The organism is Kurthia populi, from assembly GCF_042686175.1.
Taxonomy (GTDB): Bacteria; Bacillota; Bacilli; order Bacillales_A; family Planococcaceae; genus Kurthia; species Kurthia populi.
Genome location: NZ_JBHUOR010000044.1, coordinates 1 through 57,671 on the forward strand (window position 1 = coordinate 1; position 57,671 = coordinate 57,671).

Below are 57,671 nucleotides of genomic sequence, written 5' to 3' on the forward strand. Positions count from 1 at the left end.
AAGCACTTTCATTGATCAACAATCGACCAAGAAAGTGCCTCAACTGGAATACCACACAGGATGCATTTGAATGTGAAGTGGTGCAGTTAATTTGACAATCTATCAGATAAAAAAGCAGGAATCGTAATAGACACGATTCCTGCTTTTTTTATTAAATCCCTTGAAGGAAATAAGCCAACACTCATTCCACTCAAAACATTCTAGCGATTACGACGGTTACGGTTACGTAAGAATGTTGGGATTTCTAATTCGTCTTGTTGAGACTGTTGTTGTTGTGTTTGTTGAGGCTGTGTTTGTTGCACAGGTTGGTGCGTTTGTTGTACAGGTTGTTGGTGCGTTTGTTGTGTAGCTGGACGTGATGGTTGCACTGGACGCTGGCTACCACCTTGACCATTTGGATACGCATTATGTGTTTCAGAGAAATCTGTCGCGATAACTGTCACAACGATTTCATCTTTTAAGTTATCATTGATTACGGCACCGAAGATGATATTTTCATCGTCGTCCGGTGCAGCAGCACTTGAGATGATGTCCGCTGCTTCTTGGACTTCAAATAAGCTTAGGCTTGAGCCACCAGTGATGTTTAATAATACACCTTTCGCTCCGGCAATGGATGTTTCAAGTAATGGACTTGAAATGGCTTTTTTCGCTGCTTCTTCTGCACGTTTTTCACCAGTTGCAATCCCAATACCCATCAGTGCTGAACCTTTGTTAGACATGATTGTTTTCACATCGGCAAAGTCAAGGTTGATTAAACCAGGTACAGCGATTAAATCTGAAATACCTTGGACACCTTGGCGTAATACGTTATCCGCTTCACGGAATGCTTCAAGCATAGGTGTATTTTTATCAACGATTTCTAATAGACGGTCGTTTGGAATAACGATTAATGTATCTACAGCTTCTTTCATCGTTGCAGTACCCGCTAATGCTTGAGATTGACGTTTACGGCCTTCGAATGAGAATGGACGTGTAACAACACCTACTGTTAAAGCGCCTAAATCACGAGCGATTTGAGCGATAACAGGAGCTGCCCCAGTACCAGTACCACCACCCATACCTGCAGTGACGAATACCATATCAGCGCCTTGTAGTGTTTCTTCTAGTTGTTCTTTGCTTTCTTCAGCAGCTTTTTTACCTACTTCAGGGTTGGCACCTGCGCCTAAACCACGAGTTAGTTTATCCCCGATTTGTAATTTAATATCTGCTTGCGATGTTAATAATGCTTGTGCGTCGGTATTAACTGCGATAAATTCTACACCTTGTACCCCATGTTCAATCATTCGGTTTACTGCGTTGTTACCGCCGCCACCAACACCAATAACTTTAATTACTGCTAGTGGGTTTTCGTTCTGTTCGAAACCAATCATCTCTATTCCTCCTATTTCTTCAGTCACTATCTATCGTTATGAAACGTTAATTAGTCTAAAATCCCTTTGAAGATTTTCTTTACTTTATCGCTGAATTTTTCTTTTGGTTGATGATTTGTTTCTTCATAATCATCTCGTGGTGCTGATTGTTGGTACTCCATTTGCTCTTGTTCATGCGATGGTTGTGCTGTACCTAACATCATATCATTTGAAGGTTGATTGAAATCACCTTCGTATTTATTGTAAAACTGATTATCAGCGTGTGCGTAACGAATTAAATTCACAGCTGATGTGTATTCAGGGTCACGAACGCCAATATATTGAGGTGCTGCAATACGGACACGCGTTTGTAGACAATCACGTACGAGTTGTGCGATACCTTCTAATTTAGCAACGCCACCTGTTAATACGACACCACCTGGTAAGCCTGAAAGATTTTGACGATAGAATTCATCTAAAATCAATTCGAACAGCTCTTCAAGACGCATACTAATAATTTCAGAAATATAGCGTTGGCTAAATTGTTCTTTTGCATCTGCCCCAATGACAGGCACATCGAAAACTTCATTATCCGATGCTTCATTGAAATAAGCATGACCATATTCTAGTTTGATTTTTTCAGCTTGCTCCGTCGATGTGCGCAGTACGAGTGATAAATCCTTCGTAATATTTTCGCCACCTACTGGAATAACCGATGCATGTAGTAATTGATCGTCTTTAAAGACTGCGATTGTCGTTGTTTCGCCACCGATATCAATCAATGTCGTTCCACGATTTCGTTCATCTTTTGTTAACGCAAATGTGCCCGATGCTAACGGTTGCAAGTAAATTTCTTGGATATCTAAGCCTGCTTTTTCTACACAACGTAAGATATTGTGTAACACCGTTTTAGATGTTGTAATCATCGTTGCATCTACTTCAAGTCGAATGCCTAGCATGCCGCGAGGATCTTTAATTTCTGATACGCTATCTACTGTGTAATAGCGAGGTACTAAATTAATATGCTCACGATCTGGTGAAAGAGACATCATCTGAGCAGCGTCTAATACGCGGTTTACATCATCAGACGTAATCTCACGATTTTCATCGTTCTTCACGACAGCTACGACGCCCTTTGTATCTTGAAGTATCACATGAGCTGCTGGAATTCCTAAAATCACCTTATGTATAGACATACCGATCATTCGTTCAGCTTGGTCCACTGCACGTTTTATCGATTGTACTGTCGCATCAATATCCACAATGCTTCCTTTACGAATGCCTGTAGATTTCGCATTTCCTACACCAATAATGTGTACGGTCTCATCACTGACTTCGCCAATAATACATTTTACAGATGTAGAACCAATATCTAATGATACATATACTTCTGGTTCACCCATTAAGGCACCTCCTTATAAAATGATTTTTTATTACCTTATAGTTTATTGCAAAACTTTTTTATTGTCTAAAGATAGTATGAAAAACAACTTTTTAGTATGAAATTCGCTATACCTTTTCCCTACATTTCTTATATAGAAACACTGTATACTCCGTATTATTTCATATTTTTCAAAAGATTACACGCCACAGCAGGAAATATTCACAAATTCACTATTTTTAATACTTCTTAAATGAATTAGCAACCTCCATGTTGTAGACGCCTTTTTGAGTGCCACCTTTTTTCGCACGTTGCACCATTGCCGGATAGTACTGGAGCTTATATGCTAAATTTTTAACATCGATGTAGACGATATTACCATCCGTCATATAGAGCTTCGCATATTCACCGTATTTCTTTTCAATATTTGGTGAGATTTCCGAAATGGAATGAAGCAACTCAGCATCTAGTTGACTCAATTGTTTCACCGCGTTTTGACGTTTTTTCTCATTACTGAAACCTGTCATAATCGGCATATCAATTTCAGTGACCTTTTTTGATGTCGGTAAAATTGCACCATTTTCCAATACATATTCAATACGATTTGTACTATCACGGACATATGCAACTGGCTTATACTCCGTAATTTTTACATGAATATCACTTGGCCACACACGACTGACAACTGCTTTTTTTACTGTTTTTTCTTGTGACAATCGTTTTTCAACAACACGATTTTTATAACCCCAAAGAGAGTCCCCAGCATGTAAATCACTTTGCTGCTCATAATACTCCGCTGACTTTAACGTTGCGCCTTTCACCGTTACGCTGTCGATATGGCTAATCGGCAATTGTAAGTAAAGAAGTGCGAGCAGACACACCGCAAGGATACTCATAATGATGGCAAACTTTTTCGTATGCTTGTTCATCTTTTTGGGTGGACGCTTTTTTTTCTTCGGCTTGTTTGACGAAGTCATATCATTAGCGGCCTCTTGCAACTTAGAAAATTCGATAATTTTCTCCATGTGCTACTCACTTCTTTCTTCGTTTATTGCTGTAACGCCTCTACTGCTTTGACGAAGCGCTCGCCACGTACTTCAAAGCGAGAATATTGATCCCAGCTTGCACATGCTGGCGATAGTAAAATAACATCGCCTTCGTTTGAAACAGCATATGCTTTTTCTACAGCATCTTCAATCCACTCAGCACGTTCAATTGTTTCAACGCCACAAGACTTCGCAAATTCTGCAAAACGTTCCGCTGTTTCACCTGATACGACAACGGCATGAACATTTGGCATAAATTCACGTAATTCTTCAAATGAATGTCCACGATCTAAACCACCTGCTAATAACACAATTGGTTGTTTGAAAGCTGACAATGCACTGCGTGTTGCAAGTGTATTTGTCGCTTTTGAGTCATTGTAAAATTTACGACCATTCCACGTTGTCACAAATTGTGTACGGTGTTCTACGCCCGCAAATGTCGCTAGAACGTGTTCCATCGCTTGTTGTGGTGTATCAAGTAATTTTGCTGCTGCAATCGCACACATCGCATTCTCAACATTATGCTTACCTGGTAGTGCAATCATGTCACGCGCCATTAGCACTTCTCCATTCCAGTAAATATTGTCAGCATCACAGCTAATCCCTTGTTCAAGGATGCGTGTTGATGAAAATGGAATTTTTTGTGCTTTTGATTTCGCCGCATATGATGATACGATTTCTTGGTCTGCATTATAGATTAAGAAGTCTTGCTCATCTTGGTTACGCGTTACATTGAATTTTGCTTTCGCATATTCTTCCATTGTGCCGTGGTAATCGATATGTGCTTCAAATAAATTCGTCCAAATCGCAATATGCGGTTTAAATTCATTTGTGCCCATTAGTTGGAATGATGATAATTCCGTGACGATGACATTGTCTTGCTGTGCTTTTTCAGCAACGCCACAAGCGACCGTACCGATATTGCCAGCGATTAATGGTTTTCTATTACCTTCGTTCAAAATATTAAATAACAATGTTGTTGTCGTTGTTTTACCATTTGAACCAGTAATCCCAATCATTGGTGCTTCACTTACTAGATAAGCTAATTCCACCTCGGTCCATACCGGAATGCCACGTTCAATTGCATCTTTAACGATGATATTTGAATAAGGAATACCTGGGTTTTTGACAACGACTTCGAAGCCCTCATCAAGTAAATCTTCTGGGTGACGACCACAAATCACATGCATACCTTGCTCTAAAAGACGTTTTGCATCGTCATTGTCCTCAAATGGTTTTGAGTCATTGACCGTTACAAATGCGCCTAATTTGTGTAATAATTCCGCTGCTGCCACGCCACTTTTTGCTAAGCCTAATACTAATACTTTTTTATGTTCGAACATTGTTATTTTTTTCATCCTATAAAACCTCCGCAACCACTGCAATCACTGCTACGATTACTCCAACGCCCCAGAATGTAAGCACAACGCGCCACTCTGACCAGCCAGATAATTCGAAGTGGTGATGAATTGGGGTCATTTTAAATACACGTTTCCCTGTTTTTTTAAATACCGCTACTTGGATCATAACAGAAGCTGTTTCTACTACGAATACAAGCCCGATAATTAATAATAAAATTTCTTGGTGCGTTAAAATTGATAACGTCGCTAAAGCGCCACCAAGTGCTAATGAGCCTGTATCCCCCATGAAGACTTTCGCTGGGTTTTTGTTGAAGATAAGGAAACCTAATAATGAACCTGCTACCGCAAAGGCGAAAACAGCTAAATCATACTGTTCTTGTACGAATGCGATAATGGCATACGCTAAGAAAGCAACAGCTCCTGTACCTGATACGAGACCATCTAGACCATCTGTTAAGTTCACAGCGTTTGAGAAGCCAACTAACCAGAAAATCATGAATAATACATATACCCATCCTAAATGAATTGAGCTATCTGTGAATGGAATGTGTAGTGCATTTTCAAAACCACCAACATTCGTAATTAAGAAGTACGCTACGATTGAAATGATGATTTGTAAAATTAATTTTTGAATCGACGTTAGTCCTAAATTACGTTTGAAAAATACTTTCATTCCGTCATCTAGGAAACCAACGATACCAAAGCCAAGAAGCACGATTAATAATGCAACAGATTCTGCTGAAATTAAGCCCTTCCCTGCCCCGATAATTAATGTTGTTAAAATAATTGAAATTAAGAAGATGATACCACCCATTGTAGGTGTACCCGCTTTTTTCATGTGAGATTTTGGACCTTCCTCACGAATACTTTGACCAAATTTCAAGCGGTGTAATGCAGGGATTAACATCGGTGCAAGAATCGCTGAAATGGCGAATGCGACGATTAACGTCAAGAAAACTAATGATGCTGACATGTTTTTATTGCTCCTTTTAAACTTTTAAATACGTTATCTATCATAGTAGTTTCACTTTAAAATTAAAAGGTTTTTTCTAGAAAAGCCCTTTACAAATTCATCACAATTATGACTAAGCGATAACATTGTTCATTTTCAATATGAAACAGGAAAAAACCGAGCGTGGGCACGGTTTTAAATTCCCTGACATATAACTGTCGCCTAAACGACTATTTTTTTGTTTTTTTTGTACTTTTTGCATCCGTTTGCTTTAATGTAAGGGTTAGTTTTGAATCGGCATCTAAGGTTGTACCTTCTGGCAATGACTGTGTTGTCACAAAGCCCTCCCCTTTTATTGTAAACTGATGACCACTAAGTGACTGATAGGTTAATACATCACGCAGTGACCAGCCTTTAAACGAAGGTAGCTGAATGGTATCACTATCTGTTTTTAAGAACAGATGTGCACCCTCTAATACTATTTCGCCTTTTTCTGGATATTGTTGCACAATTTGCGTACCATTCTCACCGAGTATAATTGGTGTTAATTTTTGAGCTGCTAATTCTTGTGTCGCATCTTCAACGCCTAATGCTACATAGTCGCTCACTTCTACATCCTCTGCACGTTCTACTTCTTCCGGCTCAACATTTAAATATTTTAAACTACGGTCCATGACGGAATTAAATACTTCTGACGTTGGATCTGAGCCAACATATTTTTCGCCGAGCTTCGGTTTCTTAACAGCAATGTACATCACTAGTTCTGGATCATCTGCCGGGGCACTACCTAAGAAGGAATACAGGAATTGATTTTTCCCCCATGAATAGCCGCCACCCGCTTTAGGAATTTGTGCGGTACCCGTTTTACCGGTTACTGTATAATCTTCACTCGCAAATTTTTGAGCCGTTCCGTGTTCGGATGTAACGGTTGTCGCTAATGTCTCACGTACTTCTTTAGCCGTTTCTGCTGAAATTGGCTGGCCTTTAACAGTCGGTTCATGTTGCTCAACCGTTTTACCAGTGTTAGGGTCGACAATTTTTTCAATGACATACGGCTGCATCATCTTGCCATCATTTGCAATGGCTGAATAGGCTTGAATCATTTGAATTGGCGTCGCCGTTGATCCTTGACCATAGGCCGTTGTGACAACATTGATTGGGTATTGATTTAACAATTTACCCGACACTTCACCAGGTAAATCAATTCCTGTCTTCGTACCAAAACCAAATGTTTTCAATGAATCCATAAATGTTTCAGGACCAATTCGTTTTAGTAAGTTCGCCATCCCTACATTTGAAGAGCGTTGAATCCCTTCTAAATAAGTAATGCGACCCCAACCACTCTGATTACTATCACGAATCGTGGAATCATATACTTTGTATTGTCCTGATTGGAATGTGGCATTTGGCTCCCAGTTACCATTTTCGATTGCTGTTGCAAGCGTAAAAGTTTTCATTGTAGAGCCCGGTTCAATCGTTTGTTCTGTTAAATAGTTCGCCCAGCTATTTTCTAAGCCTTCACGCGTTTTCAAGTTAAACGTTGGGCGCTGTGACATCGCTAAAATACGACCCGTTTTAGGATCGGCTACAATGGCCATCATCGATTCAGGATTGTATTTCTTCTGCACCTCTGACATAGAATCTTCTAAAAAACTTTGAATCATTTTATCAAGCGTTAGATAAATATTTTGACCGTCTTTGGCCGGTACGATTGTTTCATCCTTCATCGGTAATAAACGACCCCAGAAGTCACTTTCATATTCAAGTTTTCCGTTCGTACCCGATAATTCATCGTTGTACGTTCGTTCAATGCCCATCTCTCCACTTACTTTACGTGTAAATAACTGTGTCTCTTTATCACGAACTTCCTCTTCCTTGACAATCCCTACTAAATTGGATGCGAAAATGCCATTCGGATAAAAGCGCACAAGTTGCGTCTCGAAATTAATGCCTGGTAACTCTTCTGCTTCAATTTTCTTTTTTACACTATTCGGCAGATTGCGTCCTGCCTTATTAAACTCAACTTGATATCGATCAGCCTTTTGAGCCTTCACGATAATTTCACGAATTTCAGCTGGCGATAAATCAATATATTTTGAAAGCACGCGTGCTGTCTTATCGACATCTACGACGTGATAATCTTCTTTTAAATCTTTTGAAATCTCGGGCGTAATAATAGCATACATTTTATAGCGTTGTTCATCTTCCGCAATAATCGAGCCATTACGGTCCATAATCTTTCCGCGTGTCGCAGATAAATTTTCCTGCTTTGTATGTTTTTTCGCTACCGAGGCGGCCAAATCACGGCCTTCCGCTGAACCTGTCGCTTGGATTAAGGCAATCCTTACAAACATCAATAGAAAAAGGAGCCCAAAAATGCCTAGCATTAAAAAGGCTCCCCATCGATTTCCGAATACACTTTGTCGTTTACGTTTTGTCATTCTCCTGACACTACCTTCACTTTCGAATCAGATGTTAAGCCTAAAGCTTTTGCCTTCTTCATAATGCGCTCCGGTGTCGATAAGCTACTTACCTCATTTGATAATTCGCTATTTTCTAATTTAATCGAGTCAATTTTCTTTTCTGTTTGACTCATCTTTACAGACGTCGATTGGATTGACGATAGAGTGTTTAAATTCATCACAGCAAAAATAGCAATAATACTCATCATCACTACAAAACTCAACTTTTCTGCTTTTGACCATTTGAAAATTGAAATTTTACGACGGGTCTGAGGCTTTTTCTTCGGTTGTGGGGTAGGATTAAAATCTGGTTGTTGTTCAATATACGGTTGTTGTATGTAATCCTGCTTTGGTTTTGCTAATGCCATCTAAACGACTCCTCTCTAAGCTTTAATACGTTCGATAATACGTAATTTCGCTGAACGTGAGCGATTGTTTTCTTCTAATTCTTCATCACTTGGTAAAATCGGTTTGCGCGTTACCAATTTAAAGTCTGGTTTTAAATGCTCCGGAATAACCGGTAAACCTGGTGGTAAATCTGGTAGCGACGATTTTTCTTTAAACAATGTTTTACATAAACGGTCCTCTAATGAGTGGAATGTAATCACACTCACGCGGCCCTCAACATCGATTAAATCAAGTGCTTGTTGTAATGAATCCTCGGCTGCCCCTAGCTCATCATTTACGGCAATACGGATTGCTTGGAATACGCGTTTTGCCGGGTGCCCACCTTTACGGCGAGCTGCTGCTGGAATACCATCTTTAATTAGTTCAACAAGTTGGCTTGTCGTTTCGATTGGCGCTTTTGCACGCGCTTCCTCAATTTTACGAGCAATTTGTTTTGAAAATTTTTCTTCGCCATAACGATAGAAAATACGAACAAGATCTGAATAATCCCATTCGTTTACGACGTGGAATGCTGTGAGTGCAGCGGTTTGGTCCATACGCATATCTAGTGGCGCATCTTGGTGATAACTAAAGCCGCGCTCCGCCACATCAAGTTGTGGTGAAGATACCCCTAAGTCATATAGAATGCCATCAACCGTTGTGATACCTAGTGCTGATAATTCCTGCTGAATATAGCGGAAGTTTGAGTGCACAAAAGTCACGCGGTCTAAATATGGTGCTAGTCTTTCTTTTGCATTGTCGATTGCAATTTGGTCTTGGTCAAAACAAATTAACCTACCTTCGTCCGACAGCTGACTTACGAGATATTCACTGTGTCCAGCGCCGCCGAGCGTACAATCTACATAAATGCCATCAGGACGAATGTTCAAACCATCGACTGTTTCTTTTAATAATACGGTTGTGTGATTGAACATTTTAAGTCCTCCAAAATCAAAATATCTTATTATACGCGTTTACTAACCTAGTACCGCACGTACTGAAAAAGTAAACGCGTATAATGAATAAGTGAAACATCGTACAGCAATATATTCCCCAATACCCCTATTTTCAAAAGCTATTTTGAAAAAATATACCGTTAACCCTATAAACTATCCCACTTTATACAGTAAATGTACCACATTCGTCGTTTTTACTCTACAAAATCCTGTATAATTGTGCAAAATTCCAAAAAAATAAGCATTTAATCCCTATTAAAAGATTATAATATGATAAATTTCACATTGATACCTTAAAAAAGTAATTAATATTATGCTTTTATGCCTTTTAGGACGTTAAAAATTAAAAAAAGATGCTATCAAAGCATCTTTTTTAGTGTTATAAATAAACAATTTGATGACGACCATCAATTGTATACGGTAATGTCAGTAAATCATCTACTAATGTCATACCATAGTCATTTAAATATGGATACGGTGTATACGTACGTTCTTGGAAGCCTCCAAGTGGTAATAAATCACGTTCGATATCTCCAAAGCGACGCATCGCCACATCATGTTTCATTAATACTTCTTGCTCAATCTTACGCATCATAAAATCAAGCTGTGATTTATGGAAGTTTAAGTTTTTATCAACGAGCGTATTAACATGTAAATCATTCGCAATTAAATGCTCATGCAATGCTGCATATTGTTTTTCAATTAAACGTTTTGTTGTTTCAAGCGTTTGCTGTGCTTCTTTGTCATATACTTGCGCTTTAAAGCTTTCGCGTAAGTCGTCTACTTTTCCTTCTAACGCATCTTTTACCGTTAACTGCAAATCATCAAGTAGCGCCTGTGTATGTGATGTTACCATCGTAATATTTAAACGTGGTGTGAATACCGGTACTTTCATGCCTAATGTCTCAAAACCCTCTTTCAGCGTTGACCAATAAGCAAGCTCACCAGGTCCCCCAACAAATGATAGTACTGGAAGCACCATATCTTGCATCATTGGACGTGTCACTACATTATTACTGAAGTGGCCCGCCGCTGCTTGTTGTTTCATTTCATCTACTGTGAAGTGAACATTCGCCGCATGATTTAAAAACTTACCATCCTTACGCACTAATAAGTAGCGTGCGCCGTCCTCTGTGTAAAATAAGTTTGCCGCATCTTCTGTAGCACCGATTGGCATTGGATAGCCAAGTTCGACCAAATGCGCTTCACGCGCTGTAACAACTTTGGCGATTTCTTCTGAATGGTCGATTAATCGTTCAAAATAGGGTGCTTCGTATGCGCGTAGCTTTTCATCCGCCGCATCCAGCATTAATAAGCCATACTCTTTAAATAACCCGTGCATTAAGCGTACAAAGAAGTCTGTAAATGTCGTTGTTTGCTCAACTTCCGCTAACACGCTCGCTAATAAATCTTTCGTGTACGCTGTTTCGCCAAAGGATGCAAAAATTTCTTTCACCCATTCCGTTAATGCCACGCGGTCAAGCACTGTATACGATGCCTGTTTTTTATGCTTCGTTTTTTCACCAAAATTCACTTTATGTAATGTGCTTGTGAATGTATGGTTAATTTCATCGATATCATGATCTTCCCCAGCAATCCAAAAGACTGGTACAACAGGTACACCGAGTTTTTCACGCTGCTCATTAGCTAAGACGATGACCGTAATCGCTTTATGTACAGAATAAAGCGGTCCTGTTAATAACCCAGCTTGCTGTCCACCAACAACGGCTACCGCATTCTCTTCTAATTCTTTTAAATGTTGCTCATCTTTTGGTGATAAGCCATATGGCGCCATAAAGTCGCGGATAATGTCGGCTAACTCCTGACGACGCACGGGATGATTTTTTAAATCATTCAGACGTTGTTCAAACGCTTCTTGTGTTTGTTCATAATGGAAAAAGGCTGCTACATCCCCTTGTTGTTGATAACTATTTAATAAAGGGTTTGTTGCCTTTAACTCAACTTGTTCCAATCTCATAGTCGCTCTTACTCCTCTTCGAATGTTTCACTCCTAGTAGCAGTATATCATTTCCTACTTTGTGAAATATATAAATGTGCTTACGGCATAAACAAATGCATGACCCATAACACAATATAGATAAAGCTATATAATAAAAAGACGATGCGCCAAGTGCGCTTTAATACGCCTAAAAATTTCAGTTCTTCTTTCATGCGCCATTCAAGCGTTGTCATAAGCATTAACAACACAACAGCAACAATCCATGTGAGAACACCTAAATCGACATCAAAATAATTTTTTGCGAGCTGCGGTATGGAAAAAAGCAACACAAATGTTGTAATATCTGCTGCTGCACCAAATGCGCGATGGCCTTTTTTGATTAGTTTCATAAACAGAAAAACGATTAAAAAGATGCCCCATGGAAATTGGGCGCATAATTCAAAAATTGTCGACAATATGCCCATTCCATCCACCCCCCTTTTTTTACCTTATGCAAGTATAATAATGTTTGAAGCTAAAATGCAAATCGAATTCAATTTTACAACATAAAAAAAACGAAGACCTCTCTTGCTAAAACACGAGAAATCTTCGTTTAAAACCATGCATTATTTTTTGTTTTTTGATAGAAAACGATCGACTGCTGCTAAATGCGGCTCTTGCTCCCAAAGTAGTGAACATGTGGCCACCTCTTGTTGAATACGTGTATAAAGTCCGGCATTTTTCCACTTACGAATCTCCATCTCTTTGTACGCCTTATGGACACCTGGCTCCACTTTACGCATATCCTCAATAAATTCTTCAAGAGCATTTCGAGGCTCCCCCTCAAAGACGCGCATTGCCCAGCCAATATCATATAGTTGCTGTGCAGGATATGTTTTCGCATCTACTAGCATTTTGAGTGCGCGGTCATGACGCAGCCCGCGCTCAAATAAGTACGTTCCGCCACCCCAACCGGTCGTAATGGCAAGTGTCCCTTGAATAAAGCCACATTTCGCTTCGGCAGCCACGAGACGGAAATCACAAGCTGTAGCAATCTCACAGCCGCCCCCTACTGCTGTGCCATTAATTAATGCGATTGTCGGTACAGGAAGTGTCGCCCATTCATATAATAGTTCTGCCATCTTCGACAACATGCTTGACGCTTGTTCTGCCGTCGTCAGCGTATGAAACTCAGATAAATCCCCACCTGAGCAAAATGCGCGGTCTCCCGTGCCTGTAATGACTAAAAAACGTACTGTATCATGTGTATGTACATAATCAATTACTTCACGGAAGCCATCCATCACGTCATCATTAATTGCATTACGACGTTCTGGACGGTCAATTGTAAACGTTAAAACGCCATCTACTTCCTCAAAAAAATACCCCTTTGTCATCTCTATCACCCTTTGTTTATTTTTTCGGAAACATACCTGTATAATAGCAATTTAATAAGAAAGTTGGCAATAGTGGAAAATTTTTACGTCCTATGATAAAAAAAGAACGTAGTACCGATTAACAGATACTACGCTCTTTTATGTGTGTGTGAAACTAGATTTTTTCCATGAATTACCGGGTCAGACCCGATATTAAAAAGGCCGCCAAAGAGCCATGGTCTCTCTAGCGGTCTCTCTCAGTTGAAAACTGAAATTATTTGCTGATAACTTCTTTACCTTTGTATGAACCACAAGCTTTACATACGTGGTGAGCAAGTTTTAGTTCGCCACAGTTAGGGCAAGCTACCATACCCGGTACAGCTAATTTGATGTGCGTACGACGTTGACGTTTCGCAGTTTTAGAAGTTCTTCTAAATGGTACAGCCATGAATGGCACCTCCTTACAGATTCTTATTCATCTGTTTGATCAAAAAATTTAGCTAAATTAGCTAATCTTGGATCTACTTTTTTTTCGTCATTTTGTTTCTGACGAGTCAAATCTTCTTCCGACATAATCGACCAATGATCGTTTTTCGGATTCATAATTTGTGCATCTTCCTTATACACTTGCATTGGAATCTCTAATAAAATTAGTTCTTCCAATACAGGGTCGACATGGATAACATCGCCCTCTACAGGGTGAATATTATCTTGTTCATCATGACCAGCCATATCTCCCCAGCGGAAAATTTCCACCATGTCGATGTCGATTGGGTAAATGACGTCTTCCCAAGTTCGCGCACAAGGAAGCGTTAGCGTCGTCGTCACGCGAAAATGACAATTCATTTGCTCTGAACCGAAAGTCGCTAAACCTTCGACATGTACAGGAGCAATTGTGCGAATGTCGCTATTGCGTTCCATTACGCTATCCAGTTGAACATCAGCGTTCACTGGCATCCCGCTTTGGCGATATTTCGATAATTGTGGGATTGCCCATTTCATATATATTATCACCTCAAGACAACAAAATTGATTATATAATGTGAATAAATAGATGTCAAGATATTTTCTTGTCACTACTCTCAAAGTCGGCTTATAATCATTAATAGTTAGTATAAACGGAGTGATTCTATGAATGCAACAGGTATAATTGTTGAATATAACCCTTTTCATAACGGGCACCTACATCATATCAAACAATCGCGTAATTTAACAGATGCAGATATCGTAATTGCCGTGATGAGTGGCCACTTTTTACAACGTGGCGAACCAAGCTTTGCAGACAAGTGGCTGCGAACAGAAATGGCGCTTCAAAATGGCGCAGATATCGTCGTTGAATTGCCCTATGCGTTTGCGACAGCACCAGCAGTCGATTTTGCAAAAGGTGGCGTGGCACTTTTAGCGGCCTTAAAATGTCGTGCCCTGGCATTTGGTAGCGAACAAGGGCAAATCGAGCCTTTTTTAGCCACTTACGACGCGATAGAGGGCGACAATGCCACTTTCCAGAAAAATGTACAGCACGCCGTCAAAAGCGGTCTAAGCTATCCTAAAGCCTTAAATTCAGCCTACAGCCAAATGACCACAAAAAATAACGGTTCATTTGCCGGTTTGACACAGCCAAATAATATTTTAGGCTATCACTATGTCGAACAAATTTTCAAACAAAAAAGTGCCATGCAAGCCGTGACCATTCCACGTATTGCATCGGGCTATCACGATCATATTTTAGCCGGCACGACGATTCAAAGCGCTACAGGCATTCGAGAAGCTGTTTTTGACGGCAGCTTACAAGATGTCGAAGCATTTATGCCGGCCAGTAATTTTTCATTATTACAGCAGGCAACGCTTATGAACTGGGATGTTCTTTATCCTACGCTGCGTTATATGCTACTGCGTTTAAGTCCTTCTGAAATCGCGGCCCATGCCGAGGTCACAGAGGGCATTGAATATTTATTGCAAAAAGCTGCGCGCACAAGCGACACCTTTACGCAGTTTATGACACGTATTAAATCAAAGCGCTACACATGGACGCGCCTACAACGGATGCTCACACATATTTACACCGGCTTTACGAAAGCACAGCTAGTCGAGGCAAGTATGCCACACTACATTCGCCTACTCGGCATGACGGAAAATGGTCAGCGCTATATTTCGGCACATAAAAAAGAATTTACGTTACCACTTGTCAGCCGCGTTGCCGCGTTTGATGATCCGATGCTTTCGCAAGATTGTAAGGCAACAGATTTATATTGCCTTGCACAACAGCGTGCACCGGGTGAAGATTTTAGACGTCCACCCATTCGAATTTAACGATGTTAAAGAGGCTTTGATATACGTGTAAAAAACCGCTCCTATGAGCATAAGAAAAACCGGAACCGCGTTTTAGTGCGGTTTCGGTTTTTCGTTGCGAACGCGGCAAAAAGAAAATGATATGTTTTGTCCGAGTCTCTTTTTAATTAGCTTCTTTTAAATTTTTTAAATAGTTAAGTGCATCCGCAGCCGTTTTCACCGGAACAATTTTCATGTCCGTATTAATTTTTTCGGCTTCTGCTTTTGCTTCATCGTAATTTGATTCGATTTTAAGCTTTGGTGCGACTTTTTTATACACCGAAATATCATCATCTGGTGCAAAGAAAATATCAGCGCCCGCTTTATCTGCCGCAATGACTTTTTTATCGATGCCACCGATGCGACCAACCGTGCCATCCTCATTCATCGAGCCCGTCCCTGCGATATCATGCCCTTTCGCTAAGTCACCAGGTGTTAATTGATCAATAATTTCAAGTGTAAACATCAGGCCCGCCGATGGACCCCCAATGCTCTCAGAATCGATTTTTACTTTTGGATTTGTCGTAATGGATTTACTATCTGTAAACGAAATGCCGACCCCAATGCGACCATCCGCATCCGGAATTTTTTTTAATGTGACATTCTTTTTCATTATTTTACCATCACGCTTAAAAGTTAACTTCACCTGGTCACCTTTGTCTTTTTTCGCAATGTAATCCGATAACTCGCCACTTTTCACTAATTTTTTATGGTCGATTTTCATCACTTCATCGCCAACTTCTAAAATACCATCTGCGGCACCTTTTTTAACGACCGATGCCACGTAAATGCCATCATAATTCACTTCATAATCTTTTCCTGTTTCTTTAAAAGCAACATACTTCGCATTAAACTGGGAATCGCTCATTAAATGGAGCTGACGTTCATTGTATTCCTTATTGGATTCATTATCGCCAAGCACTTCTTTTTCTGTCATGATTTCCTGCGTATCATTCAGTTTGGCATACACATATGTAAACGGTGTTGCAACTGCCATCGATACCGTCATCATATTTAATTTACCAGGGCCCGGCTCATCGCCGTTCTCTACTTTTACATAATCTGATAACTCATAGGCATTTCCCGGCTTCATGATGTAATAATGTAGTGGGTACATAAAGCCAAATGCCAAAATCGCAATGACTACAAGCCACGCGAAAAAACGTTTTTTATTCATTTGATGGCCCCCTCTCTGTCGTGTAAGACGTCTAATCTGTCATTATGTTACCGCTTTTTCATACTTTTCTACAACAAAAAAGACTACCACGTTCACAGCAGTAGCCTCATCGCTTTATTTCGTTATGTTGAATTTTTCAAGAAGTGCATCTTCAATAATTTGTGGCACAAGCCCATGGATATTCCCACCGTACTGCGCCACCTCTTTGACAATGCTTGAGCTTAAGAATGAGTACTCATTCTTTGTCATAATGAAAAATGTCTCGATATGTTTATCTAAGAATCGGTTCATTGATGTAATTTGCATTTCATACTCAAAATCAGATACTGCGCGTAAACCCCTCACAATCGCACTTGCATTTTTGCTTTGTGCATAGTCTACAAGTAACCCCGCCGATTGTTCAATGCGTACATTCGGAATCTCCTTTGTCACTTCACCAATTAACGCCATACGCTCATCCACTGTGAAAAGCGGTTTTTTTGATGAATTGTTTAATACCGCAACATAGACAATATCAAATACTTCTGCTGCTCGTTTAATAATATCTAAGTGGCCGTTTGTGACCGGATCAAAACTTCCAGGTACAACTGCAATTTTCTCCAACCTATTCCCCTTCTTCCTCTAAGCGATAAAACGAAATAATCGTACTACCGTATTTTTCTTCACGATATTTCGTAAACGTCGCCATTTGGTCTGGCAAAACGAGTTGATTATCGTGTTCACACACTATAATACCATCTTTTGTCACGACATTGTTTGCAATAATGTCCTCGACCATTTTGTAATAGCTATGCTTTGCGTAAGGTGGGTCTAAAAAGATTAAATCCGCTTGGATTTCACGTTTAATTAGGAGTTTTAAAGCGCGTGTTGCATCATTACGATACGCTTCTGTGACATCCTCATAGCGGCATTTCTCAATATTTTCTTTTAAGTTTTGGTAGGCTTTGCTATCTTTTTCGATAAAGATGGCTTTATCCATACCACGGCTTAATGCCTCGATGCCTAAACCACCGCTACCAGCAAATAGGTCTAGCACCGTACCGCCATCAAAAAATGGACCTAAAATGTTAAATAGTGATTCTTTTACTTTATCTGTTGTTGGACGCGTTGTATTGCCGTTGACAGCTTTTAACGGCATACCTTTGCGTTCTCCTGCGATTACTCTCATAAATTTGATCCCTCATTATTTCAGCGCGTCATCGGAAATCGTAATATCAATTCGCTTGTCTGCCTTTTGAATATCTGCTCCAAATAGACGTAGTAGCCAAGTTTCTTCGATATAATAATGACCGTTAATTACCTCAAATGGTTGTGAGGCAATGTCGTAGCGCTTGTTGTTATATACATAAAATGCAGACGACATCGGGAAGCGATAATGTTGTGATTTATTGCTCACATAATAACCGTTGTTACCCTTCTTCGCTGTATACCCTAGTGTATCAAATAATGCCTCTGCAGCATATAACACGCGACCATCTTTTAAAATAACTTGCATATTTTTTTGTTCGACTTTGTTGACATAAATCGTTCGACTATCCTCAAACAACAGTGGCGCAACCTTTTTTGACTGGGCATTCATCGTGAAATAACTCGTCGCAGAGTCTAATGTTTGGCCAAGTAGCTTATCAAGCTTCGATGTCGAAATCTTTTCGCCTTCTAAACTTTCTAGACCATTTTTCCACGTATTTTTCTGCGCATCTGTCATGAAGTCATCTAATGTTGTCACCATTTCCTTCGTCTTTTGGTCCCCGTACTTATCACCCGTTAAAAACGATGCAACAACTGCCGGTAACCACGATGTGCCGGTAAACGTATAGTTCTGCTTCACTTGATTGACCGCAATTTGCTCAGCTAAGCGCATATCTGTAATGTTTTTCACAAATAAAATTCGGTAACCATCTTGTAAATTATTTGTTTGAATAATATCTAAATGATTCGAATTATTCATGGCTGTATTGCTAAGTGCTTTTTGCATCTTCTCGGTCACGATACCACGACCATAAATCGTCACTTCATCGCTTGTAAAGGCTTTTTTCATCGGTTTTTTTTGCCAGTACAGCTCATAAACTGCACCCTTTCCGCTAAAATACGAATAATCAATTAATGTCATCTTTTTCGTTGCAATATTGGGTAAACCTGTAAACCATTGACCCCCGATACGCTTCTCATCCGTAATATGGACTTGCGTTTGCATCACAATACCACGCTTTAACGTCGCGAAAATATTCGTTAATAACTTTTCAGATGTCATGCCTTTTTTTAGTGAAATCGTATATTGAATTTGCTGCGTCGCTGATTCTCCTTTTTTAAATTGTGTCATCGTCTTATCAAGACGCTCACAATTCACAGCATCCCCTGCTGCATCTTTCACACATTTTTTGCCGGTGCTAGCATGTTTAGGCCAGGAAATCGATACAGGCGACTTTGGTAAATTTGTAAAGGTTTGCTTGATGACTAATTTATTTCCTTGGTATGTCACATCAATCACCTGGTTATAACGAAAGGACTGTGCGACATCATCGAGCTTATCCGAATAGACGTGATATTGAAACGTCAGCATAATGCCATTTACAAATACCAATAATGCAAATAAAATAATGGCTACTTTTTTCATGTGCTAATCCCCCTGCATCATGATAATATTTATAGGAAAGGATGTGTATTTATAATGATCGAACGCTTTATTGAATTAGGACAAGGTTATGGCGATCTGTATGAAATGTTAGAAATTATGAAAACAAATCAAGAGCGCATTCACAATACCTTCGTCTTCGTTTCCGAAAAAGACGGCAAAAAAGTAGCATCATTTGCGGTTGCAATGAAACCAGTTGGTGACAGCAAATTTATGCCAATCTATATTTGTCGCGAAGGAATCCCTTACAATGCTGAAAAAACATCACAGCGCTATGACCTTTTCAAAGAAGGCATTGAAGCTGCTAATAAAATATTGATCACATTAGAAGTTAAACACTCTTCTGCCTATGTAGAAACAACACTTTATTATCAATATTTAATCGGGTTGCTACGTCTGTACCATTACATTCCAAACCTAGGTTAATTTTTTGCTACATGCATTCGTATAGAAAATAAAACCGCGCTTTTGGCGCGGTTTTTATTTTATCCCGGTCTAAATCCTTCCATTAAGGATAAAAGGATTATACGCGCAGTTGCATTTTATAGACTAAAAAGCCTATTTGCATTATTATCGACAGCTAGCCGTCTTTTTTTATCATTTTTATAATAATTTATAAACCAGCTTTATAATCATATTCTTTTGCTTTATCTGGTTTTGCGTTTTCATACTCTGTTTTTACAAATGGACGGAAAGATGGCACTATTTTTTTAACGAATGGTAAGCGTGTTAATTTATTCGTAACAGCCTCAATATTGTCCATATCACAATAAAGCACAACATATTTTTGACGACGTGATATGTAATGTACGTGTCCGTAACGTCGTAAAGACTTCGCTTGTTTTAAATGATGTACATAAACGATTAGCCCTTGTCTCTCTCTCACGAAAATCCCCTCATTTCTAATTCAAAGCATACCATAGCGTGAATTTTCTCCGCAACCTGCGAAGGCTGACAGGAGTCCTATCTTTCGAGTATAATGAACAAAAGTAGTCTGCAAACTTGGAGGAGGATTTATTTATGGGTAAAAAAACAAAAATCGCCGTAGCAATCGCAGCAGCAGGTGCCGCCGCTTGGGCAAGTACAAAAGCTATCGCCACACCACAACGTCGTGACAGTAAAACAGCACTTGAATATGATCGTCCAATTGTATTAGCACATCGCGGGGGCTCTCATTTAGCACCTGAGCAAACGATGGCTGCCTTTAAAAATGCCGCAGCACTTGGCGTAGATGGTTTTGAAATCGATATTCGCTTAACGAAAGATGAAGAAATCGTCGTTTTTCACGATGAATATGTAGACCGTACAAGTGAAGGTAGTGGCCGTATTGCAGACATGACCCTTGCACAACTGCAAGAGCTTAACTTCGGCCATCAATTCGTTGATTTAGAAGGACAATTCGCTTATCGTGACACGCCAGAGCGTATCGTCACATTAAAAGAATTATTTACTGCATTCCCATCACTATTTATCAATATCGATATGAAAGATGCACCTGATACATATGAAGGTGGTCTGATGCCGTCAAAACTATGGCGCTTATTAGAAGAATGTGATGCAAAGGAACGTGTTGTTATTACAAGCTTCCATGATGAACAAATTGACCGCTTCAATTTATATGCACAAAACAGCGTAGCACTTGGCGCTGGTAAAAACGAAGTGACAAAAGCTTATACAGCATTCACAAGTCAATTCAAGCATCTATACAATCCTAAAGTCGATGTCTTCCAAATCCCACGTAATTTTGGTAACGTCATCGCGCTTGATACAAAGAGTTTTATTCATTTCTTAGACCAATTAAATATACCAGCACATTACTGGACAATTAATGATCCACTTGAAATGAAAGAATTAATTAATCGCGGCGCACGTGGTATCGTAACAGACCGTCCCGATATTGCGATGCAAATTATTAACGAAGCCTAAAACGCATAATTTTCTATTAATAAAAAGCCTCTTCAAAGACAAAATTCTTTGAAGAGGCTTTTCTTTTACACAATAGTCATATGTGTTGCATCTGTTAAATGACTTTTTGCTTGCTCGATTAAGTTCGTTAGCACGAGCCCATCGCGCTTTTTAAAGCAAATTGCGCTAGCGACAATACGGACAGACATTTGCATTAAAATTTGCTGCACCTGCGTTACTAATTGTTGATTCATTGCGGCATCACCTGATACTACACCACAAAATAAATCTTTTTCATAACGTGCGAATAACCCACCGTGTGCTACAAAAATATCACTCACACGTTTCGCTAATGTTTTTAGTACATCATCACCCGCTAAATGACCATGTGCCTCTTTATATCGTTCAAATGCTACAATATTTATATAACAAAATAAATGTTGCTCGCCTTTTAAATAGCCATAATAGGAGCGCTCAAAATATTTTCGATTATGTATTTTCGTCAACGGATCTATCGACGTACGATAATCTATATGAAGACTATTTAAGCGTTCATTTTGAATTAAGTGAGATTTCCATGCATGCTTCTGTGATTTTTCAAGTACGTCAATATACATTGCTTGCGTCATAATAATTTGTTCAAAATCATCATTTGCCTTATAAATTTTAATTAATTCCTTTAAAATTTCAATACTATTGACCGTAAACGTATGTTGCAAAGAAATATCTCGCGCTTCTAATAAGATTGCTAATTGGTCTTCTAGACGGTGTTGTTTTTTACGAACCTTACTTAATGTAAACATTAAATTTAATTTTGAAATCAGACGCGTTGCGGGTAAAATCTCAAAGCCTTGTTGAATAACTTTTTCGCATTCTTCTAAACGATTTTGATGTTCTAAAATCATCGCGTAATTGATTGTCGGTGATATATATTCTGTTACTGCTGTTGTCACGCCAGTTGAAAATTCTTCTTTCAATAATTGTTGCGTTTCAAGTGCGTACTCTTCTGCTTTTTCAAAATGACCTTGCATAATATTAAAGGCCGTCAAGTTGTTCAATATTTTACGTAATAACGGCTTGTCATTTTCTTGTCGCACTAAAGGTAATGCTTCGTAAAGAAATGTTCCAGCATACTCTTTATCCGTTGTCTCATCCCAATAAATGAACGATAAATTTAGGAAATTAATATAATCTGCTTTTGAGCCATATTCATCTACTAATTTTTTTAATGGGGCAAGCTTTTCGATGGCAATATCGACATGGCCAAGTTGATAATAGCATTCCGAGATGTGACGCATAATGAGCATGATTTCTTCAAACAGTTGAAGCTCCAAACCGATATCAATAACCGGCTCACATAGTTCTAAATATTCAATATATTTAGCCTCAGCCATTAGTGCATCCAATGTTCGGACGAGTTCTTTGAATTCCTCTTTGTCCATAATTCTCCACCTAATTTATCCTTATTTCCTATTTATTTTATCAAACTAACCCGGTAGTGGCAATAAATGCCTTCTTATAAAAAGAAAAAGATTATCGACATTTTTCTCATAAAAAAAAGAGAAGTTACTCAAATGTTTAACTTCTCCTTCTTTTTATTAAGCACTACATGAACAGCTACCACCGCTGCCACAGCCACCTGTTGAGCAACCTGATTCTTTTGCGAAAAACGGATTGCTGACTGGTACTTTCACCGATTCCGAAACCGTTTTGGCAATAATCAACGTCACTTCATCCACTAAATCTTGGTAACTATTTTCAGCAATACGAAGTGTTCCTATGCGGTCATCCATATCTAATTCACGCTTCATCCGGCGAATATCTTTCATAACTGTTTGATAGTCTGGATGATATTTGCCAAAGCGTTGCACTTCCTCATACTGCTCTTTCATGTGATTGAATGCGTCAATCTGTGCTACAAGCGCTGCGTCACTATAGACGGCTTTATGTGCACGCTGTACTTCCTCGTAGGCTTCTGACTGGCGCAACATCGAGCTTAAATCATCGACTTCATCAAGGATCATCGCCCATTCAGATGTCATCATCATACGCATTCCCTCCTAGCTTGTTTATCATAGCAAATCTTACTCAGAATCGCTCGCAGATTTGCTCGATTCAATAAAAATTTGTACATAATTTTTTGCATATGTTCCTGTACCAAGTACCGTAAAGGCTTCATCTAGCATTGTCGTACGGTGCTTATCTGAATTCATAAAACTATGAATCGCTTCCGGTGCATCGACATAATCCTCTGCTGCATTTTCAGCAGCACCGTCAAATTCGATACCTGCATTTTTTAAATTTTGTTTAAGCCCTACATCCTCTTCGCCATCACCACGTGCAAAAAGACTACTTTGACTAGCCGCAAGCGTATTCACCTGCTCATCAAATGTGAGCGTCGGTAACCCATGATGTGTTCTAAAAATATTCGTAAGCTCTGCTAGTTGCAGCGCATTTTCTTCATTGATTTTTTGTTGTACAAATGATGATGGCGTTTTTGGCTCTAACATATCGCCAACATATGTCATATCATACGGTTGCATTTTCACAAGCGTTTTGCCATCTAAATAGCGGACCGCCTCAAGCTCTCCTTCAATACCATCAAAGAAGAGCTGTGCATAGACACCATCATACATCACGAGTAGACGCGTATATAAATCGGCTTCACTCAGCATAAATGTGTACGTGCTATCGTCAATTTTCACATGCACCTCAGTATCTGTAATTGTATTACGATATAAATCTTCAATCGTTTGACCGACTTCAAATGGGGCCGCATCCACTTGTTCACCCGTTAAAAACACTTGCACAACTTTCTCTTTTTCAACCCCAACTAATAAATACTGCTGGTCTTTTTGATTGTACACCCACCATTTAAAGCCATATGCAGAGGGTGCCTTACGGTCGGGCTTACCGTATTTCTCTTCAAACTCACTGACCTTTTTTCCGACATATGTTGAAAACCCTGTTTTCGGACGAGGCATCACATCATTATTCGTCTGCGGTGCCGTCTGCTCAGGATACGTTTTATTCGGTGACTTCAATACTTCATTTTCTTTTACTGGCGTATTCGTATAAAAAAATACGACGAGTAAAATCGCAAATACAAATAAAATTTTATACAATGCTTTCAAATCATTTCTCTCCATCATCTATAGTACTTTTCATTATAGCTCAAGACGAAAAAAATCCAAAACGCTTGATACGCTTTGGATTTTTTATTATGGATTTAGAATCGCTTTAAATACAGACGTTGTTACGCCGCCCTCGTAAAATACATAAAGTAATAAGTAAACAATGACCCCTGTAATCGCTGTGAAGAACCAAATGATACTTGTTACAGGACCGATTTTACGGTGTTTTTTGTAGTTTTCCTTAAAGCCAAGCCACAATGTGACAAGGCCAAATACCCCACCAGATGTTGCTAAAATGATATGGAATACAAGGAATGTTGTATAGTATTTTTTCAATTCATCTGGGCCACCAAACGCTGTATTGCCAATGAAAATTGTACGTGATGCATAAATAATAAAGAATGTTAGTGCTGCGATAGCACCTGCGATCATTACTTTTTTATGTGCTTCAATTTTACGTTGTTTAATTAAAATCCAACCAATTGCAATCAATACTGCACTTAGCACGATAAAGAAAGTACTAATCGTCGGTAAAATAGGTAAATTCATGCGTTCGAACTCCTTATCTATTAATAGAACTGTCGATTAATTCTTCCCCATTATAACAATACTCCCTAGAAAATGGCATGGATAAATCGTGAACAAAAAAACGAGGACAGCCATTTAGGCCTGCCCTCGATTTAGAAACGGCTAATCTTCCATTTCAATTAGTAAATCACCTGTTGAAATCGCATCGCCTGCTGCTACGTAAATTTCTTTAATCGTACCATCTTTTGGCGCCTGAACCGTCGTTTCCATTTTCATCGCTTCTGTAATTAGTAAATGCTCCCCGCGTTTTACTGGGCTGCCTTTTGACACAACTACTTTTAGAACAGTCCCTGGCATCGTCGCCCCGATTTGATTGGCATCTGTCGGGTCTGTTTTACGCTTCGCATCACCTGATACTTCCACCGTTAAATCTTGTACTGTAATTTCACGAGGCTGACCGTTCAGCTCAAAGTACACGACACGCGTACCATTATGCTGTGGCTCACCAATCGCCACTAATTTAATAATTAATGTTTTCCCTTTTTCAATCACAACTTCGATTTCTTCGCCTAGACGTAAACCATGTAAAAACGTCGGCGTGTCAAGTACAGAGACATTTTCAAATAAATCAAATGTCTTCATATATTCTTCAAATACTTTCGGATATAACACATGAGCAAGTGCATCCTGCGTCGTCATCATGCGGTCGTATTTTTTGCTTAATTCATTACGACGTGCCTCGATATCAATATCTTCTAGTAATTCACCTGGGCGCACTGTAATCGCTTCACGATCTTTTAAGACAACTTTTTGAAGTTCTTTCGGGAAACCACCATATGGCTGACCTAAATAGCCTTGGAAGAACTCAATCACAGAATCCGGGAAGCTTAATGTTTCCCCGCGCGTAATCACTGTTTGCTCATCCAAATCATTTTGTACCATGAATAGCGCCATATCTCCAACAACTTTTGATGAAGGCGTTACTTTGATGATGTCACCAAATAGCATGTTGACGCGTGAATACATCGTTTTCACTTCTTCCCAGCGGTCTCCAAGACCTACACCTTTTGCCTGCTGTTGAAGATTTGAATACTGGCCACCTGGCATCTCATGCACATAAATTTCTGAATGTGGACTATTCATGCCACTTTCGAAATCTTTATAGTATTTACGAATATCTTCCCAGTAGTATGAAATTTTTTCGACACCATCAATATCCATACGAAGATTACGCTCACTGCCTTTTAATGCGTAGTATAAGCTGTTCGCACTCGGTTGAGAAGTTAAGCCTGACATCGAGCCGACAGCCGTATCGATAATATCGACACCCGCTTCAATGGCCTTCGCATATAAGTAAATCCCATTGCCACTCGTATCATGCGTATGCAAGTGAATTGGAAGGTCTGTCGCCTCTTTTAATTCACTTACAAGCGCATAGGCTGCATTCGGTTTTAAAAGACCCGCCATATCTTTAATCGCGATAATATTGGCACCAGCATTTTCTAATTCCTTCGCCATTTTCTTGTAGTATGCTAGCGTATATTTTGAACGGCTATCATCTAAAATATCACCTGCATAGCATAGCGTTGCCTCTGCGACTTTTCCTGCATCACGCGCCGCATCAATCGCTACTTGCATCCCTGGTAACCAGTTTAGGCTATCAAAAATACGGAACACATCAATGCCCTCTTTTGCTGCCTCACGAACGAACTCTTTAATGACGCTATCTGGGTAGTTCGTGTAACCGACTGCATTGGCACCGCGTAGAAGCATTTGGAATAATGTATTAGGAATCAACTGACGTAGGAAGCGTAGACGCTGCCACGGGTCCTCTTTTAAGAAGCGATACGCCACGTCAAACGTTGCGCCACCCCACATTTCAAGTGAGAAGAAATCGCCCCCCATAATTTTCGCTGTGGCGTCTGCAATCTCGTACATATCATGTGAACGAACACGCGTCGCAAGTAGTGATTGATGGGCATCACGCATTGTCGTATCCGTTAATAGCACATCGTCTTGCTCGGTAATCCATTTCGCTAAACCTTCTGGGCCACGTTCATCTAAAATTTGCTTCGTACCCGCCGGAATTGACTGATACACTTTTAAATTCGGCTTATGTGGCTTCGGATAAATCGGCTTCGTTTGTGATTCGATACCTGGGAAGCCGTTTACCGTTACGTTACCAATATAGCTCAGTAATTTCGTACCACGGTCACGCGGCACACGGAATTTTAATAGCTCTGGATTGGCATCGATAAAGCTCGTATTAAAGTCACCACTAATGAAGTCCTTATGACGCACGACATTTTCAAGGAATGGAATATTCGTTTTCACACCACGAATACGGAATTCCTGTAAGTTACGATCCATTTTTTGAGCCGATTCCTCAAATGTATTGCCCCACGTACATAACTTCACAAGCAATGAATCATAGTGCGGCGAAATGACCGCACCCTGGAAGCCATTACCGGCATCCAAACGTACCCCAAAGCCACCACTTGAACGATAGACACTTAACCGGCCGGTATCAGGCATGAAATCATTTGCCGGGTCTTCCGTCGTAATACGTGATTGAATCGCAAAGCCATCTAATGGAATATTTTCCTGTAATGGAATATTTGTTATCTCATCATGTAAGGTATGACCTGCTGCGATATTAATTTGTGCGTGCACAATATCAATACCAGTCACCATCTCGGTAATTGTATGCTCTACTTGCACACGTGGATTTACTTCAATAAAGTAAAACGCATCGTCTGCTACTAAAAACTCGACCGTACCAGCATTAACGTATGCAACATTTTTCATTAATTTTACGGCAGCATCACAAATGCGACCACGTAGCTCTGCTGATAATGCATTTGATGGCGCAATTTCAACGACCTTTTGGTGACGACGTTGAATCGAGCAATCACGCTCATAAAGATGCACAAGATTCCCTTGTGTATCCCCTAAAATTTGCACCTCAATATGCTTTGGTTTATCAACGAATTTTTCAACGTACACTTCATCAGAACCGAACGCAGCTTTTGCTTCTGACTTCGCACGTTCATATGCTGACTGCACTTCCTCTGCATTATGTACTACTCGCATCCCACGACCGCCGCCACCAAGTGCTGCTTTGATCATCAATGGATAGCCGTGCGTTTCCCCAAACGCCTTCACTTCATCAAGTGAATCGACTGGCCCGTCCGTTCCTGGAATGACTGGAATATTCGCTAAAATAGCCTGTTCGCGTGCTTTTACCTTATCACCGAACATATCTAAATGCTGTGGCTTAGGACCAATAAAAATAATGCCCTCTTCCTCACAACGCTTCGCAAATTCCAAATTTTCTGATAAAAAACCGTAGCCAGGGTGAATAGCATCTGCCCCTGACTCTTTTGCAATACGCAAAATATCTTCTATATCTAAATAAGCATCAATCGGCTTCTTCCCGTCCCCAACGAGATAAGCTTCATCTGCTTTATAGCGGTGATAAGAACCGCTATCTTCACGTGAATAAATCGCAACAGTGTGTATCTTCATTTCTGTACATGCACGGAACACGCGGATTGCAATCTCTCCGCGGTTCGCTACTAAAATTTTGTTTATTGACATAAACAAATTCCCCCTAAGCTTGTCGTTTTAAATGCTTGGATTTTACATTTTTTGAAATATTGGCGACAACACCTAACGCAATCGATAACAGTAGAATCGATGTCCCACCATAACTAATGAATGGAATCGGCACCCCTGTTAACGGGATCAGCCCTGCAAGTCCGCCAATATTGACGAATGTTTGAAGGCCAATCCATGTTGCCACACCTGTGCAAATCATACGAGCCATACTGTCTGAAGAACGAATACCAATGATTAAAATACGTGCGATTAAAAAGAATAACCCACCTAGGACAATCATGACGCCAATAATCCCAAGCTCTTCTGCAATAATCGGTACGATGAAATCCGTTTGGGGCTCTGGCAAATACCCGAGCTTTTGAACGGAATTCCCAAGACCTACACCTTTTAGACCACCTGCACCAATGGCATAATAACCGTTAACGATTTGATAGCCGTAGTTTTGCTCATCCTCAAACGGATTTAAAAATGCAGAAATACGACCAATACGCTTCCCACTGACAAATAGTTCTGGGAATTTTAATACCATTACGACAAAAATCGCCCCTAGTGCAAATAACGGTGCCGCAATGCGGAAAAAAGTCTTTGGTCGAATACCACTCGTTACGACAACAGACAATGCGATACAAAGTACCATCATCCCATTACCAAAATCAGGCTCGCCTAAAATAAGAATAACTGCGGCCCCTAACGCAAGAAACGGTGGTAAATAGCCTGCGGTGAAGCTATTTAATAATTTCTGTTCTTCTTTACGCTTTAAAATTCCGGCAAAGTAAATGATAAAGGCAAGCTTTGCAACTTCCGATGGTTGAACATTCATAAAGCCTAAACTAATCCAACTTTTTGCTCCCGAGTTCCCTGGCGCAACCCCAATAACTTTTACAAGAAGTAAAAGCGCAAATGTAACGAATAAAATAATCGTGTACCACTTCTTCTTCTTATAATGCTGATAAGGAATCGCCGTCACAACAAAAAATGCTGCAAAAGCAATCAATAGATTAATTAGTTGACGCACAAAATAATAATTTGGTGCTGCATGAAGCTTTTCAACTGCCCAAACCATGCTCGCACTATAAATCATAACAAGTCCAAACAAACATAGCAAAGTATATGTAACAAATAATGGATAATCGAAATTTTTAAAGATATTTTTTACCATTTTTTTCATTTTACCAACCCTCACTGACCAATTAAGCAAAAAAACTCAAACAAAGTGTTTGAGTTTTTCGTCTTATTTCTTCGTGAACGCATCATGTAACGCCGATAATTCTTTCTCTAATGAATCAAGAATTTCACGGCCTTTTTCGCGCTCTAAAAGACCCAATTTAACAGCAAAATCGATTTCTCGAGATAAGCCGAACATTTGAGTATCTAAAACTTCCTCGTACAATGGACACTGTGGCATTGTTAAGTTTTCCATTTGTACTCGAATAAGTTGTGCAATTTTATCCGCATCGGCAATTAGGAGTTCTAATGCCTTCTCCTGATACGAACTTTGAGATTTTGTATCCATGAGGACGCCCCCATTACCTGATATTTCTTATCGTTCTATCATATAGATTTTAGCTTTTACAATGGAAAAATGCAAGCATCTACTAGCAAATTTACGATTCAATCAAAATCTTTCCTCAACAATTAGAAAAAAGGTTATACTGTTAGGTGGAACATTATGTCAAGGAGGCAACAACAATGGACACTATTATCCAAATTACAGGAAACGTCAATTTTGCGATTACACTCGATGCCAGCACATGGATTTTCGACGACCGTAAACTTGATTTAAACACATACTTTACAGCAGAACATATCGAGGTTGATCCCGATGAAAAATATGTGAAAGAAGCGAGCAAATTCTGGTCTCGCGAAATCATGGAAGGCGCCGTATTCCCTCCAACACTACAAACAGAAAAAAAATATTCGCACAAAGAAATGCGTACAGGTACTTTTGCAATGCCAGTAAGCTTATTCTTAAAAAATGCAGAGCCAAAAGCAGCAGCTTCTCAAGTCGCTTTTATCGATGTACAAGGTACTGAATACGTTTATTCATTAGATGAAGCGAATACATTGCTATTCAAATTTAGCCAAGATGGTAGCATGCTTGAAAATGGTCCTGTATACATCTTAGACGCCGATGGTAAAAACGAGCCAATTCAAGGAATCGTTCGCATCGACGTACGTTAGGAGGAAGTTACATGCGCGTACAATGCGTTATTTGTGATGAAATCCATGAAATTCCGGACTTTTCACCGGAAGCAAAAAAGTTACGCAATCGCCCAATTCATACCTATATGTGTGATGAGTGCTACGAGCGCGTAACGGAAAAAACATTAAAACGCCTTGAAACAGATAATTTTGAATTCCGCCGTGGGAATCATAGCGTCGAAGAGGAGTTTTAATGCATAAAGAGGCTGTGACACACGTGTAACAACACCCTCTTATATGAGCATAAGAAAAAACGGAATCGCGCGGTGGCGCGGTTCCGTTTTTTCGTTGCGAACGCTAAAAAAGGACAATAAAGTATTTTGTTCCATCCTCGTTTTTATGCAACAAAAAAGGTCTAGCAATTGCTAGACCCCTTTTTAACACGACAAATTATTTATCTGACGCGCGGTGTTTTTTAGAAACTTTTTCACGTTCGTTTTTGTTTAAGATTTGTTTACGTAAACGAATAGATTCAGGAGTTACTTCTAAGTACTCATCTTCATCTAAGAATTCTAACGCTTCTTCAAGAGTTAGGATTTTTGGCGCTTTGATAACGTTTGTTTGGTCTTTGTTAGAAGAACGAACATTCGTTTTAGCTTTCATTTTCGTAATGTTTACAGTGATATCATTATCACGAGTATTTTGACCAACAATCATACCTTCGTAAATTTCAGCACCTGGTTCTAAGAATAGAGTACCACGGTCTTCAATTTGCATCATACCGTAAGTAGTAGCTTTACCTGTTTCCATAGAAACTAAAGCACCATTACGACGGCCACCTACACGACCAGCTACTGCTGGTTTGTAAGAGTCGAATGTGTGGTTGATGATACCGAAACCTTTAGTTAGAGACATGAATTCAGTTGTGTAACCGATTAAGCCACGAGCAGGTACCATGAAGATTAAACGAACTTGACCAGTACCATCGTTGATCATATCAACCATTTCACCTTTACGTTCGTTTAATGATTCAATGATTGAACCTAGTGAATCTTCAGGAACGTCAATTTGAACGCGTTCTACTGGTTCACATTTCACGCCGTCGATTTCACGGATGATAACTTTTGGTTTAGAAACTTGTAGTTCGTAACCTTCACGACGCATGTTTTCAACTAAGATTGAAAGGTGAAGTTCCCCACGACCAGATACAGTCCATGCATCTGGAGAATCAGTTGGATCTACACGTAAAGATACGTCCGTTTGTAATTGTGCAGTTAAGCGTTCTTCAATTTTACGAGAAGTAACCCATTTACCTTCGCGACCTGCGAATGGAGAGTTATTTACTAAGAATGTCATTTGAAGAGTTGGTTCGTCAATACGCATTGGTGGTAGTGGATCTACGTGGTCTTGTGGACACACAGTTTCACCAACGTTGATTTCTTCCATACCTGAAACGGCGATTAAATCACCAGATACAGCTTCTTGAATTTCTTCACGTTTTAAACCGAAGAAACCGAAGATTTTTGTTACACGGAAGTTTTTCGTTGTGCCATCTAATTTAGAAAGTGTTACCGATTGACCAACAGAGATTTTACCGCGGAATACACGGCCAATACCGATACGGCCTAAGAAGTCATTATAATCAAGTAATGCTACTTGGAATTGTAATGGTTCGTCGCGAGTATCTTCTGGTGCTGGAATATGTTCGATAATTTTTTCGAATAAGCATTTCATGTTTTCTTCTTGGTTCGCTGGGTTTGGATCAAGAGATGCAGTACCGTTTACGCCTGAAGCGTATACTACTGGGAAGTCTAATTGATCTTCGTCTGCGCCAAGTTCGATTAATAAGTCTAACACTTCATCAACTACTTCTTCTGGACGAGCTGAATCTTTATCGACTTTGTTTACTACTACGATTGGTGTTAAGCCTTGTTCTAAAGCTTTTTTCAGTACGAAACGAGTTTGAGGCATACAACCTTCATATGCATCGACAACTAGTAATACGCCATCAACCATTTTTAAGATACGTTCTACTTCACCACCGAAATCGGCGTGTCCAGGTGTATCAAGGATGTTGATTTTTGTATCGCCATAGTGTACAGCAGTATTTTTAGCTAAGATTGTAATACCACGTTCACGTTCGATATCATTAGAGTCCATTGCGCGTTCTTCAACATGTTCGTTTGAACGGAATGTACCTGATTGTTTTAATAATTGGTCGACTAAAGTTGTTTTACCATGGTCGACGTGGGCAATAATTGCAATGTTTCTTAAATCTTCACGTAAGTTAGTCATTGTTCCACTCCACTTTTTTTATTTCGAGTCCATAACTGTGTTATTATAGCACAATTCATCTTATTTGGCGATTTTTTATGGCTCGTATCAATTTTTTTGTAAATTATAATTCGAAAACCTTGCGAAAAAACGTATTTCGTTTCACAATAAAGGAAGAATCCACAATTGGAGGTTTCACTAATAATGAATAAAGCAAAATTAGTTATGATGGTCCTAGCACTTGCAGGTGTTCTTTCTATGTGTTCAATTGGCGTCGCAGTTGCAGAGAAAAGCGTTTTCGGCGTTATCCTAGGCATCGTGCTTGTAATCGCAGTGTTCGGATATGCATTTAGCTTAAAACGCAAATTCCGTGAACGCGGTCTACTATAATCTTTTAAAAAGATGCACATTCAAGCGAATGTGCATTTTTTTAATACATTATAGGTCGCCAACATTTTTCACAAGTTTTATAGTAGCACTGACAAGCCTTTTTATACAATAGAGTTGCTCAATTTTTTACAAAAAAATATAAAAGACAGCGCTGGTAATACTTACCAAACACGCTGTCTTTCCTTTATTTTAGCGTAATGTAATCGCCTACAAGTTCTTTATGAATGCTTGGATTTGCAACAATAAATGTATCCTGATTTAAAAGGTTTACGGCATTCAAATCGAGTGTTGATGAAACGGCACCGACCTCCTGCGCAATAATAATGCCCGCTGCAATGTCCCAAGGTGATAAGCGAAAAGATAGATAGGCATCCATTCTCCCTGTTGCCACTGCAACGATTTCAAGCGTTGCTGAGCCAAGGGAACGCGTGCCACGTAATGTATGAATTAGCTTAATAATTCCTTCATGCTCAACGCTTGGATTTGGTGTCGCCCATACAGCATTAATACCAACAATGGCTTCATTTAATGGCAAGGCTTCAAGGGGGCTTAGACGCTGCCCGTTCATGTATGCACCTTGTCCTTTTAGTGCAAAATAAAGCTCATCCGCTACAACATCATATATGTATCCTGCCTGTCCGACACCATCGACATAAATCGCAATCGAAATCGCAAAGTTACGACGTTGACGTACAAAATTCATCGTGCCATCAATCGGGTCAACCATCCAGACAACCCCTTCAAGCGATGAAATCTCTTCCTCTGCCATCCCTTCTTCACCTAAAATACGGAAAGATTCATCATACGCATGAATTTTTTTAACGATAAATGCTTCTGTTTCTTTATCAATATTCGTTACTAAATCATTGGCATCTGATTTCGTTTCGATGTACATCGTTTCAAAAAACGACTTACGAATTCGTTCCCCTGCCTCTTTAATGATTGTTAACGTATAGTCGTGCAAGGCCTGTCTATCCATCAACGCCACCCCTTCTCACTTTTTTCTTAGTATAACAAAAAAACACCCGCTACTCACTTCGTTAGCTAGGTGTCTTATAGGTCAATTTTCAGACGAGTTCTAAGCCAGCGCATGCAGGGCCTCCAATTCTGAGTGGATTTCACTCAAGCGTGCCTTACTAGCCGCTATTTTTTGCTCGTCGTGGTCATTCATCGCATCAAATAACGTCGCTAATTCATAGTCTAACTCGAGCTTTAAGCCATTCACATATTTACGTTCATAATCCGTTTTACGTACAATATTCATAACTTGTTTCATCTTGATCATCTCCTTATTAATAGGCGGTCATCAAGAACTTTTTTAAGTTTTGCATGTTCTAAACGTTGCTAAGCTCTTGTACAAGAAATTTTCCCACATTTACTCTAAAATAAACATATAATTATTTTTGAAGGAGTTTTTTTATGACAACTGTTCAATGGACAACAAAAGATTTTGACGTTTTTACAATCGATGGTTTAGAACCTCGAATGGAAGCATTAATCGAGCAAGTTCGCCCAAAATTTAATGAGCTGGGTGAGGAATTCTCACATTATTTCACCGTCGAGCTTGGCGAAGAATTTTTTGCGCATGTCGCAAAGCACGCACGTCGTACAGTCAACCCACCGCATGATAGCTGGGTGGCATTTGCGCCAAATAAACGCGGCTATAAAGCGATGCCTCATTTCCAAATTGGTTTATTTGAAAGCCATCTATTCATCAACTTAGCTGTGATTTACGAGGCACCACAAAAAGATGCTATGGCTGCACGTCTTTTAGCGAAGCCAGAACTTTTTGATGCATTACCAGAGAATTTCTACGTTGCCGGTGATCATATGTCTCCTGTGACGCAAAATATTAGTGAAGCCATCGCAAATGGCGATGTAGAAAAATTATTAACACGTCTACAAAATGTGAAAAAAGGTGAATTCATCGTTGGGCGCACATTATCACGTGAGGAAACCGTCGCATTATTACCAAAAGCATTTCATCAAGTCGTAGAAGATACATTCAATGCTCTACTACCAATTTATAAAACCATGTTAAATCGTTAATAAATTATAAGCCGTAACACATTCTATTTTTCAATGTGTCACGGCTTTTTCATTTTTAAAAATACGTCATTCGCCCAAGAAGCGTCTTTTAGATACGACATATTTTTGAATATGTGTCATCTGTAAGACAGAAGCCTTAGTCAGTTATTAATTATGTATGCCCAAGTTCATTTTTCAAAAATGATTACTAAAACATGAACTGATTTTTATAAAACTTTAGTAAGCCTTATGTTCAAAAATGAACAAAAAATGCCCCTTAGCGATTCATTTTGAACGATTTGACGATACACTGCTTTTTTTATCTTTCTCGCTGCCAGCTTCTTATTTCAAGCCGGAAAAATGATGAATCGGGTGAAAAATCGACCTCTAACGGTTAGTTTTCACCCATTTTTTTAGAATTGCTATGCAAAAGTATCGTATTTTTTTAAGATTTCTTTGCTAACTATTTGTCACGACGTCCTATCGAGCGCAAAAAAATGAAATTCAGTCAGCCTATTCACTTAGTGTTGTCGCTTAATGAAAAATATGTCGTATCCAAAACACGCTTTCTGGCATAATCAGCGATTTCTAATAACATAAAAAAATTCGACGTCGCATCAAAAAATGATGGGCGTCGAATTTTTTTTGTCGTTATTTACGTTTATTACCTTTTGGTTCGCCTTTAATAATCGCTTTTGCTGGTGCCTCTTTTGCTTTTTTCACAATTGTATAAGCGGTATAGCCACTATCTTTTTCAAATTCGCGGCAATATGTTTTTTCTTCAGACATTGCCGGTACAATTTCTTTGAAGCGACGATACGTTGCAAGAACGACCTCGCGCTTTACGCCCGTTTCGTATGCTTTTTCAATTGCTTGGAAAAAAGCGATGACGTCGACGATTTCTTGTGATGACCATTCGAGTGAAAATGGATATGAATATTCCATAAAGTTCCCTACCTTTTTTAACGTTGTACTGCTATTGTACACGTTAAAATAGCAACCAAGCAACAAACGGACAAAGAACCGCACCTAAAATGGCACTCAGCGTCATCGATACCGAGCCAATCGAGAGCGTTTGCTCACCATATTCTGTCAGCTTACTCACCCCAATGCCATGCGAGGCACTCCCCATCGATACACCGCGACTAACAGGTGTATCAATGTTAAACAGTCGGTAACAAAGTGGGCCACAAATCGCGCCTACAATGCCGGCCACAATAACGAAAAATACCGTAAACTGTGGAATGCCACCAATCATCGCACTAATTTGTAGTGCCACTGGTGATGTAATGGATTTTGGTAAATAGCTAAGCATTACCGCATCTTCTAATTTCATAATCCATGCCATGAGTAGCACTGTCAGCATCCCAGCTAGCATTGCAACGCCTACACAACTTAAAATGATTTTTCGATTTTTCATAATCGTATCCCACTGTGTATATAGTGGATAAGCCATCGCGACAACAGCTGGCCCGAGCAGCCAATTAATAAACTTGCCGCCTTCCATATACGTATCATACGGAATATGTGCAAGTGCGAGCACAACAATTAATACAATCGTCGATGTTAAAATCGGAAATAAAAATGAAATACCTGAACGCTTGTAGAGCCACGTCATCAACATAAAAATACCAACTGTCAGTGCAATAAAACTAATCGCGACCATGTGCATTCCCCTCCATTTTCCGTGCAAGCTTACCGGTTAATACGAGCGTAATAAGCGTACTAATGGTCACAATCACAATGAGAATGACACCGTAGCCAGATAACAGCTCTGGATAATTCATAATACCAACTGTTGCCGGGATAAAGAGTAATGTCAAAATCGGCAGTAAAAAGCCCGCGCCCTCTTTGACAAATTTTACGGGCATAATGCCACTTAGTAAGCACCCTAACAATAAAAGTAAGCCAATGATGCTCCCAGGTAACGGGATATGTAGCCACTCGACGAGTACCGTACCAATCCAACAAAATGCATACAGTACAAAAATTTGAATGATGATTTTTAAATATTTCATTTTCCCACCACCTTTTCCAACAATTGTATAATCAAACGATTGCACTCGTCAAAGGAAAATGAATAACATCTCATTTCAACGTAAAAAAAGAGGCTAGGATTTCCCTAACCTCTTTTTTAGAAATTAAATATCTTTGTTTTCGTGTGCACGATCTTTTTTCAGTAATTTAGATAGCAGTTCGTAAACAAGTGGTACGACGATTAATGTTAAGACCGTCGAACTAATTAAACCACCGATTACCGTAATCCCCATCCCTTTTGAAATAAGACCAGCGCCCTCGCCACCAATTGCTAGTGGCACTAATGCAGCAATCGTTGCAATGGCTGTCATCAGAATCGGACGTAGACGTGTCGCACCCGCTTCAAGAATCGCTTCTCGTAGTGATAAACCGTCATGTTCCATATGGATAATACGGTCGACCAGCACGATGGCGTTCGTGACAACGATACCGACGAGCATCAGTACCCCGATTAATGAAGATACACTGATTGTTTCACCAGCAATCCATAATGCGACAAGCGCACCGATTACAGTGAATGGTAATGAGAATAAAATCGAGAATGGTGCAAGACCTTCACCAAATGTTACAACAAGTACAAAGTAAACAATCGCAATCGCTGCCGCAATCGCAAGACCAAGTTGAGAGAATGTGCTTGCGATGTCTTCTGTGACACCACCAGCATCAATTGTCACACCGTTTGGTACATCGATTTTATCGATTTCTTTTTGTACAACTGAGCCAACGCCCGTAATATCTTTATCCGTTACAGTAGCTGTTACTGTCGCGTAATATTTACCGCCGCTACGTGTGATTTCTGTTTGCGTTTTGTCTTTTTTAACATCGACTACTTCGCTTAGTTTCACTTTTTCACCAGTTGGTGTTGTAATTTTTTCAGCTAATACTTTTTCAAATGTATCAGGACTTGTTGCCGCTGTTTTCAATTGAACATCGATTGTTTTACCGTCTTCTTTAATCGTTGTTAGTGTCGTTGCCTGCACATTTGGATTGATTGCCATTGCGATTTGGCCGGTAGTTAAACCAAGCTCATTGGCACGTTTTTGATTTACGACTAATGTTTTTTCATCATACTCTTCAGATAATGACGATTTCACATCTTTTAAATCGTTATTTTTTTTCATCACTGCTTCCATGTCTTTAATGACTGGGCGCATGTCCTCGATTGTATTACCGTGGACAGAGTATGATAATTCACTATTTGATGAGCCCGTGAAGTTTTGTTCTTTCCATTCACCCGGTACATCAATTGCTTGGATTTTCTTCACTAATGCCGTTTTCTTATCCGCAAAGTTTTCTGTGTCTGGGTCGTAAATGATGTATACTAAACCACCATTACCGCCGCCACCCATCATTGGGTTTGAGCCACCAATTGATGTTTGAATGGTCTCTACATCTGGTGCGTCTTTAATAATTTTTTCAGCTTTATCAATGTCTTTAATGACTTGATCGCGCGTTTGACCAGGTTCTGGTGTATACGTCACATAAGCCATTTTTTGTTCATCATCTGGTAGGAAGCTAAAGCCAACAAGTGGTGCTAGAAATAAGCTACCGACTAATAATGCAATGGCACCAATTGATGTTACCCATTTATGGTCTAAAATCCATTTTAAAGCACGTTTGTAGCCACGTGCCATTTTGCCATGCTCTTCTTTTTTATGCGCACGTTCAGCAGGCTCTTTATATAGTTCCTTTTTGAATAGTGAATGCGCAAGTACAGGAACGACGGTAATCGCTACAAGTAATGATGCGAATAACGCAAAGCCCATTGTAAGTGCGAATGGTAAGAATAATTCGCCGACCATACCGCCTACTAAACCGATTGGTAAGAATACCGCTACCGTTACGATTGTTGACGCTAGAATTGGGCGGAACATTTCAAGTGTTGCCGAACGGATTAATGCACGACCACTTAATTTTTCATCTTTTGAATACAGACGACGATAAATATTTTCGACGACGACAATTGAGTCATCAATAACCCGACCGATGGCAACGGTCATTGCACCAAGCGTCATCATATTTAGCGTAATATCCATCTCTTTTAAGAAGATAACCGCGATTAATAATGACAATGGAATCGAGATAATCGAAATAATTGTTGAACGGATGTTACGCAGGAATAGCATAATAATAACTACGGCTGCTAATGCCCCAAATAACGCTTTTTCAAGCATTGTGTTCACTGATTTTTCAATTGGGTCCCCTTGGTCTAAGGTAACGTCGATTTTGACATCTGGATTTTCTTTTTCAAATGCTTTTGCTGCGTCTTTCACTTCTTGCACAACATCAACTGTGTTAGCATCTTGTGCTTTTACGACTTGAACAGCAATCGCATCTTTCCCGTTTGTACGTGAAACCGACTCTACTTCACCGACTAATTCCATTTTCGCAATGTCTTTTAGTTTTACAGTAGATGGTTTTGCTGCCTCAGCTTGAGCCGCTGCAGCTGCTGCCGCTTGTACTTCCGCACCAGCCGCTTGTTGCGCTTGACCTTGAGAAGCCGCTTGTGCTGCGCCAGCTTGTGTAGAAGCTGCGCTTTGCTGTACAGGGATTTCTAAGTTTTTCAATTTCTTTAATGTTGTCATTTTACCGTCGACAACAACTGATTGCTCTGAATCTTTAAATTCAAACATACCTAGTGGCGCTGTCGTATCCATCGCTTGGATAAATTGCTTCACAGAATCCTCTGTTAAGCCATTCGCCGCTAATTTTTTGTCATCAAACTCAAGCTCTACTTTCTTCACTTGTTGACCTGATAATGACACCGAAGAAACGCCATCTAATTGTTCCATTTTTGGCTGTAAATAATCTTCTGCTGTTTTTGTTAATTCGGTAATATCTTGATCTGTTGAGGACACACTAAGTGCCACAACGGGGAATGCATTTAATGATAAACGGTCAATCGTTGGACTTTCCGCTGTCTCAGGCAGTTCGACCTTTTCTAATGCTTCCTTGATGTTTTGGCGCGCCTCTTTCATATCCGTACTGTAGTCGAATTCTACTTGGATATTCGACATATTTGAATAAGAAGTAGACTGAACTGTTTTCACGCCTTCTAAGTTTGCTACAGCTTTTTCATAGGGGGTCGATATATCTTCCTCCACTTGTTCTGGAGTAGCACCCGGATAAACTGTCGCTACCGAAATAATCGGTACCGAAATATCCGGAATCGATTCACTCTTCATATTTAGACCTGAATAAACGCCTGCACATGCTAGAATAATTGTCATGAGCCATACTGCTAGCTTATTTTTCAGGACAAATTTGACAAAGCCATTCAAAGTAAAACACCGCCTCTTTCACATAATTGACTAAGCGGTCATCATTCATTATAATAATGACCAACTAGTCATTACTTTAATAGTAATGACCGTATAGTCAAAAGTCAATTTTAAAGGGAGGTTGCTACGACCATGTCGAAAAAAGAGCTGATTATCCAAAAATCAAAAGAATTATTCTCGACAAAAGGGATCGAACAAACTTCCATCGAAGATATTACAAAAGCTTGTAAAATATCAAAAGGTGCCTTTTATTTATCATTCAAATCAAAGGATGCATTGATGCTTGCGATTGTCGATAGTATTATTCGTGAGGTCATTGTTCATATCCAACAATTAAATGATGAAGAGATTTCTTCGCATGAACGGCTTGAGCGATACTGTGCTTATAATTTTTCAATATTAGAACAGCATGCCCCACTTGTTATTATGTATTTACAAAATCAACCTATCTCAAACGATGATTTATTGGCCCATATTTCGCAGTTTGGGCTACAGATTGAAAAATATGTTTTAATTTTTTTAGAGGATGCCTATCCGTTCGTACCGAAAGAAAAAGTATATGATTTAGCAATTTATTTAAACGGGCTCATTAAAGGCTTCGGTGAATTTTTCTTTAATAAGCAAATTCCGTATCAATTTGCTGACGTGGCGTCGCATATTATGCACTGTCTAGATGCTCTAGCACAGGCAGAGCTAGCCGTTTTTGTGAACGCGGAATTATATGAAAGTAATCGTAAATCCCCCTTCCACTTTAAGCCTGAGGAAATGACGATCATCGAATTAGAAGAAATTGAGCGCTGCCTTGTCTTATATGATGACCACCCATTTTATAAGGAGACCTTACTTGTATTAAAAGAGGAATTGCAGCGCGACGAGCCACGTAAAGCTCTGTTAGCAGGCATGACGAATAATTTAATGCAGGAAAAAGAATTACAATGGCTCGCTACCTTACTTAAGCAAACACTTTAAAAAAAGAGAAATCGCGCAATTGCACGATTTCTCTTTTTTAGTTAACTGCGTACTTTTTTAAACACTGTGTACCCAAAACCAACAGCAACAATTAGTAACCAGACTAATAGAATACCTGTGTTTTGGAATTTAGCTGTTAAAAACGTTACGACCAATGTTACCACCGCAATGATGATAAACATAAGCCATAGTTTGCCTGTATTCACAAAATCTCCTCCTATAATGAAGGTGCCTTCCCGCCATCAATATTGACGGCGGTACCTGACACGTATGAAGCCGCATCTGAAACGAGGAAGGTAATGACATTTGCTGCCTCTTCCGTTTTTCCAATACGCCCTAAAGGAATGTCTTCGCCCATTTTAGCAGAAAATTCGTCCCACGTTAACGATGGATGCGATTGTTTCCAAATTTGTTCGATTTGTGCGCTACGAATGAGCCCAATGCACACCGTATTGACACGAATATTATATTTTCCTAAGTCCTTGCTCGCTGCATTGACAAGCGCTTGTCCTGCAGCACGACTCATCGACGTTGGAAGAGAGTTTGCACCTGGGGTTTTGCCGGCGATAGCGGTGACATTCACAATCGCTCCGCCACGTGTTTTCATATGCGGCAAGGCCATACGCATCGTATAAATGGCAGCGAATACTTTTAGTGCGACATCTTGCTCCCAAAGCTCCTCTGACACATCATCAAAAGCCTTTGCGGCCGCGGTACCTGCATTATTAATCAAAATATCGAGCTGTCCAAAATGCGTTACCGTTTCTGCGACAAAGCGCGCACAATCTGCCTTATTTGTCATATCTGCAACAACGGTAAACACCTCTTGACCTGTTTCATTGAAAAGATAGCGTTTCGCTTTTTCAAGACCTGCTGCATCGCGCGCACAAATGGCCACGCGTACACCTTCTTGTGATAACTGTAGTGCGGTTTGAAGTCCAATGCCTTTACTGCCACCTGTAATCATAGCGACCTTACCAGCTAAACCTAGTTGCATAACAGTCTCCTCCTTCGTTTCCTATTATTATAGCAAATGAACATGGAGAAGTTGTGAAGGAACCTTGTAGGAACTACGACGAAATCATGCGGACGGCTGAACAAATGCCCATAATTTTTCAGCAACTTCCTGTGCATAGTCCTCTGCACGAACCGTACTACCTATATCCCAGTCTGCATACGCACCATACATACCCCAGCTCAGCACAATGGCATCGAGCTTTTGCCCATGCAGTAAATTGGCAAAAATACGCTCTAGTTGGCCCTTCACTTTTTCCTCAATCATTTGTGTAAACGTATTATACCCTCGTCTACAGTGTGTATTCATCGATTCATGAATCTCTACAATTGATAAAAACATGCGCTTCATTAAATCCGTACTCAGCTGCTCCTGGCATGTGAAATACGTTTTCATGACGGCACCTGTTTGTTCCGTTAATACACTATCTAATAGCTCATACTTATCAACAAAATGCGCATAAAACGTCGCGCGATTAATCGTCGCAAGCTCTGTGATATCCTTCACCGAGATTTGGTCAAAATTTTTCATTTTAATTAATTGATTAAAAGCATCAATAATGAGCTGGCGTGTACGAATCGCACGTGGGTCGGTTGTTTGCGTTGTCATAATCGTCATCCTTTCAGCAACAATTTTTCAAAAGTGTTGTGTAAGTGACAAAATTTGGTAATTGTTTATTGTAGCATTTGCCACTTCGCTTTATAGTATAACTATACAACAGCTGTTGCTTATAAAACAACTGTTTGAAACATTCAAGGGAGGCAATCACTATGTTACCAATTCATACAATTCAATCCATCACATTACAACGTGGAGACGGCCGTAATTTACGCTATGTTTTGCAATTACGCGACCCAATGGACAATGATCCATTCATCATCTTAGCAGATGACAAATTTGCGCATAACACGTTTGCCGATCACCCACATAAAGGGATGCAAACAGTGACATACGTTTTAGAAGGCAGCTTAACACATTATGATAGTAAAACAGGCGGCGGTGGTAGATTAGCAGAAGGCGACTTCCAAATTATGACCGCAGGACGTGGCATTATTCATAATGAAAATCCAGACCCAGGCGAAGAAGTTCGCGTGCTACAACTTTGGGTGAATCTTTCATCTGACAATAAAAAACAACCAAGTAATTATCAAGACTTACCACATGACAACGCACCCGTAAAAGCAATTGATGGCGGTCAAGTAACGGTCTTTGCTGGTGACGTGGATGGCACTACTTCTCCACTTGCGTTATTAACACCTTTTATCTTTGCAGAAGTAAAACTTGAAAAAGGTGCTCGCTACGAGTTCCCTGTTAATGCCGGCTTTAATACGTATTTATACGGACTTGATGGTGAATTTAGTATTAACGGCGAAGCATTAAAAGCATTTGATACGGTTCACTTTGATATCACTAAAAATGAGGATGTCATTGTCATCGAAGCAACAGAAGATGCAACGATTATCGTCTTTAGCGGCGAGCCAATTAAAGAGCCAGTCATCGCCCAAGGTCCATTCGTTATGAACACACAGGAAGAAATAAATGAAGCATTTGCAAGCTATCGCAACGGGACGTTTTTAGAAGGCGTACCTTACTAGGAGGAAATGAAAATGAAAATTGAATTTTATGCAGATTTTACTTGTCCATTTAGCTATATGGGAAAACGTCGTTTAGATGAGGTCATCGAAGCAAGTGACGAGCCGATTGAGTTTGAATTGAAAGCATTCCAGCTAACACCGGAGGCACCAACTGAAAATACGATGCGTACCGTTGATTTATTAGCGAAAAAATTCGGCAAAATACCAGCGGAAACAATGGCAACAACTGCACGCCTTCGTGACCAAGCCGCTCAGGAATACGGTCTTGAATACAATTACGACACGATGCTTGCACCAAATACGAAAAATGCACATCGCCTTGCAAAACGGAGTGCACAGTTCGGCAAAGCACAAGATATGACAGAACGCTTCTTCGCTGCGATTTTCACACGCGGCTTAGATTTAAATAAAGAAAGTGATTTACTACAAATCGTCGAAGAAGCAGATCTTGATGTCGCTGCTGCAAAAGAGGTCCTTCATTCAGATGCCTATGCACAAGAAGTTGATGCAGACCGCCAAGAAGCTGCACAAAACGGCATTCACAGTGTGCCGAGCTATGTATTCGACAATAAACTTGTAACAGGTGCTCAACCACTTTCTGTATTCTTACAAGCCATTAAAGCATAATAAAAAAACACTTCCTATATGGAGTTGTTTTTTTATTAGGTAACATGTGATGAAGAACTGATTCATGCTAAAGCCTCCTCGCTCGTAAGCTCGCTACTCGTTGTAGCATCTTTTTCCGGTATGCCACTCGCATGAACTTTATCAAAATCCACGTATTAGATAGTAGTTGAACGGTTTGCACTTTAAGTTAAATTTCATGTCCGTTCAAACGCTCTTTTCATTAACACAAAAAGCCCTCGACCGAAGTCGAGGGCTTTTACTTAATTAAAATTATTTTTTACCTAAGATATGGATTGGGTTACCAAGTGCTACTTCTGCAGCTTCCATAGTGATTTCACCTAAAGTTGGGTGAGCGTGGATTGTCATCGCGATATCTTCTAACGTCATGCCGCCTTCAATAGCAGTTGCCATTTCAGCGATCATATCAGAAGCACCAACACCAACGATTTGAGCACCGATTAATAAGCCATCTTCTTTACGACCTACTAATTTTACGAAGCCTTCCGTTTCGTTAAGTGCTAACGCACGACCGTTTGCGCCGAATGGGAATTTACCTGTTACAACTTCGAAGCCTTCAGCTTTCGCTTCTTCTTCGTTTAAGCCAACAGTTGCCATTTCTGGATCTGTGAAGCAAACAGCAGGAATTGCTAAGTAATCTACGATTGATGTTTCGCCAGCGATTGCTTCAGCAGCAACTTTACCTTCGTAAGATGCTTTGTGAGCTAATTGTAAGCCAGGTACGATATCACCGATAGCATAAATGTTTGGTACTGATGTACGACCTTGGTTATCAACTTTTAATAAACCGCGTTCGCCGAATTCGATACCCGCTTCTTCAAGACCCATTTCGTCAGTGTTTGGACGACGACCTACAGTTACTAATACGTAATCAGCTTCAACAGATTTTGCTTCGCCGTTTACTTCGTAGTTTACTGTAACGCCAGTTTCTGTTTCTTCAACGCCTTGTGCAAGAGCGCCAACTTCAACAGTAACACCTTTCTTTTTAAGGCCTTTTTTCACGATTTGAGTCATCGCTTTTTCGAAACCAGCTAAGATGTCTTTGCCGCCTTCAAGGATTGTTACTTCAGAACCTAGGTTAGCGTATGCTGAACCAAGCTCAGTACCGATGTAACCACCACCGATTACTACTAGTTTACCTGGTAGTTCAGTAAGGTTAAGAGCACCTGTAGAGTTAAGAACACGTTTAGAGAATTTGAACGTTGGGATTTCAACTGGACGTGAACCTGTAGCAAGGATTAAGTTTTTGAAGTTATAGTGTTGTGAACCAGTTTCAGTTGCAACTGTTAATGAGTTAGCAGAGTTTAAGTAAGCTTCACCCATAACTACTTCGATACCGTTACCTTTTAATAAACCAGACACACCGCCTGTTAATTTCTTAACAACGCTTTCTTTGAATGCTTGTGCTTTAGCGAAGTCAAGTTGTACTTCTGGCACGACAACACCCATGTCTGCTGATTCTTTAGCATGTACATAGCGGTGACCTACAGAGATCATTGCTTTAGATGGGATACAACCTACGTTTAAGCAAACGCCACCTACATATTCTTTTTCAATAACTGTTACTTTTTGTCCTAGTTGTGCTGCGCGAATCGCTGCAACATACCCACCAGGGCCTGCACCAATTACAATTGTGTCTGTTTCGATTGGGAAATCTCCTACTACCATTTGTTTTACGCCTCCATTAATAATAATTCAGGATCGCTCAATAAGCGTTTGATTAGATTCATAGCATTTTGAGCTGTAACCCCGTCAATCATGCGATGATCGAAGCTCAATGATAATGCTAACACAGGTGCTGCGACAATTTCACCATCTTTGATAACTGGTTTTTCCGCAATGCGGCCAACACCAAGAATAGCAACTTCGGGATGGTTGATTACCGGAGTAAACCATTGACCACCTGCAGAACCGATATTAGAAATTGAGCATGATGCACCTTTCATCTCATTCGATGCTAGTTTACCATTTCTCGCTTTGTCTGCCAATTCGTTAATTTCATTTGAAATGGCGAAAACAGATTTGCGATCCGCATTTTTTACGACCGGAACGAGTAAGCCACGCTCTGTGTCTGCTGCGATACCTATATTATAATAATGTTTCGTAATAATTTCCTCTGTTTCGTCATCAAACGAGCAATTTAATGCCGGGAATTCGCGTAAAGCGCTCACAAGGGCTTTAACTACATAAGGAAGGTATGTTAACTTAATTCCTTTTTCTGCCGCTACTGCTTTAAATTTCTTACGGTGTGCAACAAGTTCTGTCACATCGACTTCATCCATTAATGTTACATGCGGTGCTGTATGTTTTGAGTTAACCATTGCTTTTGCGATAACGCGACGCATCGCTGAAATTTTCTCGCGTGTTTCTGGGAATTCACCTTCTGAAACAACTGGTGCTTGTTTTGTTTCAGTAGCTGGTGCTTCGGTTGTTACTGCTTCTTCAGCTGGTGCTTCGGCTGCTTGTTGACCACCATTTTTAAATGCTTCGATATCTTCTTTTAACACGCGACCGTTTTTGCCAGAGCCTGTTACTTGTGTGATATCAACGTCGTTTTGACACGCAAATTTACGAACAGAAGGCATTGCGATAACGCGGTTTGTGCCAGCAGGTTTTACAGTTTCTGCTTCAGATGCTTCTTTAGAAACTTCTTTCTTCGGTGCTTCTTCTTTTGGCGCTTCTTCTGTTTTTGGTGCTGCTTGTTCAGCTGATTGTTGAACTTGCTCTTCCGTTGCTTCCTCGTCATCTTTATGACCGTGAAGCTCTAAATCTTCATATCCTGGTGCGTCAATTTCAAGTAAAATCGTACCTACTGTTGTTAGTGTACCTTCTTCTACAAGAACTTTTTCGATTGTACCTTCTACTGGAGATGGGATTTCTACGACTGCCTTGTCGTTTTGTACTTCGGCTAAGATTGTATCCTCTTCAATTTTGTCTCCTGGTTTAACGAACCATTTAACGATTTCTCCCTCGTGAATACCTTCACCGATGTCTGGCAAGCGGAATTTATATGACATGTGCAATTCACCCTCCTAATATCTATTTTCAAAAAACGTTTATTTTCATGATAATAGAGAAGCATTTACACAATTTGCGCAAATGCTCTCTTTAATTTTATTAGAATTCTAAAACTTTTTTAGCTGTAGCTAACACATCTTTGTAGTTTGGTAACCAAACTGACTCAGCTTGTGGGAATGGATAGATTGTGTCAGGTGCTGCGACACGTAGTACAGGTGCTTCTAATGAAAGAATGGCACGTTCGTTAATTTCAGCAATTACTTGTGCTGCGACACCTGCTTGTTTTTGTGCTTCTTGTACAACGATTGCGCGGTTTGTTTTTTCAACAGATGCCACGATTGTTTCAATATCAAGTGGTTGAATCGTACGTAAGTCGATTACTTCCACTGAGTGACCTTCTTTTTCTAACTCTTCTGCCGCTTTTAATGATTCGTGAACCATTGCGCCGTAAGTGATGATTGAAAGGTCTGTACCTTCACGTTTCACATCTGCTTTACCAAGCTCGATTGTGTATGATTCTTCCGGAACTTCTTCACGGAATGAACGGTATAATTTTAAATGCTCTAAAAATACAACAGGGTCATTGTCGCGAATTGAAGCGATTAATAAACCTTTTGCATCGTATGGTGTTGAGGGTACAACTACTTTAATACCTGGTTGTTGTGCAATTAAACCTTCTAAACTATCTGAGTGCATTTCTGGTGTATGCACGCCGCCACCGAATGGCGAACGGATTGTTACAGGTGCGCTTAAGTTGCCACCTGAACNTGAATTTCAGGAACAGGACGGAAGCCTTCAAGTGCTAAACCGATTGCTAAACCACCAATACCTGATTCTGCAAGTGGTGTATCGAATACGCGACCCTCGCCGAATTCTTTTTGTAAACCTTCAGTAGCTCGGAATACACCGCCGTTTACGCCGACGTCTTCACCGAATACTAATACGTTTTCGTCGTCTTTTAACTCACAACGTAGAGCATCTGTAATTGCTTGAATCATTGTCATTTGTGCCATCGGTTATTTCGACTCCTTCTCTGCGTAAATTTCATATTGTTCTTTTAAGTTAGCAGGCATGCTGTTTTCATCATGCATGATTGAAATTAAGTCTGTTACTTTTTGTTTTGGAACACTATCTGCTTCTTTAATTGCTGCTTTGATTTGCTCTTTCGCATCTTCAATCACAGCCTCTTCTTTTGATTGATCCCATAAACCTTTTGCTTCTAGGTATTTGCGGAAACGGATGATTGGGTCTTTTTTGCCCCACTCTTCGTCTGTTTCAGAAGTACGGTAACGTGTTGGATCATCACCAGCCATTGTATGTGGACCGTAACGGTAACATACTGTTTCGATTAATGATGGGCCTTCGCCTCTTACTGCACGGTCGCGCGCTTCTTTCGTTGCCATGTACACCGCTAATGGGTCCATACCGTCAACTTGGATGCTTGGAATACCAGCTGCAATCCCTTTTTGCGCTAATGTTTTCGCACCTGTTTGTAAATGACGAGGTGTTGAAATCGCAAATTGGTTGTTTTGGATAATGAATACAGCAGGTGATTTGAATGCACTTGCAAAGTTAATACCTTCGTAGAAGTCCCCTTGTGAAGAACCGCCATCGCCTGTGTATGTTACAGCAACTGCTTCTTTACCACGTTTTTGTAAACCTAATGCCACACCAGCAGTTTGTACATATTGTGCACCGATAATGATTTGTGGTGATAATACGTTTACGCCCTCAGGTGATTGACCGCCCGCAAAGTGACCGCGTGACCATAAGAATGCTTGTGATAACGGAACACCATGCCAAACGATTTGTGGTACGTCACGGTAGCCTGGTAAAATCCAGTCCGCTTTCTCTAATGCGTAGTGAGAAGCGATTTGTGATGCTTCTTGACCTGCTGTTGGTGCGTAGAATCCTAGGCGACCTTGGCGGTTTAATGAGATTGAGCGTTGGTCTAAAATACGCGTGAAGACCATACGGCGCATTAATTCGACTAATTTTTCATCTGATAGTTGTGGATCTAAATCCGGACTAACGATTTCCCCTTCTTCGTTCAAAATTTGAACCATTTCAAACTTTTCTTCGATTTCTTGTAAGTTTTTTACGGCATCGAAAATTGATTTGTTTGCTGACATTCTCTCACATCTCCTTTGAAACTGTATTATATTTAATGTTGTTTTTTATTAGTACAACTAATTCATGAACTTAGTATACATAATAGAATTTCGTTCGTCAATCATATAGTTAGCTTGATTTTTAAACTTTTTTCTTACTACACCATTAAAAAATCATCTGTACTGTATTACATTAATTTATAACACTGTACTATATCAGGGTCATTTTTTGTCCCAAAAATGGTAATACAGCATTAGTACACATTTCACGAAGCTTCCGTTATTGCACGATACGCTTAGTCATGTATACTAAAAACATAGCGAAACGAAAGGAAGAACTGAACGATGATTTTAATGAAAGACATTATTCGCGAAGGTCACCCGACTTTACGTGAAAAAGCTACAGAATTAGCATTCCCTCTTACAAACGACGAAAAACAATTAGGCGAAGACTTATTACAATTCCTTATTAATAGTCAGGACCCTGAATTAATGGAAAAATACGATTTACGCTCGGGTATCGGCATTGCCGCCCCACAAGTAAATGTTAGTAAACGTATTTTTGCACTTCACCTACCAGATGATAAAGGTAACTTAATTAGCATGGTTGTTGTAAATCCAAAAATCGTTAGTCATTCAGTGGAAAAAGCGTATTTACCAACTGGTGAAGGCTGTCTATCTGTTGACCGCGAAGTACCAGGGTATGTACCTCGCCCACAACGTATTACGGCGAAATTTTTTGATTTAGATGGTAATGAACATAAAATGCGTCTTAAAAATTTACCAGCGATCGCATTCCAGCACGAATTAGATCACTTAAATGGTGTGATGTTCTATGACCATATCAACAAAGAAAATCCATTCTTTGAAGCACAAGATTCACATCCACTTGATTAAGTTTTATCTATATAAAAGGAGGACACCTACAATAGGCGTCCTCCTTTTTTTAAATTAACCCAATTTTTTTCATCGCTTTTGATAAGCCATCATGGTCGACATGGTCCGTCACAAATGTCGCGGCGCGCTTTGCTTCGTCTACACCGTTGCCCATCGCCACACTAATGCCACGCTCTGAAAAGGCCTCAAGCATTTCTTTATCATTTAAGCCGTCACCAAAAACGACGACATCTTTTGCTTCAAAATCCGTATGTTTTAAAAACTGCTCAATGCCATACGCCTTTGAAACGCCTTTATTAATAACATCTAATGAATATTCGTGCCAGCGGATAAAATGCAGCTCAGGAAACGCCTTACGATAATCTGCTTCAACCGCCGCATCACCGTAAAGTAAAATTTGATAAATTGGTTTTAGGCTATACGCTTTTGGCGCTACAGTCGGCATCGGATAAAATAATGAGTCCATGCTAACTTGTACTTCATGCGTATTAATAGTAGAAGACATTTTTTCGTCGTCTAAAAAGACAAGCGGACTATCTTCTTTATACGCCATGTCCACCATGCGCTCCATCGTTTCAAGCGGCAGTGGACTTCCTGAAATTAATTTTCCTTTGTATACAACATACTGTCCATTAAAACTCACATACGAATCTACAGCGAGCTCTTTCGCTACTTCTTCTAAAAAGTAAGGTGAGCGACCCGTTGCAATCGCCACCTCATGACCATTCGCACGTGCTGCATCAATTGCTTCACGCGTTGCTTGTGGTAGCTCCTTGTTTGAATTGTATAGTGTTCCGTCGATATCAAAAAATAAAATTTTCTTTTCCATCTGGCACGCTCCTTCTATGTCGATATGCTCTTTACATCAAAAAAATTTTTCTGTAAAATATTTTACTGAATTATTAGCACAAAATGGCTAATAAAATTGAGCAAACGTTTCATGCGCCCTGGCCATTTTTATGGAGGGCTTTTCTTTATTTTAAAGGACTAACATGATAATATAAAGGAAATGCAATTATTTTGAACGTATTAAAGGAGACAATAACACAATGATTTACAAAGTTTATTACCAAGAAAACAAGCTTGAGGTACCAGTTCGCGAAAATACTAAAAGCCTATATCTTGAAGCGGTTGACGTGCGTGAAGTACGTGAAAAACTTCAAGATCGTAACTACAACATCGAATTAATTCAATTGCTTGAAGGTAACTACCTAGAATATGAACAAGCAAGTGAAAACTACCGTTTGGAGAAATTTGACTAGATGAAATTTGTCAAAAACGACCAAACTGCTGTTTTCGCACTCGGCGGACTGGGCGAAATCGGCAAAAATACGTATGCAATTCAATTCCAAGATGAAATTATCTTAATTGATGCAGGAATTAAATTCCCGGAAGATGATCTTCTAGGAATCGATTATGTAATCCCTGATTACACGTATCTAAAACGCAATGTAGACAAAATCAAAGGTTTATTCGTAACACATGGCCACGAAGATCACATCGGTGGTATTCCTTATTTATTACGCCAAATTAACATTCCTGTTTATGGTGGTAAATTAGCACTTGGTCTTTTACGTAACAAACTTGACGAGCATGGTCTACTACGCACAACAAAATTAATTGAAGTGGCAGAGGAAGATGTGATTAAATTCCGTAAAACATCGGTTAGCTTCTTCCGCACAACGCACAGTATTCCAGACGCATTAGGTGTTGTTGTTAAAACACCGCCTGGTAATATTGTGCATACAGGTGACTTCAAGTTTGACTTTACGCCAGTTGGTGAACCTGCTAACTTAACAAAAATGGCTGAAATCGGGAAAGAAGGCGTTCTTTGCCTACTATCTGATAGTACGAATGCTGAACGTCCTGAATTCACCATGTCTGAACGTAAAGTTGGCGAGTCAATTGACGAAATCTTACGTAAAGTAGAAGGTCGTATTATCTTTGCGACATTCGCATCAAATATTCACCGCTTAAAACAAGTAACAGATGCTGCTGCAGCTCACGGTCGTAAAGTTGCAGTATTTGGTCGTAGTATGGACAACGCGATTACAATCGGTCGCGAACTTGGCTATATTACAGCACCAAAAGAAACATTTGTTGATGCGCAAACAATTAACCGTTTGCCAGCGAACGAAGTCATGATTTTATGTACGGGTTCGCAAGGTGAGCCAATGGCAGCACTTTCTCGTATTGCTAATGGTACGCACCGCCAAATCCAAATCCAACCAGATGATACAGTCGTATTCTCTTCTTCACCAATTCCAGGGAATACAACAAGCGTGAACAAAATCATCAACCTGCTATTCCGTGCAGGCGCTGACGTTATTCACGGTGCGATTAATAATATCCACACATCTGGTCACGGCTCTCAACAAGAGCAAAAATTAATGCTTCGCCTAATCAAACCTAAATTCTTCATGCCAATCCATGGTGAATACCGCATGCAAAGCATGCACAAACAATTAGGGATTGATTGTGATGTTCCTGAAGATAATATCTTCGTTATGGAAAACGGTGAAGTATTAGCATTAAGCTCAGACTCTGCACATGTTGCAGGTCGTATTCCATCAGGTGATGTATACATCGATGGTAACGGTATCGGTGATATCGGTAACATCGTTTTACGTGACCGTCGCATTCTTTCAGAAGAAGGCTTAGTTATCGTTGTTGTAAGCATCGATATGGAAACAAAACGCCTTGTGTCTGGTCCTGACATTATTTCACGTGGTTTCGTTTACATGCGTGAATCAGGCTCAATGATTAATGAGGCGCAGCAAATGCTGAACCGCAACTTGCAACAATCACTGCAAGATAAATCACCACAATGGTCTGAACTTAAAAACGAAATTACGGATATCTTAACACCGTACTTATTCGAAAAAACAAAACGTCGTCCAATGGTCTTACCGATCATCATGGAAGTCTGATTATAATAAAAAGGCTTGGAATATATATTCCAAGCCTTTTTTGTTGCGAAAAAAACTTTATAATTATTCCTTATTTTGCAAAATATATAGTCACAGATGTTTAGGTCAGTTCTTTTTTTCAGCTTCTTTTTACACGCGCGTGGCAATTTGTACATGCTGTGCAATATAAGTAGCCTGATGTGCGATACGTTCACGTGCCGCTGCATCCACCTCGTAATGACCATCCGCTAGCTTTGTCACTTGCTTGTCTACTACAAAGACGGTATGCGCAATATGTGTTGCACCAAGCACTGTCACAACGGGCTTCAGTGCATAATCAATCGCTAGTAAATGCCCAATAGAGCCGCCAATCGCAATCGGCCACACTAGCTTTCCTTCTAAGCCCTTTTGCGGAATCAAATCCAGGAAGGTTTTTAAAATTCCCGTGTACGCTGCCTTATAAATCGGCGTTAAAATGACGACAATATCTGCCGCTTCGACCTTTGCAGTCGCCGTCTTAATCGCCTCACTACCAAAATTCGCCAAAATTAAATCCTCTGCCGGTAGCTGATGGACATATAAGATTTCTGTGTCAATGCCATGTGCCTGCAAAGCCTGTTCCGCCTGCTGCTGCACCCCGGTTAACCGTGAATAAACTGTATTGCTGCCATTAATTAAAATTGCTTTTGTCATGTATAGCCCTCCTATTGTGTAACTGCACCTAAAACATCAGCTGCAGTGGGTGTTTTCAAGCCTAAGTTTCCACGTAATGTTGTGCTCTCATACTCTGTACGGAATAGTCCGCGGCGCTGTAATTCTGGAATAACAAGGTCAATAATATCGGTAAAACCTTCTGGGAAATGAGGTGGCATAATATTAAAGCCATCCGCAGCGCCATTTACAAACCATTCCTCTAGCTGATCGACAATTTGCGTTGGCGTTCCGACAATTTCTCGGTGTCCACGAGCACCAGCTACGCGCTCATATACCTCACGAATCGTCACAAGATTTTCTCGAACTGCTAAATCTCGAATGACATGATAGCGCGTCCGTGGATTAGATGGGTCCGCATTCGGTGCATCAAGTGGAAAAGCATCATCAATGTCATACTGTGAAAAATCAGAATCAGTCACACCAGACAAATACTTTAAGCCGACCTCTGGCAAAATATACGAGCTGAGCTGCTGTTGCTTAGCCCGCGCCTCTTCTTCCGTTTTCGCTACTGTAATAAACACACCCGGCATCACTTTTAAATCATCCGCATGACGACCATATTTTGCGAGGCGTCCTTTCACATCTGCATAAAATTGCTGCCCCGCTTCAAGTGTTTGCCAAGCTGTAAAGATGACTTCTGCGGTTTTTGCTGCAAACTCTTTTCCTGCTTCTGATGAACCCGCCTGCACAAGCACTGGATGCCCTTGCGGTGTTTCCGTCTGATCCAAATAGCCCTCCACATCAAACCATTCGCCATGATGCTCGACGCGATGCGTTTTTGCTTTATTTAAAAATTGGCCACTTTCTTTATCTAAAATGAGCGCTTCTTTTTCAACAGAATGCCAAAGCTTTTTGGTCACTTCTACAAACTCTTCTGCACGTTCATAGCGACGCGCATGTTCTAAATGATGGTCTTTACCAAATAAGGAAGCTTCTTTGCCATTCGATGATGTGACGATATTCCATGCGGCGCGACCACCCGATAAGTGATCAATGGAGCCAAATTTGCGCGCAAGATGGAAGGGCTCATTATAAGTTGTCGTTGCCGTTGAGACGAAGCCAATATTTTTTGTCACAGCTTGCAGCGCTGAAATTAATACAATCGGATCAAACTTCAAGCCCGAGCGGTCATTTTCAACAATTTCTTCACCAAAAACATCGGCGAAAAACACCATATCAAATTTCGCCTTTTCGGCTAATTGCGCCTGCTCTTTAATAAAATCAAACGTAAACGCTTCGTTTGTTTTAGCTGATGGATAGCGCCATGACGCCAAATGATGTCCTGGTAAAAAAAAGAATGCCCCTAGCTTCATTTGTTTGGTATTCCCCATATTCAACATCTCCTATTTATTTACTTGGTATTAAAACATACTTAATACGGATTAAATTCATTCGTATACATCGATTTCGTATCAATATTCCCTGCTGGTAAATCATCCACACGCTGTAATGGCTCAATCCAGCGACTGAAGTCCTCATCCGTAAATGTACCACCCTTTGTCGCAATACCTGTGCCACTCCAATATTGTAAATTTTCAATTGGCTCATCACGATCACGTTTTTCCATAATCGATTCTAAGCGCTCGACCACTTTATCGCGCTCAGTCGTATTCATCCATTCGATGGCCTTCGCCACACCTTGTGTAAAATCTTTTACCTCATCTGGATTCTCTTTAATAAACTCGGTCGTAAAGAAGTAGCTACCGGCATTATAAGCCTTTGAAAAAGCATCCATATCACGGAAAATGAGTTGCGTTTTTTTACGTTCTACAGCCTTATCACGAAATACACCATTCAGTGCGGCGACATCGACCTGCCCGTTAATAACGGCCTGCTCCGCATTCACTTGTGGCATCGTCACGAACTCAATTTTTTCAATATCCGCATCACTAACGCCCGATGTATGTAAGTATTCTCGAATGGCCATCTCATAATGCGCTCCCCGAATATTAACGGCCACTTTTTTACCAATCAAATCTTCGGGCTCTTTAATCGTTGTGCCCTTTTTGCCGAAGAAGCCAAGAAAGACTTTTTCATTACTACCATACGATGTCACGACCGATTTCACTTTGACACCCTTGGCGATGGATTTTAAAATCGCGCCATTAAAGGACATCCCGTAATCTAACTGCTTCGTCGCCACAAATTGAATGCTTTCCGGTCCACCCGTATAAGCTCCCTGATAATCGAGCGACACTTTTTTAAAGTAGCCTAAATCCTGCGCCACCTCTGCTGGGTTTACAATCCCCGTCTCTCCTTGATAACGCAGTGGATACTTACCATCCGCCGCCTTTGATGTAGCGTCCTCTGTCTTGTCACCACAAGCGCTAAGTGACACCGCCACTACTGCTGCGCTCAGCAATGCTGCAAATTTTTTCATTATTGATTCCCCCTATTTCACTGGTTGTTTCCATTTTGAAAAATGCTTTTCGATTGCAAGTAATGTTTGGTTAATGACAATTCCTAAAAGTGAGATTGTTAAAATTCCCGCATACATCTCAGGAATTTGGAAATTGTATTGTGTGAAGGTGATATAATAGCCAAGCCCCGCCTTTGCGCCAATCATCTCTGCGGCGATTAGTACGAGGATGGCCCCTGTCCCTGCCATGCGAATGCCCGTAAAAATCGTTGGCACAGAGGCTGGTAAAATGACTTTTTTAAATAACTGAAAATCCGATAAATTCATCGATTTTGCAGATTTAATATACAGCGGGTCGACATCACGTACCGCCGCAATCGTATTTAATAAAATCGGCCAAATACATGCGAAAATAATAATGCCCACTTTTGATACTTCACCGATGCCAAGTAATAAAATAAAGACCGGTAATAGCGCAAGTGCTGCCGTATTACGGAAAAGCTCAAGCACTGGATTAAAGAGTTCACGTGCTAGTGGATACCAACCAATGAGTAGTCCAAGTGGTACCGCAACTGCAATTGCTATAAAGAAGCCAAGTGCTGAGCGCACAATACTCGCGCTAAAATGCTTCCATAATTCGCCGCTGACAAGCAACTGCCACCACGTTTTTGCGATTTCAGAAAATGGCGGGAAAAACACGCGGTCCACTAAACCAATACGCGGTGCAATCTCCCATAAAGCAAGTAGTACAAC

General features: G+C 40.1%; 56 protein-coding genes and 1 pseudogene (1 of these 57 running past the window's edge). 13 read left to right on the forward strand and 44 right to left on the reverse strand.

All coding sequences use genetic code 11. From position 1 onward, the window contains the following. Window positions 1–200: 200 nt before the first annotated feature. From ftsZ to ACFSY7_RS09310, 13 genes are all read right to left on the reverse strand, one after another. Complete coding sequence (ftsZ, locus tag ACFSY7_RS09250; RefSeq protein ID WP_380147665.1) at window positions 201–1,370, reverse strand: cell division protein FtsZ; 1,170 nt, start codon at window positions 1,368–1,370, stop codon at window positions 201–203. A gap of 50 nt (window positions 1,371–1,420) precedes the next feature. Continuing rightward, entirely contained in the window at window positions 1,421–2,752 is a 1,332-nt protein-coding gene (ftsA, locus tag ACFSY7_RS09255) for a cell division protein FtsA (protein ID WP_380147666.1), read from the reverse strand. A 217-nt stretch (window positions 2,753–2,969) separates the two neighbouring features. Beyond that, complete coding sequence (locus tag ACFSY7_RS09260) at window positions 2,970–3,755, reverse strand: cell division protein FtsQ/DivIB (RefSeq protein ID WP_380147667.1); 786 nt, start codon at window positions 3,753–3,755, stop codon at window positions 2,970–2,972. Between the two features lie 23 nt (window positions 3,756–3,778). Further along, window positions 3,779–5,134, reverse strand: a complete 1,356-nt coding sequence (gene murD / locus ACFSY7_RS09265; RefSeq protein ID WP_380147668.1) for a UDP-N-acetylmuramoyl-L-alanine--D-glutamate ligase — start codon at window positions 5,132–5,134, stop codon at window positions 3,779–3,781. Between the two features lies 1 nt (window position 5,135). Further along, window positions 5,136–6,110: a phospho-N-acetylmuramoyl-pentapeptide-transferase gene (gene mraY, locus ACFSY7_RS09270; protein WP_020189368.1), complete on the reverse strand. Its 975-nt coding sequence runs from the start codon at window positions 6,108–6,110 to the stop codon at window positions 5,136–5,138. Between the two features lie 209 nt (window positions 6,111–6,319). After that, window positions 6,320–8,530, reverse strand: coding sequence for a penicillin-binding protein (locus ACFSY7_RS09275; RefSeq protein ID WP_380147669.1), 2,211 nt, complete (start codon window positions 8,528–8,530; stop codon window positions 6,320–6,322). Then, window positions 8,527–8,919, reverse strand: coding sequence for a cell division protein FtsL (gene ftsL2 / locus ACFSY7_RS09280; protein WP_020189366.1), 393 nt, complete (start codon window positions 8,917–8,919; stop codon window positions 8,527–8,529). Before ftsL2 ends, ACFSY7_RS09275 begins: the two co-directional genes overlap by 4 nt. 15 nt (window positions 8,920–8,934) lie before the next feature. Then, the gene (gene rsmH, locus ACFSY7_RS09285; protein ID WP_380147670.1) at window positions 8,935–9,873 is read right to left on the reverse strand and encodes a 16S rRNA (cytosine(1402)-N(4))-methyltransferase RsmH; all 939 of its coding nucleotides are present in this window, start codon (window positions 9,871–9,873) and stop codon (window positions 8,935–8,937) included. Between the two features lie 400 nt (window positions 9,874–10,273). Further along, complete coding sequence (gene bshC / locus ACFSY7_RS09290; protein WP_380147671.1) at window positions 10,274–11,872, reverse strand: bacillithiol biosynthesis cysteine-adding enzyme BshC; 1,599 nt, start codon at window positions 11,870–11,872, stop codon at window positions 10,274–10,276. 80 nt (window positions 11,873–11,952) lie between these two features. Next, window positions 11,953–12,318: a DUF3397 family protein gene (locus tag ACFSY7_RS09295; protein ID WP_020189363.1), complete on the reverse strand. Its 366-nt coding sequence runs from the start codon at window positions 12,316–12,318 to the stop codon at window positions 11,953–11,955. 141 nt (window positions 12,319–12,459) lie between these two features. Then, entirely contained in the window at window positions 12,460–13,230 is a 771-nt protein-coding gene (locus ACFSY7_RS09300) for an enoyl-CoA hydratase/isomerase family protein (RefSeq protein WP_020189362.1), read from the reverse strand. Window positions 13,231–13,483: 253 nt separating this feature from the next. Then, window positions 13,484–13,657 carry a 50S ribosomal protein L32 gene (rpmF, locus tag ACFSY7_RS09305; RefSeq protein ID WP_020189361.1) on the reverse strand — a complete coding sequence of 58 codons (174 nt, stop codon included), beginning with the start codon at window positions 13,655–13,657 and terminating at the stop codon, window positions 13,484–13,486. Between the two features lie 23 nt (window positions 13,658–13,680). Next, window positions 13,681–14,211 carry a YceD family protein gene (locus ACFSY7_RS09310; protein WP_380147672.1) on the reverse strand — a complete coding sequence of 177 codons (531 nt, stop codon included), beginning with the start codon at window positions 14,209–14,211 and terminating at the stop codon, window positions 13,681–13,683. A 129-nt stretch (window positions 14,212–14,340) separates the two neighbouring features. Here ACFSY7_RS09310 and ACFSY7_RS09315 point away from each other — a divergent pair, with 129 nt between their 5' ends. After that, complete coding sequence (locus ACFSY7_RS09315; protein ID WP_380147673.1) at window positions 14,341–15,519, forward strand: nucleotidyltransferase; 1,179 nt, start codon at window positions 14,341–14,343, stop codon at window positions 15,517–15,519. A 142-nt stretch (window positions 15,520–15,661) separates the two neighbouring features. Here ACFSY7_RS09315 and ACFSY7_RS09320 read toward each other — a convergent pair whose 3' ends face one another. The 4 genes from ACFSY7_RS09320 to ACFSY7_RS09335 form a co-directional block, all read right to left on the reverse strand. Next, window positions 15,662–16,714 carry a SepM family pheromone-processing serine protease gene (locus tag ACFSY7_RS09320; protein ID WP_380147674.1) on the reverse strand — a complete coding sequence of 351 codons (1,053 nt, stop codon included), beginning with the start codon at window positions 16,712–16,714 and terminating at the stop codon, window positions 15,662–15,664. Window positions 16,715–16,828: 114 nt separating this feature from the next. Then, window positions 16,829–17,317, reverse strand: coding sequence for a pantetheine-phosphate adenylyltransferase (gene coaD / locus ACFSY7_RS09325; RefSeq protein ID WP_020189357.1), 489 nt, complete (start codon window positions 17,315–17,317; stop codon window positions 16,829–16,831). 1 nt (window position 17,318) lies between these two features. Further along, the gene (gene rsmD / locus ACFSY7_RS09330; protein ID WP_020189356.1) at window positions 17,319–17,882 is read right to left on the reverse strand and encodes a 16S rRNA (guanine(966)-N(2))-methyltransferase RsmD; all 564 of its coding nucleotides are present in this window, start codon (window positions 17,880–17,882) and stop codon (window positions 17,319–17,321) included. Window positions 17,883–17,897: 15 nt separating this feature from the next. Further along, entirely contained in the window at window positions 17,898–19,328 is a 1,431-nt protein-coding gene (locus tag ACFSY7_RS09335) for a hypothetical protein (protein WP_380147675.1), read from the reverse strand. Between the two features lie 54 nt (window positions 19,329–19,382). Between ACFSY7_RS09335 and ACFSY7_RS09340 the strand changes: the two genes are divergently transcribed. Next, entirely contained in the window at window positions 19,383–19,772 is a 390-nt protein-coding gene (locus tag ACFSY7_RS09340) for a DUF7147 family protein (protein ID WP_020189354.1), read from the forward strand. A 187-nt stretch (window positions 19,773–19,959) separates the two neighbouring features. Here the strand turns inward: ACFSY7_RS09340 and ACFSY7_RS09345 are convergent, their stop codons facing one another. Beyond that, entirely contained in the window at window positions 19,960–20,232 is a 273-nt protein-coding gene (locus tag ACFSY7_RS09345; protein WP_020189353.1) for a YlbG family protein, read from the reverse strand. A gap of 134 nt (window positions 20,233–20,366) precedes the next feature. Between ACFSY7_RS09345 and ACFSY7_RS09350 the strand changes: the two genes are divergently transcribed. Further along, the gene (locus tag ACFSY7_RS09350) at window positions 20,367–21,272 is read left to right on the forward strand and encodes a glycerophosphodiester phosphodiesterase (RefSeq protein ID WP_126990810.1); all 906 of its coding nucleotides are present in this window, start codon (window positions 20,367–20,369) and stop codon (window positions 21,270–21,272) included. A 65-nt stretch (window positions 21,273–21,337) separates the two neighbouring features. Here ACFSY7_RS09350 and ACFSY7_RS09355 read toward each other — a convergent pair whose 3' ends face one another. From ACFSY7_RS09355 to ACFSY7_RS09385, 7 genes are all read right to left on the reverse strand, one after another. Next, window positions 21,338–22,693 (reverse strand): diguanylate cyclase domain-containing protein, encoded by a 1,356-nt coding sequence (locus ACFSY7_RS09355; protein WP_380147676.1) that lies wholly within the window; start codon window positions 22,691–22,693, stop codon window positions 21,338–21,340. 156 nt (window positions 22,694–22,849) lie between these two features. After that, window positions 22,850–23,299 (reverse strand): YlbF family regulator, encoded by a 450-nt coding sequence (locus ACFSY7_RS09360; RefSeq protein WP_020189350.1) that lies wholly within the window; start codon window positions 23,297–23,299, stop codon window positions 22,850–22,852. 36 nt (window positions 23,300–23,335) lie between these two features. Beyond that, window positions 23,336–24,403, reverse strand: coding sequence for a CAP domain-containing protein (locus ACFSY7_RS09365; RefSeq protein ID WP_380147677.1), 1,068 nt, complete (start codon window positions 24,401–24,403; stop codon window positions 23,336–23,338). A 69-nt stretch (window positions 24,404–24,472) separates the two neighbouring features. After that, on the reverse strand, window positions 24,473–24,934 hold the full coding sequence (locus ACFSY7_RS09370; RefSeq protein ID WP_020189348.1) for a DUF420 domain-containing protein: 462 nt from the start codon (window positions 24,932–24,934) through the stop codon (window positions 24,473–24,475). 141 nt (window positions 24,935–25,075) lie between these two features. Then, entirely contained in the window at window positions 25,076–28,513 is a 3,438-nt protein-coding gene (gene pyc, locus ACFSY7_RS09375) for a pyruvate carboxylase (protein WP_380147678.1), read from the reverse strand. 13 nt (window positions 28,514–28,526) lie between these two features. Next, complete coding sequence (ftsW, locus tag ACFSY7_RS09380; protein ID WP_020189346.1) at window positions 28,527–29,702, reverse strand: putative lipid II flippase FtsW; 1,176 nt, start codon at window positions 29,700–29,702, stop codon at window positions 28,527–28,529. A 63-nt stretch (window positions 29,703–29,765) separates the two neighbouring features. Next, window positions 29,766–30,047, reverse strand: coding sequence for a YlaN family protein (locus tag ACFSY7_RS09385; protein WP_010286615.1), 282 nt, complete (start codon window positions 30,045–30,047; stop codon window positions 29,766–29,768). A 176-nt stretch (window positions 30,048–30,223) separates the two neighbouring features. Here ACFSY7_RS09385 and ACFSY7_RS09390 point away from each other — a divergent pair, with 176 nt between their 5' ends. Both ACFSY7_RS09390 and ACFSY7_RS09395 read left to right on the forward strand, forming a co-directional pair. Then, entirely contained in the window at window positions 30,224–30,715 is a 492-nt protein-coding gene (locus ACFSY7_RS09390) for a hypothetical protein (protein ID WP_020189345.1), read from the forward strand. A gap of 11 nt (window positions 30,716–30,726) precedes the next feature. Beyond that, window positions 30,727–30,930 carry a YlaI family protein gene (locus tag ACFSY7_RS09395; protein WP_380147679.1) on the forward strand — a complete coding sequence of 68 codons (204 nt, stop codon included), beginning with the start codon at window positions 30,727–30,729 and terminating at the stop codon, window positions 30,928–30,930. Window positions 30,931–31,126: 196 nt separating this feature from the next. On the opposite strand, the gene typA is transcribed toward ACFSY7_RS09395, so the two are convergent. After that, entirely contained in the window at window positions 31,127–32,971 is a 1,845-nt protein-coding gene (gene typA, locus ACFSY7_RS09400) for a translational GTPase TypA (protein ID WP_380147680.1), read from the reverse strand. 183 nt (window positions 32,972–33,154) lie between these two features. Here typA and ACFSY7_RS09405 point away from each other — a divergent pair, with 183 nt between their 5' ends. After that, a complete protein-coding gene (locus ACFSY7_RS09405) occupies window positions 33,155–33,340 on the forward strand; it encodes a YlaF family protein (protein ID WP_380147681.1) in 186 nt (61 codons plus the stop codon). A gap of 184 nt (window positions 33,341–33,524) precedes the next feature. Here ACFSY7_RS09405 and ACFSY7_RS09410 read toward each other — a convergent pair whose 3' ends face one another. Together ACFSY7_RS09410 and ACFSY7_RS09415 are read right to left on the reverse strand one after the other, a co-directional pair. Then, window positions 33,525–34,319 carry an inositol monophosphatase family protein gene (locus ACFSY7_RS09410; RefSeq protein WP_380147720.1) on the reverse strand — a complete coding sequence of 265 codons (795 nt, stop codon included), beginning with the start codon at window positions 34,317–34,319 and terminating at the stop codon, window positions 33,525–33,527. 99 nt (window positions 34,320–34,418) lie between these two features. Then, window positions 34,419–34,616, reverse strand: coding sequence for a hypothetical protein (locus ACFSY7_RS09415; protein ID WP_020189340.1), 198 nt, complete (start codon window positions 34,614–34,616; stop codon window positions 34,419–34,421). 143 nt (window positions 34,617–34,759) lie between these two features. On the opposite strand from ACFSY7_RS09415, the gene ACFSY7_RS09420 reads away from it, so the two are divergent. Next, entirely contained in the window at window positions 34,760–35,389 is a 630-nt protein-coding gene (locus ACFSY7_RS09420; protein ID WP_126990816.1) for a YktB family protein, read from the forward strand. Window positions 35,390–36,019: 630 nt separating this feature from the next. Here the strand turns inward: ACFSY7_RS09420 and ACFSY7_RS09425 are convergent. The 4 genes from ACFSY7_RS09425 to ACFSY7_RS09440 all read right to left on the reverse strand — a co-directional run bounded on the left by ACFSY7_RS09425 (window position 36,020) and on the right by ACFSY7_RS09440 (window position 40,686). Further along, entirely contained in the window at window positions 36,020–36,313 is a 294-nt protein-coding gene (locus ACFSY7_RS09425; protein WP_020189338.1) for a UPF0223 family protein, read from the reverse strand. A gap of 43 nt (window positions 36,314–36,356) precedes the next feature. After that, complete coding sequence (locus tag ACFSY7_RS09430; protein ID WP_020189337.1) at window positions 36,357–37,034, reverse strand: LrgB family protein; 678 nt, start codon at window positions 37,032–37,034, stop codon at window positions 36,357–36,359. Then, complete coding sequence (locus tag ACFSY7_RS09435; protein ID WP_380147682.1) at window positions 37,021–37,386, reverse strand: CidA/LrgA family protein; 366 nt, start codon at window positions 37,384–37,386, stop codon at window positions 37,021–37,023. The genes ACFSY7_RS09430 and ACFSY7_RS09435 overlap by 14 nt, the downstream gene beginning before the upstream one ends. A 123-nt stretch (window positions 37,387–37,509) precedes the next feature. Continuing rightward, window positions 37,510–40,686: an efflux RND transporter permease subunit gene (locus ACFSY7_RS09440; protein ID WP_380147683.1), complete on the reverse strand. Its 3,177-nt coding sequence runs from the start codon at window positions 40,684–40,686 to the stop codon at window positions 37,510–37,512. Window positions 40,687–40,818: 132 nt separating this feature from the next. Here ACFSY7_RS09440 and ACFSY7_RS09445 point away from each other — a divergent pair, with 132 nt between their 5' ends. Continuing rightward, window positions 40,819–41,655, forward strand: a complete 837-nt coding sequence (locus ACFSY7_RS09445) for a TetR/AcrR family transcriptional regulator (protein ID WP_020189334.1) — start codon at window positions 40,819–40,821, stop codon at window positions 41,653–41,655. A gap of 41 nt (window positions 41,656–41,696) precedes the next feature. Here ACFSY7_RS09445 and ACFSY7_RS09450 read toward each other — a convergent pair whose 3' ends face one another. The 3 genes from ACFSY7_RS09450 to ACFSY7_RS09460 all read right to left on the reverse strand — a co-directional run bounded on the left by ACFSY7_RS09450 (window position 41,697) and on the right by ACFSY7_RS09460 (window position 43,279). After that, a complete protein-coding gene (locus ACFSY7_RS09450; protein ID WP_380147684.1) occupies window positions 41,697–41,861 on the reverse strand; it encodes a hypothetical protein in 165 nt (54 codons plus the stop codon). A gap of 11 nt (window positions 41,862–41,872) precedes the next feature. Then, window positions 41,873–42,652, reverse strand: a complete 780-nt coding sequence (locus tag ACFSY7_RS09455; RefSeq protein ID WP_020189332.1) for an SDR family NAD(P)-dependent oxidoreductase — start codon at window positions 42,650–42,652, stop codon at window positions 41,873–41,875. Between the two features lie 84 nt (window positions 42,653–42,736). Beyond that, a complete protein-coding gene (locus ACFSY7_RS09460) occupies window positions 42,737–43,279 on the reverse strand; it encodes a TetR/AcrR family transcriptional regulator (protein WP_020189331.1) in 543 nt (180 codons plus the stop codon). Window positions 43,280–43,440: 161 nt separating this feature from the next. Here ACFSY7_RS09460 and ACFSY7_RS09465 point away from each other — a divergent pair, with 161 nt between their 5' ends. Beyond that, window positions 43,441–44,265, forward strand: coding sequence for a pirin family protein (locus ACFSY7_RS09465; protein WP_380147685.1), 825 nt, complete (start codon window positions 43,441–43,443; stop codon window positions 44,263–44,265). Window positions 44,266–44,277: 12 nt separating this feature from the next. Next, the gene (locus tag ACFSY7_RS09470) at window positions 44,278–44,892 is read left to right on the forward strand and encodes a DsbA family oxidoreductase (protein ID WP_380147686.1); all 615 of its coding nucleotides are present in this window, start codon (window positions 44,278–44,280) and stop codon (window positions 44,890–44,892) included. Between the two features lie 270 nt (window positions 44,893–45,162). Here the strand turns inward: ACFSY7_RS09470 and lpdA are convergent, their stop codons facing one another. From lpdA to pdhA, 4 genes and pseudogenes are all read right to left on the reverse strand, one after another. After that, a complete protein-coding gene (lpdA, locus tag ACFSY7_RS09475) occupies window positions 45,163–46,578 on the reverse strand; it encodes a dihydrolipoyl dehydrogenase (protein ID WP_020189328.1) in 1,416 nt (471 codons plus the stop codon). Between the two features lie 5 nt (window positions 46,579–46,583). After that, window positions 46,584–47,927, reverse strand: coding sequence for a dihydrolipoamide acetyltransferase family protein (locus tag ACFSY7_RS09480; RefSeq protein WP_380147687.1), 1,344 nt, complete (start codon window positions 47,925–47,927; stop codon window positions 46,584–46,586). A 100-nt stretch (window positions 47,928–48,027) separates the two neighbouring features. Further along, window positions 48,028–48,941: pseudogene (locus ACFSY7_RS09485) on the reverse strand (alpha-ketoacid dehydrogenase subunit beta). A 3-nt stretch (window positions 48,942–48,944) separates the two neighbouring features. Next, complete coding sequence (pdhA, locus tag ACFSY7_RS09490) at window positions 48,945–50,060, reverse strand: pyruvate dehydrogenase (acetyl-transferring) E1 component subunit alpha (RefSeq protein WP_126990824.1); 1,116 nt, start codon at window positions 50,058–50,060, stop codon at window positions 48,945–48,947. 324 nt (window positions 50,061–50,384) lie between these two features. On the opposite strand from pdhA, the gene def reads away from it, so the two are divergent. After that, window positions 50,385–50,936, forward strand: a complete 552-nt coding sequence (gene def / locus ACFSY7_RS09495; RefSeq protein ID WP_020189324.1) for a peptide deformylase — start codon at window positions 50,385–50,387, stop codon at window positions 50,934–50,936. A 49-nt stretch (window positions 50,937–50,985) separates the two neighbouring features. Here the strand turns inward: def and ACFSY7_RS09500 are convergent, their stop codons facing one another. Then, entirely contained in the window at window positions 50,986–51,765 is a 780-nt protein-coding gene (locus ACFSY7_RS09500) for a Cof-type HAD-IIB family hydrolase (protein WP_020189323.1), read from the reverse strand. 220 nt (window positions 51,766–51,985) lie between these two features. On the opposite strand from ACFSY7_RS09500, the gene ACFSY7_RS09505 reads away from it, so the two are divergent. Then, window positions 51,986–52,198 carry a DNA-dependent RNA polymerase subunit epsilon gene (locus ACFSY7_RS09505; RefSeq protein ID WP_020189322.1) on the forward strand — a complete coding sequence of 71 codons (213 nt, stop codon included), beginning with the start codon at window positions 51,986–51,988 and terminating at the stop codon, window positions 52,196–52,198. Further along, on the forward strand, window positions 52,199–53,866 hold the full coding sequence (gene rnjA, locus ACFSY7_RS09510; protein ID WP_020189321.1) for a ribonuclease J1: 1,668 nt from the start codon (window positions 52,199–52,201) through the stop codon (window positions 53,864–53,866). Window positions 53,867–53,995: 129 nt separating this feature from the next. Here the strand turns inward: rnjA and ssuE are convergent, their stop codons facing one another. The 4 genes in view from ssuE to ACFSY7_RS09530 are tightly spaced (at most 41 nt apart) and all read right to left on the reverse strand, a layout consistent with a single transcriptional unit that may run on beyond the window. Then, the gene (ssuE, locus tag ACFSY7_RS09515) at window positions 53,996–54,538 is read right to left on the reverse strand and encodes an NADPH-dependent FMN reductase (RefSeq protein WP_380147689.1); all 543 of its coding nucleotides are present in this window, start codon (window positions 54,536–54,538) and stop codon (window positions 53,996–53,998) included. 11 nt (window positions 54,539–54,549) lie between these two features. Next, window positions 54,550–55,890: an LLM class flavin-dependent oxidoreductase gene (locus ACFSY7_RS09520; protein WP_380147690.1), complete on the reverse strand. Its 1,341-nt coding sequence runs from the start codon at window positions 55,888–55,890 to the stop codon at window positions 54,550–54,552. A gap of 41 nt (window positions 55,891–55,931) precedes the next feature. Beyond that, complete coding sequence (locus tag ACFSY7_RS09525; RefSeq protein WP_380147692.1) at window positions 55,932–56,939, reverse strand: ABC transporter substrate-binding protein; 1,008 nt, start codon at window positions 56,937–56,939, stop codon at window positions 55,932–55,934. A gap of 12 nt (window positions 56,940–56,951) precedes the next feature. Beyond that, a protein-coding gene (locus ACFSY7_RS09530; RefSeq protein WP_020189314.1) for an ABC transporter permease crosses the window boundary here: on the reverse strand, window positions 56,952–57,671 show its 3' portion. 93 nt of this gene lie beyond the right edge of the window; the window shows 720 of its 813 coding nt (coding positions 94–813); the start codon falls outside the window, past its right edge — the gene reads right to left on this strand; the stop codon is at window positions 56,952–56,954.

What these genes read in the sequence shown, in the direction of transcription:
- ftsZ (WP_380147665.1), bottom strand. Translation starts at nt 1,370, where the DNA reads ATGATTGGTTTCGAACAGAACGAAAACCCACTAGCAGTAATTAAAGTT.
- ftsA (WP_380147666.1), bottom strand. Translation starts at nt 2,752, where the DNA reads ATGGGTGAACCAGAAGTATATGTATCATTAGATATTGGTTCTACATCT.
- ACFSY7_RS09260 (WP_380147667.1), bottom strand. Translation starts at nt 3,755, where the DNA reads ATGGAGAAAATTATCGAATTTTCTAAGTTGCAAGAGGCCGCTAATGAT.
- murD (WP_380147668.1), bottom strand. Translation starts at nt 5,134, where the DNA reads ATGAAAAAAATAACAATGTTCGAACATAAAAAAGTATTAGTATTAGGC.
- mraY (WP_020189368.1), bottom strand. Translation starts at nt 6,110, where the DNA reads ATGTCAGCATCATTAGTTTTCTTGACGTTAATCGTCGCATTCGCCATT.
- ACFSY7_RS09275 (WP_380147669.1), bottom strand. Translation starts at nt 8,530, where the DNA reads ATGACAAAACGTAAACGACAAAGTGTATTCGGAAATCGATGGGGAGCC.
- ftsL2 (WP_020189366.1), bottom strand. Translation starts at nt 8,919, where the DNA reads ATGGCATTAGCAAAACCAAAGCAGGATTACATACAACAACCGTATATT.
- rsmH (WP_380147670.1), bottom strand. Translation starts at nt 9,873, where the DNA reads ATGTTCAATCACACAACCGTATTATTAAAAGAAACAGTCGATGGTTTG.
- bshC (WP_380147671.1), bottom strand. Translation starts at nt 11,872, where the DNA reads ATGAGATTGGAACAAGTTGAGTTAAAGGCAACAAACCCTTTATTAAAT.
- ACFSY7_RS09295 (WP_020189363.1), bottom strand. Translation starts at nt 12,318, where the DNA reads ATGGGCATATTGTCGACAATTTTTGAATTATGCGCCCAATTTCCATGG.
- ACFSY7_RS09300 (WP_020189362.1), bottom strand. Translation starts at nt 13,230, where the DNA reads ATGACAAAGGGGTATTTTTTTGAGGAAGTAGATGGCGTTTTAACGTTT.
- rpmF (WP_020189361.1), bottom strand. Translation starts at nt 13,657, where the DNA reads ATGGCTGTACCATTTAGAAGAACTTCTAAAACTGCGAAACGTCAACGT.
- ACFSY7_RS09310 (WP_380147672.1), bottom strand. Translation starts at nt 14,211, where the DNA reads ATGAAATGGGCAATCCCACAATTATCGAAATATCGCCAAAGCGGGATG.
- ACFSY7_RS09315 (WP_380147673.1), top strand. Translation starts at nt 14,341, where the DNA reads ATGAATGCAACAGGTATAATTGTTGAATATAACCCTTTTCATAACGGG.
- ACFSY7_RS09320 (WP_380147674.1), bottom strand. Translation starts at nt 16,714, where the DNA reads ATGAATAAAAAACGTTTTTTCGCGTGGCTTGTAGTCATTGCGATTTTG.
- rsmD (WP_020189356.1), bottom strand. Translation starts at nt 17,882, where the DNA reads ATGAGAGTAATCGCAGGAGAACGCAAAGGTATGCCGTTAAAAGCTGTC.
- ACFSY7_RS09335 (WP_380147675.1), bottom strand. Translation starts at nt 19,328, where the DNA reads ATGAAAAAAGTAGCCATTATTTTATTTGCATTATTGGTATTTGTAAAT.
- ACFSY7_RS09340 (WP_020189354.1), top strand. Translation starts at nt 19,383, where the DNA reads ATGATCGAACGCTTTATTGAATTAGGACAAGGTTATGGCGATCTGTAT.
- ACFSY7_RS09350 (WP_126990810.1), top strand. Translation starts at nt 20,367, where the DNA reads ATGGGTAAAAAAACAAAAATCGCCGTAGCAATCGCAGCAGCAGGTGCC.
- ACFSY7_RS09355 (WP_380147676.1), bottom strand. Translation starts at nt 22,693, where the DNA reads ATGGACAAAGAGGAATTCAAAGAACTCGTCCGAACATTGGATGCACTA.
- ACFSY7_RS09360 (WP_020189350.1), bottom strand. Translation starts at nt 23,299, where the DNA reads ATGATGATGACATCTGAATGGGCGATGATCCTTGATGAAGTCGATGAT.
- ACFSY7_RS09365 (WP_380147677.1), bottom strand. Translation starts at nt 24,403, where the DNA reads ATGATGGAGAGAAATGATTTGAAAGCATTGTATAAAATTTTATTTGTA.
- ACFSY7_RS09370 (WP_020189348.1), bottom strand. Translation starts at nt 24,934, where the DNA reads ATGAATTTACCTATTTTACCGACGATTAGTACTTTCTTTATCGTGCTA.
- pyc (WP_380147678.1), bottom strand. Translation starts at nt 28,513, where the DNA reads ATGTCAATAAACAAAATTTTAGTAGCGAACCGCGGAGAGATTGCAATC.
- ftsW (WP_020189346.1), bottom strand. Translation starts at nt 29,702, where the DNA reads ATGAAAAAAATGGTAAAAAATATCTTTAAAAATTTCGATTATCCATTA.
- ACFSY7_RS09385 (WP_010286615.1), bottom strand. Translation starts at nt 30,047, where the DNA reads ATGGATACAAAATCTCAAAGTTCGTATCAGGAGAAGGCATTAGAACTC.
- ACFSY7_RS09390 (WP_020189345.1), top strand. Translation starts at nt 30,224, where the DNA reads ATGGACACTATTATCCAAATTACAGGAAACGTCAATTTTGCGATTACA.
- ACFSY7_RS09395 (WP_380147679.1), top strand. Translation starts at nt 30,727, where the DNA reads ATGCGCGTACAATGCGTTATTTGTGATGAAATCCATGAAATTCCGGAC.
- typA (WP_380147680.1), bottom strand. Translation starts at nt 32,971, where the DNA reads ATGACTAACTTACGTGAAGATTTAAGAAACATTGCAATTATTGCCCAC.
- ACFSY7_RS09405 (WP_380147681.1), top strand. Translation starts at nt 33,155, where the DNA reads ATGAATAAAGCAAAATTAGTTATGATGGTCCTAGCACTTGCAGGTGTT.
- ACFSY7_RS09410 (WP_380147720.1), bottom strand. Translation starts at nt 34,319, where the DNA reads ATGGATAGACAGGCCTTGCACGACTATACGTTAACAATCATTAAAGAG.
- ACFSY7_RS09415 (WP_020189340.1), bottom strand. Translation starts at nt 34,616, where the DNA reads ATGAAACAAGTTATGAATATTGTACGTAAAACGGATTATGAACGTAAA.
- ACFSY7_RS09420 (WP_126990816.1), top strand. Translation starts at nt 34,760, where the DNA reads ATGACAACTGTTCAATGGACAACAAAAGATTTTGACGTTTTTACAATC.
- ACFSY7_RS09425 (WP_020189338.1), bottom strand. Translation starts at nt 36,313, where the DNA reads ATGGAATATTCATATCCATTTTCACTCGAATGGTCATCACAAGAAATC.
- ACFSY7_RS09430 (WP_020189337.1), bottom strand. Translation starts at nt 37,034, where the DNA reads ATGGTCGCGATTAGTTTTATTGCACTGACAGTTGGTATTTTTATGTTG.
- ACFSY7_RS09435 (WP_380147682.1), bottom strand. Translation starts at nt 37,386, where the DNA reads ATGAAATATTTAAAAATCATCATTCAAATTTTTGTACTGTATGCATTT.
- ACFSY7_RS09445 (WP_020189334.1), top strand. Translation starts at nt 40,819, where the DNA reads ATGTCGAAAAAAGAGCTGATTATCCAAAAATCAAAAGAATTATTCTCG.
- ACFSY7_RS09455 (WP_020189332.1), bottom strand. Translation starts at nt 42,652, where the DNA reads ATGCAACTAGGTTTAGCTGGTAAGGTCGCTATGATTACAGGTGGCAGT.
- ACFSY7_RS09460 (WP_020189331.1), bottom strand. Translation starts at nt 43,279, where the DNA reads ATGACAACGCAAACAACCGACCCACGTGCGATTCGTACACGCCAGCTC.
- ACFSY7_RS09465 (WP_380147685.1), top strand. Translation starts at nt 43,441, where the DNA reads ATGTTACCAATTCATACAATTCAATCCATCACATTACAACGTGGAGAC.
- ACFSY7_RS09470 (WP_380147686.1), top strand. Translation starts at nt 44,278, where the DNA reads ATGAAAATTGAATTTTATGCAGATTTTACTTGTCCATTTAGCTATATG.
- lpdA (WP_020189328.1), bottom strand. Translation starts at nt 46,578, where the DNA reads ATGGTAGTAGGAGATTTCCCAATCGAAACAGACACAATTGTAATTGGT.
- ACFSY7_RS09480 (WP_380147687.1), bottom strand. Translation starts at nt 47,927, where the DNA reads ATGTCATATAAATTCCGCTTGCCAGACATCGGTGAAGGTATTCACGAG.
- pdhA (WP_126990824.1), bottom strand. Translation starts at nt 50,060, where the DNA reads ATGTCAGCAAACAAATCAATTTTCGATGCCGTAAAAAACTTACAAGAA.
- def (WP_020189324.1), top strand. Translation starts at nt 50,385, where the DNA reads ATGATTTTAATGAAAGACATTATTCGCGAAGGTCACCCGACTTTACGT.
- ACFSY7_RS09500 (WP_020189323.1), bottom strand. Translation starts at nt 51,765, where the DNA reads ATGGAAAAGAAAATTTTATTTTTTGATATCGACGGAACACTATACAAT.
- ACFSY7_RS09505 (WP_020189322.1), top strand. Translation starts at nt 51,986, where the DNA reads ATGATTTACAAAGTTTATTACCAAGAAAACAAGCTTGAGGTACCAGTT.
- rnjA (WP_020189321.1), top strand. Translation starts at nt 52,199, where the DNA reads ATGAAATTTGTCAAAAACGACCAAACTGCTGTTTTCGCACTCGGCGGA.
- ssuE (WP_380147689.1), bottom strand. Translation starts at nt 54,538, where the DNA reads ATGACAAAAGCAATTTTAATTAATGGCAGCAATACAGTTTATTCACGG.
- ACFSY7_RS09520 (WP_380147690.1), bottom strand. Translation starts at nt 55,890, where the DNA reads ATGGGGAATACCAAACAAATGAAGCTAGGGGCATTCTTTTTTTTACCA.
- ACFSY7_RS09525 (WP_380147692.1), bottom strand. Translation starts at nt 56,939, where the DNA reads ATGAAAAAATTTGCAGCATTGCTGAGCGCAGCAGTAGTGGCGGTGTCA.